Below are 57,671 nucleotides of genomic sequence, written 5' to 3'. Positions count from 1 at the left end.
CCTTGAGCTTCTTGTCGTAGGTCTCCCCGACCTCGATGCTCTCCACGGTCTGGCCACCGTCGTCGCTCTGCTCGTAGCTGGTACCGGCGCCGTTGTTGGCTCCTGGGGTCCAGGAGCACACGGCCCTCTTCTGCTTCTTGCCGCCGAGCTCGCAGCTGACCGAGGGCGCCGACGGCGGGCCGTAGGGCGCCACCGGGGAGGAGGCGACGACGTCGGAGTACTGTCCGCCGCCGTTGACCCGGGCGTAGACCGTGTAGGCCCGCCCGTCGGTCAGGCCCCGGATGGTCGAGGAGGTGGTCCAGTTGACCTGGTCGACGGAGTACTCCACCGTCAGGTCGCCCACGCTCCATCCGTTGCCGGCTCGGGGCGAGGCACTCACGGCCAGCTCGCCGCTGTTGCCGGTGGCCCTGACTGCGGGGGTCGAGGGGGTCAGCGGGGTCGGCTTGTAGGTGTAGCTGGCCTGGGCCGAGGCCTTGGACCCGTGACCGTTGTCGGCCTCGACCCAGAAGGTCCAGGTTCCGCGGGAGATCGAGACCGTGGTGGAGGTGGCGCCTCCGACGTTCTTGGAGTCGCTCGTGTTCCCGTTGGAGTAGTGCAGCGTGTAGCTCACGGGGCTGCCGTTGCCGTTGGCCGCCTGCCAGCTGACCGTGACGGTGTCCCCGCTGGGGGTGATGACGGGGGTGCCGGGGACGCCGGGCTCCCCGAAGGGTGTCACCGCGTTGGACGGGGAGGACCACTCCGAGACCGTCCCCTGGCTCGACCGGGCGCGCACCTGAGCGGTGTACGCCCGTCCCGGGGAGACGTCGAAGGACGCCGACGACCCGGACAGGCCCGTGAGCATCGTCCCGTCCGACAGGCGCACGTCATAGGTCGTCGTGCCCCCGAAGGGGTCGGCGACCTCGGTCCAGGCGGCGGTGACCCTCCCGGAGTCGGCCGTCAGCGTGGGCGCGGCCGGTGTCTTGGCCGTGGCGTTGTGCTGGTAGGGAACCGTCGCGGCCGCGGAGTCGCCGTACTTGTTGGTGGCCACCACCTGGATGCTGTAGGTCTGGCCGGGCGTCAGGTTGCTGATGAGACAGCTCGAGGTCGTGCAGGTCTGCTCGGCGCCGTTGACACTCACCTTGTAGCCGGTGATGGGGGAGCCGTTGGCGGAGCCGTCGGTCCAGGACACGCGTGCCGAGTCGGCGCCCACGGGTGCCACGTTCACCCCGGAGGGGGCGGCGGGAGCCACGCCGCCGACCTGCACGGTGATCGTGCCGGTGACGGCCCGCGACTCGGAGCCGGTGGAGTCCAGCACCTTGTACTGGGCCGTGATGGTGCCGTGGAAGCCGGCGTTCGGGGTGATGGTGACGGTGGTGCCGGAGACGCTCACCGTGCCCTCGCCGGAGGTGATCGTCGGAGTGCCGGACAGGGTGATCGGCTTGTCCGGGAAGGGGTTGCTCACCGCCGTGGACACGTCGGCGCTCACCGCCTCGCCGTTGCGGGACTCCAGGTTGATCGGAGCCGTCGTCATGAGCGGCTTGTTGGAGGCGCTCACCCGTACGGGCAGGGAGGCGCTGACCGGCGGGTTGACGCCGTCGGAGACCGTGATCGGGATGGAGCCGGTGGTGCCCTCGGAGGCCTTGTCGGCGGCCTTGACGGACAGCGTCGAGCCGCTCAGGGAGATGTCGAAGCCCGCGGGGGCGGGACCGGCCTGGAAGGAGATCTTGTCGCTCGGGTCGGGGTCGGTGGTCATGGCCGCCAGGTTGGCCGTGACGGCCCCCTCGCCGGGCGCCACCGTCACCTCGGTGGGGGTGAAGGTCGGCGGCTTGTTCGACGAGGAGTCCACGACGATGGGCAGCGTGAGCGTGGAGCTCAGGGCGTCCGATCCGGTGCCGTCGGCCACGGTGAAGGTCACCGAGGTCTGACCGGTGAAGCCCGACTCCGGCGTGAAGGATAGCGCCGACCCGTTCGATGCGGTCTTGGCGTCCTTGGTGCCCTTGGCCATGTGGATCGAGGAGGCGTCCGTGATGACGGGCTTGGTGCCCTCACGGGTGAGGATGTAGGAGGACAGGTTGATGTCCGTGGTCTTGTCCGCGGGCACGTGGGCGGGCACGGCCGAGGGGTTGATGCGCGGCCGCAGGGCGGATCGGGCCGGGACCACGACGACGGCGTGACCGGTCAGCCCGTCGGCGTCGGTGATCGTGTAGAGCACGAGCCGCTGGGTCTCGCCCACCGTGAGGCTCAGGGAGTCCTCGCCCACCTCGACGTCGGGGTCGGAGGAGGAGAGCTTGAGGTCCCACGGCGAGCCGTCGGTGTCCTTGTCGTTGTCCAGGACCGGGATGGTCACCCGGCCGTTGGCGTCGACCTGGTCGACGGTCACGTAGTCGTCCACACCCACCGGGTTGGCCAGGGGCGCGTTGCTGGAGACCTGAACGGTGACGGTGCCCGTGTCGGTGCCGCCGCGCCCGTCGGAGACGGTGTAGGTCACCGAGTGGTTGCCCTCCTTGTCCGGCAGGTTGAGCACCAGACGGCCGGCGCGGGTGGACACGCCCAGCGACGGGTCGCTGGAGACCGGGTCGCCCTCCAGGGACAGGGTGTCGCCGTCGGTGTCCAGGTCGTTGGACAGGACGTCCACGGCCACGGTGCGTCCGGGCTTGGCCACGACCAGGTCGTCGGTGGCCACCGGGGCCACGTTGACCGGGGAGGCCTGGGCGACGCCCACACGGACCGTGCCGGTGGACTGGGCGCCGAAGCGGTCCTCGACGACGTAGGTGAAGGTGTCGGTGCCGGTGGCGCCCTCGGAGGGCTTGTAGGTCAGCCACGAGGAGTTGACCTCCACCGAGCCCAGGGAGGGGGCCTGGTTGAGGCCCACCAGGCTCACCGAGTCGCCGTCGGGGTCGATGCCGTCCAGCGGCACGGTGATGTTCGTGGCCGAGCCGGCCAGGGTGCGGGCCTCCAGGTTGCGCGGAGAGGGCGCGGAGTTGTGCTCGGCGTCCTGCGCGCGCACCTCCACGGTGAGGACTCCCGAGGCCGTCTGCCCCTGATCGTCCTTGACCGTGTAGGCGTAGGAGGTGCGCCCGGGCTGGTTGCCGGCGCGGAAGCGGACGGTGTCCTCGCTGACCCAGGCGGTGCCCAGCTCGTCGCCGACGAGGCTGACCTGCGAGTCCACCGACAGGTTGAGGCCGGAGGGGGAGGAGTCGTTGTCCAGGACGGACGCGGTGACGACGTCGCCGGCTCGCACGACGGCGGTGTCATCGGTGACCACCGGCGGCTGGGGCTGGGACTGGGTCACCGGGACGATCGCGACCTTCCCGGTGGCGCTGGAGGTGCCGTTGGTGACGGTGTAGTCCACCGTCAGGTTGGCCGGGACGGTGCTGGCCGCGGTGATCTGCAGCAGGGAGTGGTCCACGACGGTCACGGTGACGCCGGAGTCCGGCGGGGCGCTCACCGACTGCAGGACCAGGATCCCTCCGGAGGGGTCGAAGTCGTTGTTGAGCGGGGCGATGGTCGTCGAGCCGCCGTTGCGCAGCAGGGCGGTGTCGTTCTCGACCTCGGGCGGCACCGTGGCATCGGCCTTGGGGGTGACGTCCACGCGCACGATCCCCTGGGCCGTGTTGGCCCCGTCCATGACGTCGTAGGTGAGGTAGTAGGTCTGGGCCTGGGCACTGGCGTCGGTGGAGAAGGTGAAGACACCGGCCTGCTGGTCGACGTCGATCGAGGTCCCGGCCGGGGCCTCCTGGACCGCGGCCAGGCGCAGGGTCCCGCCGGAGGGGGAGGTGTCGTTGTCCAGGGGCGAGACGACGGCCTTGGTACCGGCGACGACGCGCACGTGGTCGGCGTTGGCGATCGGCTTGGCCGACTGGGCCGGCTGCACGTCGACCTTGACCACGCCGGAGGTGGTCTCCCGGCCGTCGGAGACCGTGACGGTCAGGTCCCGCGTGCCGGTGCCGGCGCCGAGCTCACGCACCGTGACGGTGCCCTCGTTGGAGACCTTGGTATCCAGCCCCTCGCCCTGGGCGGAGACCAGGTAGAGGTCGTCCCCGTCCGGGTCCAGCCAGTGGCCCATGACGTCCAGGGACCCGGAGGCGCCCTCGGCGACGGTGAGGGTCGGGGTGGTGATCTGGTTCGGGGCGCCGTTGACGTCCCAGCCGTGGACATCCACGGTGGCGACGGCGGAGTCGCTCATGCCGCGGCCGTCGTCGGCCGTGTAGGGCACGGAGTAGCTGGTGGGGCCGTTCTCGGGTATGTCCATGCGCAGGGCCAGTCCGCCCTGGGCCTTGGTGGCCGCCAGCGACCCGCCGTCGTCCTGCGGAGTGGCGGTGAGGACGTCGCCGTCGGGGTCGGAGTCGTTGGCCAGGACGGGCAGGAGCGCGGATCGGCCCGGTCGCACGCCGAAGCTGTCGTCGACCGCCTTGGGGGCGTGGTTCTCCTCGGTGCGCTCCGGAGGCGTCTGGGACTCCGAGGTGTTGGCGGAGTCGTCCTTCTGGTCGGCACTGTCGTCGGTCTGGGCCGTCTTGTCCGTCCAGTCGTCGATGAGGACGAGGTCCTCGTTGGGCAGCCACACCGATCCCGTCTCCAGGTCGTTGAGCACGATGGCGTCGCGGTTGACTCGGAAGATGGGGGCGGAGGACGAGGCGAGCTTGTCGTCGTGGACGGTGTCGGTGTCGCCGCTGAACAGGCCGGAGCAGCTGCGCACGAACTGGCCCGATCCGGACCACGCCGCGTAGACGCACTTGCCCAGGCGCACCGGTTGGGCGGGCACGCCCTCGGGGGCCGGGTCCTCCTTGGACGACGGCGTTCTGGTGACCTTGCCCCCGTCCAGGGGGACGGAGATGAGCTCGGTGCGGGAGGCGACCAGGACCGAGTCGGCCTCGGGGCCGGGCTGCTGGAGCGCCAGGCCGGAGGCGTCCAGGTTGACGGTCTTGCCCTCGGGGAGGTGGAGGATGCCGGTGCTGCGCTCGAGGACCACGGGCTTGTCCCCGACGGCGGTGATGGCCAGGTCGGTGCCTGAGGTCAGCGTCAGGGAGGTGTTGGTGGCCTCCTCCCAGTCCTTGTCGTCCGCCTCCAGGGAGACCAGCGACTTGCTGGTGGCCGAGGCGGCGTGGATGTCGCCGTCCTTGCCGACGACGGCCACGACGTCGGGCATGCCGGTGACCACGGGGGCGGCGGCGGTCAGGGATCCGGCCGACTTGGTCTTGGCGGCGCGGATGGTGCCCTGGACCTTGTCGATGGCGATGACCCGGTCACCGCCCTGGGCGATCGTCACGCCCTTGGTGAGCTGGGTGCGTCCCGAGAAGGAGACCTGGGAGGGATCGACCGAGGAGACGGAGGCGTCACCGGAGTCGGGAACCAGGACGTCCTCGGCGTTCTGGGTGACGTCGAAGGAGGATGAGGAGGTGCGGATGGTGCCGTCGACCTCGCGGGAGGGGTAGTTGAGGCGGGCCACCAGGTGGTTGGAGGTGGAGGTGACCCACACGCCGCCGTCATTGAGGTGCAGGTCGGCCTGGGCCACGCCCTCGTGGAGCCAGGCGGCCGTTCCCAGTGCGGCGACGCACACGACCGCGGCCAGGGAGGACAGGCGCTTGCGCAGCCGCTGGCGCTGGGCCCGCGACTGGGGGATGCGGAAGGTGGCGGCCAGACGGGAGGTGGTGGTTCCGGAGGTGAGACCCGAGCCCATCTCCTGAGCGTCGTGGGACGCGGAGCCCGTGGAGGTCCTGGCCCGCTTTCGAGGGCGCAGCGCGCTCGCGGCACGGGCGAGGAGACCGGGACGGTCCGCCGCGGACTGATCGGTCTGAGCGGTGCTGGAGCTGGATCGGCTGCTTCCGCCGTCACCGGCACCGGAGGCGGTTGCGGCGGAATCGATGCCGCCCGACGGCTCGTCGGGCGCCTCGAAGTCGTTACGTGAAGTGGTCACTGGGCCCCTTGGGGACTGCGGGATGCGACCTCCTGGACGAGGGTGCGCCGCAGCATCGTCGAGGAGGTGGTGGGTGTGTAGGGCAGGTAGATCACCGAGGCGCCGACCTCGGCCATCTCGGCCTCGAGGCGGCGACCCTTGTCCGTGCCCTCCCAGTCAGTGCCCTTGAACAGCACGTCGAAGGGAGAGCGCTTCCAGGCCAGGCGCTTGTCCTGGTCGTAGTCGGGGATCACGGAGTCCACCATGCGCAGGGCGGCCACCATGGCCATGCGCTCGGCCAGGGGCACGATGGGGCCGCGCCCCTTCATCCGCTCCAGCGACTCGTCGGTGGCGACCCCCGCGATGAGGTGGTCGCAGCGCTTGGCCGCCTCGGTGAGGATGTTGAGGTGTCCCACATGCAGCATGTCGAAGCCGCCGGGGACGTAGCCGGTGATCATCAGTAGGCTCCCTTTCCGCCGATAACCGCGCGCAGCGTGCCGGCGAAGATCTTCGCGTCCAGGGCTCCGCCCCGGTTCTCCACGTAGTGACGGTCCAGGGCCACGGTGGAGGCCCAGGACAGGTCCGAGCGCCCGGAGATCTGCCACAGACCGGTCAGGCCGGGCTTGACCAGGAGACGACGCAGCGCCTCGGCGTCGTACTTGGCGACCTCGACGGGAAGTGCGGGGCGGGGCCCCACCAGGCTCATGTCCCCGCGCACGACGTTGATGAGCTGGGGCAGCTCGTCGATCGACAGACGACGGATCCAGCGGCCCACACGGGTGATGCGCGGGTCCTGACGGTCCTTGAACATGACCTCGTTGCCGGCGTCGCCGCCGGACTTGACCACCGACGCGCGACGGGCGTCGGAGTCGATGTACATGGAGCGGAACTTCCACATGGTGAAGGGCCTGCCGTTCTGACCCACGCGGGTCTGGGTGTAGAAGACCGGTCCGGGTGAGTCGATACGGATCGCGACCGCGGTGGCCGCCAGCAGCGGTGAGATGAGGGCCAGCCCGACGGCGCCGGCGAGGTGGTCGAACAGGACCTTGCCCAGGGCGCGGGTGCGGCGGGTCTTGACGGCGATGAGTCCGGTCCAGCCGTGGGTGACGGTCAGGGCCCGCAGGCGCCCGGGCACGACGTCCTGCAGTCCGGGGGCGACGACGAGGCGCACCTGGGTGTTCTCCAGGCCTCGCATGAGGGTGACCAGGTCCTCCGGCGTGACCGAGCCGACCGTCATGACGGCGTCGATGCGCTCGGCGTGCAGGGTCTGGGCGATGTGCTGGGGGCTGCGCACGGGCTCGGCCGAGTGGAAGGCGCGGTCCTGCCCCGAGGACAGGTACCCCACGATGAGGAAGCCGTCCATGGGGTGGCGGCGCAGCTGAGTGAGCATGGGCTGGGCGCCCGAGCCCATGACGATGAGCGTGCGGCGCAGCGCATGGCCCTCGAGGCGGCGACGGTGCAGCCAGCCGGACTCGATGGAGCGTCCGGTGATGGCCAGGAGGAGCTGGAGCGCCAGGGCGGCCAGGAGGGTGGTCCGGGCGACTCCGGACAGGTCGGCCAGCAGCAGGGCCACCGGGAGGCTCACAACGGCGGCGGCGACGAAACGACCCGTGCCGGGGCCGGCCTGCTCGACGGCGTCGATGCCGAGAGCTCCCAGGAACCAGGCGGTGAGCACCATCGTGGAACCCACGGTCGCGGCGGACCAGACCAGTGGCAGGTGGCCGGTCAGGAGGGCGACCCAGACGGGTGCGGTGATGGCGAAGAGGTCGGACAGGACGAGCCAGATGACGAGGTCGCGGCGCGTGCGCGCCCAAGGACTGCGCGGAGCGGTGGGGGAGGTGGCGTCGGCTGCTGCTGTCGAGGGACGCCGGTGCTGCTCGCGCTGAGGCAGTGTCAGGGTCGAACTAGACAAGGTGGACTCCGCAGGGATGATCGAGGGTGGGCAATAACTGTCGAGTAGTGCTGACGGGACGTCGTGAACAGCAGCAGTTTTAGAATGCTACTAACTCTGGCGGGCGTTATTTGTGGGAAGTGGCCAAGATCGCAGGGTTGGGGCGAGGAGTCGAGATGTGTTTGGGATGACTGTATGTTACAGGTGAGCAACGATATGGAGACATCAATACACTTATGAGGGACCTTTCAGGGTTCTCCCAGCAGGGGGCGTTCTGCCTGGTCAGCGCCGGTTTGCTGAGGTTATGCCAAGGGGGGTGGGTAGGGGTCGGTCAATGTCACAAGTCGATAAACAAAAGATAGCAGGTCGCTGATGTCGGTGGGTCTACTCTCGTGCCTGTCTTCAGGTGTCCCCCCGATGCCGGATTGTGACCTTCCTACAACATCAGGAGTGCGATGTGATCCAGTCGAGTTCCTCGACGCCCACGCCGGTCTCTTCGGCGAGCGACGATCCGGCGGGCTCCTCCGGCCGTCGGAGACCCGCTGATACGGCAGGTCTCGCAAGCCCTTCGGCGGTTGAGGCGACCGTTGGGCCGGGGTCGTCGTCGGCCCGACGGCGCTCGCCGCTGCGGCGGCTCGGGGGGACTCTGCGGCGGGGATCGTCCTCGGGCGCCAGCTGGTCATCTGTGGGAACCACAGCCGTGGCCAAGGTTGTGGTCATGGGTATCTCGGGCGTCTTCGGTCTGGTCAATACCAGTCTCATCATCAGGCACTTCGGTGCCGACGCCTTCGCCCAGTACGGCCTGCTGGCCACCTTCCCCACGCTCATGCCCTTCACCGACCTGGGGATCGGTGCGGTCATCCTCAACACGGTGGCGAGCTCGACCGACCCGGCCCATGACTCGACCGTGCGGCGCACGATCACCACCGCCGTCCGGGTCCTGCTCGGCTCGGCCCTGGTCATCAGCACCGTCGGCATCGTCATCATGCTGCTGGGGGCCTGGCCCGGGCTGCTGGGCGGCAAGCTCATGGAGGGCGGCGGGCTCACCGCCACCGTCTGCCTCATCATCTACGCGGCGGCCCTGCCGCTGTCGGTGGGGCAGCGCGTCATCATCGGTCTGGGGCGCTCGGCCACGCAGGTCATCAGCCAGGGGGTCGTCTCCCCGGCCATGTCCTGCTTCCTGCTGCTGGCCATCGTCACCGGCCTGGGGCGCGGCAACGCCGTGTCCGTCTACTCCTACATCGCCAACGCGCTGGTATCGGTCATCTGCATCGTCGTCGCCTGGCGGGCCACCCGGCCCCTGTTCGCAGGCGCCCTCAAGGACGTGCCCCGTCTGCGCAGCGTGCGGGGCGTGCGCATCGTCAACACCGCCGGCCCTCAGCTCCTCCAGTCCCTGGCCATCCCGATCGCCTTCCAGACCGACCGGCTCCTGCTGTCCCACCTGGGCCAGTCGCAGGCCCTGGCCGAGTACAACCTGGCCAACAACCTGTTCAACATGCTGACCCAGACCGTCATGGCGGCCGGCGTCGCCATGTGGCCGATGTTCGCCCGAGCCCGGGCCGACAAGCGCATCGAGAACCCCTTCAAGCCGGCCATGATCTTCAGCGGGGGCGGCTTCCTCCTGGCTCTCGCCCTCGTGGCCGTCACCCCCTGGGCCGCCCGGGTCATGTCCCACGGCAAGATCGTCCTGCCGGCCGCTCTCGTGTGGGCCTTCGCCGCCTACGTCGCCGTCGAGGCCGGCAAGCAGCCACTGGGCATGTACATGACCGACCCCCGCGGGCTGCAGTTCCAGGTGATCCCGGTCCTCATCCTGGTGCCGATGAATCTGGCCATCTCCTGGGTCCTCATTGGGCCCTTCGACGCGGCCGGCCCTATCCTGGGGTCGGTGATCTCGGTGATCCTGTGCCAGATCATCCCCTACGCCTGGTGGGTGCGTCGGGACGTGGCCCGACGCCGCCGCGAGCTGGCGCAGGCGCAGGAGGAGCGGTGAGCTCCTTCCCGTCCTTCTCATGGGCCGCAGGCTCTGGGGCTGTTCACGCCACCCGCATGCCGACGCCGCTTCCTCCGTGCCGCATCACTGCCTGACTCGCCTCCTCACTGTTCCTCATCGTCCGCCATCCCGGCCCGATTCCGCGGGCCTCGTCCAAGGAGATGCCTCATGAGCTCCCCTGCCGGTTCCCCCACCATCGCCGAGAACATCAGGGCGCTGTCCCGGGCCCAGAAGTCCAAGGCCGGCGCCCCCCTCTACTCCCGCATCATCAACCGTCCCGCGGGTCGGGTCCTGGCCGCCATCGCCCACCGGCTCGGCGCGACCCCGGATCAGGTGACGGTGCTCTCGGCGCTGTGCACCTACAGCGGCATCGCTCTCATCGCCCTGTGGCGTCCTACAGTCGTCTCCACCGTGTCCACTGCCCTGCTGCTCATGTTCGGTTATGCCCTTGACGCCGCGGACGGGCAGCTGGCGAGACTGCGAAACGGCGGGTCAAAAGCCGGTGAATGGCTCGACCATGTCGCCGACGTTATTAAGCTCTCCACAATTCATGGGGCCATTGCCGTCTCCCTGTTCCGGTTTACGGATCTGCCGCCTTCGGCTCTGCTTATTCCGCTCGCTTTCGGAGCGGTTCAGAATATCCACTTCTTCAGTTACATCCTGACCTATCAGCTGCGTTATCACGGTGGGACGCCCCTGGCCAAGGACGAGGAGCGTCCGGGCGTCATCAAGTCGGTCCTATCAGCCCCCACGGACTACGGGCTCATGTGCTTCGTGCTCATGACCCGCTTCGCCCCCACGGTCTTCCTGTGGATCTACGGCGTCATGCTGCTGGGCTACGCGGGCTACGTGGCCCTGGCCCTGCCCAAGTGGTACCGCGACCTGCGGCGCGACGCCCAGTAGTCCCCCGGCGAGGCCGCAGGACCCGCGTCGCCGTTCCTGCGCCGTTGGGCCGCCGATGTTTCAGTCAACCTAACCTCTTCCGCACACTTCTCTTAAGGAATCCCATGGCTCTGCTTACCGGTCGCAAGGCGCTACTGGTCCATACAGGACGCAAGGACGGACTGGGTAACCGCGTGCGTGCGCTGCTGTCCGCCCAGGAGCTCGCCCGGGTTGAGGATCGCGACCTCTACTACGTGTGGAGCACCGACGAGTACTTCGGCCCCCGGATGGATGAGCTCTGGCACTTCCGGGCAGGCACCTCGGTATCACGTCTGACCTCCCGAGCGCTCCTTCCCCTGGCCCGCTATCGCCGGCCCAAGGGGGTTCGGGTCACGCCCGAGCTGAGACGCACCCACCTGTGGCAGATCCACTCCCACGGTCTGCCCATCACCTGGGAGGACCCGGCCTGGGAGGAGGGGGCCGAGGAGGGGGCCGCGGGCACCGGCCCGCGCCCCTGGACCGAGCTGCTGCGCGAGCTCACCCCGGTCGACGAGATCGCCGATGAGGTCCGCTCCATCTACGACACCCACCTGCGCGGGCGCCCCTACGTCGGCATCCAGGTGCGCACCCACGCGGTCTCCCACGCCAAGACCATCGAGTCCTCCCCGGTGGAGTGGTTCGCGAACCGGATGCGCCAGATCCGCGCCGACCACCCCGACGTCCCCTTCTTCCTGTCCTGCGACACCCCCGAGGCTCAGGAGCGGCTGGCCGGTGAGTTCGACGGCTGCGTCTTCCTGACCGACAAGGGCGGCTACAACACCACCGCCGGCGTGCGCGCGGGACTGGTCGACCTCTACCTGCTGGCCAGCTCCCAGCACCTCATCGGGGCCTCCTACTCCAGCTTCGTGGAGATGGCCGTCTTCCTGTGCGACGGCGTCGTCCCCTTCGAGAGGCCCGACCAGCCCCTGGAGGGCGACGTCAGCCTCTCCCTGGGGCTGGCCGAGGATCCCCTGCGCCCCGCCCAGCGCTGATACCCCGCCGACCCGGGCATTTTTCGCGTAGTACTACCGAAAAACGGTAGGGCTAGGCGAAAAATGCCCGGCTCGATGGGGGCAGAGGCCTCAGCGCTCGAGGAGCTCGCCGACGATCCGGGCCATGGTGGCGCGGTATCCGGCCACGGAGAACCGCTCGGCCGCCTCGCGCTCGCCCTGCCCGGCCAGCCGGGCCGCCAGCTCCGGGTCCGCCTCCAGGGCGCCCAGCGCCTCGGCCAGGGCCGCGGCGTCGTCGGCGGGCACGAGCAGCCCGGTGACCGCGTCGGTGACGACCTCGGCCAGACCCTGGACCCGGGAGGCCACGAGCGGCCGGGCCGCGTGCATCGCCTCGACCGCAGTGTTGCCGAAGGGCTCGGCCCGCGAGGGCACGACGACGGCGTCAGCGGTCTCCAGCACCGGCCAGGTGGGGCGCACGTAGCCCAGCAGCTCGACGTGCCCGTCCAGGTCCGGCGCGGCGGCGCGCTCGCGCAGCTCCTCCTCGTACCACTCGTAGCCGGGGAAGACCGACCCGCACACGCTCAGGGAGGCGTCCACCCCCGAGCGGCGCAGAAGTCCGACGGCGTCCAGCGCCACGTCCACGCCCTTGCGCGGGGACAGTCGCCCCACCATCGCGATCCGGAACGAGTCACCCGGCCGACGCCGGCGCACAGGCTCCGGGGGCTGGTCTGGACCGGCGACCCCGTTGTGGACAACCTCCGTGCGCGAGGCCAGACGCGGCTGGACGTCCAGGAGCGCGTCCCGGGCGGCCCCGGAGTTCGCCACGATCCGGGAGGCCGCCAGCAGCGGGGCGTTGAGCCCGGCCCGGATGATCCGGCGCTGGGTGTCCTCGGCCTCATGGACGTGCGCCAGCACGGGGATGTCCGCCGCGCTCGCGGCCACCGGCCACCACGGGATCGTCACCGTGTTGGTGAGGACCGCCTCGGCCCGGCTGGCGCGGATGACCGCACGCAGGCGCGCGATCTCCGGAGCCGCCTGGGCGGACAGCCGGGCCAGGCCCCGGGGGCTCAGCAGCGCCTTGCGCAGAACCGTGAAGGGCATGACGGCCACGCGCGCGCCGGCGTCGCGAAGCACCTCCACCAGAGGACCGTCCAGGGGCAGGGCCACGAGGACCTCGTGGCCGGCCTCGATGAGTCCGTGGATGGTCTCGACCAGCTGCCAGTCCGAGCCGTAGAGGTCGGGGGAGGGATGGGCCACGAGGATGCGGGCGCCGCCCGCCTCGCCCCGGCTCACAGGCTCACCTTCCCCGTGCGGCGCCCGGAGGGGCGGTGAGGCGTGGGTCCCTCGAGCGCCAGGCGTCGGGCCAGGGCCTCGTAGCCGGAGGCCACCTCGTCCCAGTCGTAGAGGGCGGCCCGCCGGCGGGACTCCTCGCCGCGCGCGGCCTGGGCCTCGACGTCGGACTCGGCGGAGGTGACCAGGGCGGCCACGTCGTCGGACGAGGTCCAGTAGCGGCCGGCCTGGCCCAGGACCTCACGGTTGAAGGAGACGTCGAAGGCGTCCACCGCGGCCCCCGCGCCGATGGCACGCAGGAGGGAGGGATTGGTGCCGCCCACGGAGTGGCCGTGGTAGTAGACCAGGGCGCCGGCGTAGAGGGCGTCGAGCAGCTCCTGGTCCCACAGGCCGCCGAGCAGCCGGACCCGACCATCGGCCAGGGACTCGATGCGGGCGGTGTACTCGTCGGCGTAGGGGGCCGAGCCGACGACGACCAGCGGCAGCGCGGCACCGGAGCGCACGTAGCCCTCGACGATGACGTCGACGTGGTTCTCCACCTCGAAGCGGGCCACGACCAGGTGGAAGCCCTTGGGTGCCAGGCTCAGCTCGGACAGGCGCGAGGTGTCGGCCGTGATGCGGGGCGCCCCGTAGGCGATGAGGTCGGTGGGGGCATTGAACTCGTCCGTGTAGTAGTCGGCGATGCCCTGGGCGTCGGCGATGAGGGCGTCGGAGTAGCGCACGGCCAGGGCCTCGGCCGCGCGGTAGTAGCGCTTGCCGGTGGGGCCCCACTTGCCGCGGCGCCACTCCAGGCCGTCGACGTGGGTGGCCACCGGGACGCGGGCGGCGCGCAGCGCGGGCAGGAAGGGGGAGTTGGCGGCGTTGAAGACGAAGGCGGCATCCGGGTGGGTGCGGCGCAGGAGATGGACCACTGACAGGGCCGTGTGCGACAGGGTCTCCAGGCTCCGGTTCTTCACCGAGGGCAGCTCGACCAGCCGCATCCCCAGGTAGGTGCTGGGAAGCGGGGTGCTCGGATCGGGGTTGCGGCAGTAGACGAGGACCTGGTGACCGCGACCGGCCAGGCGCCGGCCCACCTCCTCGATGGCGGTCTCGAAACCTCCGTACCTGGCGGGGACGCCTCGCGTCCCGATCATGGCGATGCGGAGCCTGTCCGGGTTCACTGCAGTCAACGGAGTCCTTTCGAAGGGCGGCGGAGCCGATCAGGGATGGGAACCGGTGGTCCCGGCCGGACACGGCCGCCAAGGGCGGTGCTGGCCCGGTGGAGAGTCACCGAGGAGGGCAGCGGGCAGATGGCGCGAGGGATCGGGGCTCTCAGCCACGAGCTCGTGCCGGCACCCGGCGAGCGGGTCTCGCCGCCTGCGCCCGGTACCACCGGCACACCCGGTCAGGAGTCTAGAGGAGGGGGCGGACCGGCACGCGCGGAACGCCTGCGTCCCCTCGAATATCTCAGGCGCAGGAGCTCTGCGGGCCCGGGGCGGAGCTCAACTGAGGCCGTAGGGGGCGTGGCCGAATGGACTCCGGGGCGAGTGGTCCACTCCACCTGAGTGAGGGCTGGACATTCAACCCAAGAATCAGGTGTGGAAGACGGCGTTGGTTAATGAGAGTCTATCTGTGAGAAAAGTGGCCAGCGGGCGCATCCTTGTACGGTTAGTGATTGATTGCACAACGAGAGTCGGAACAATCTCTCCCAGAACCGTTATCAAAGCGTTACCTCTGTAATAGCCTCGTGGCTGGCGCCGGTCTCGCCGCCCGCCAGTCGGACCTGTGGCGAGGCTGCCCCGTCATAGCGCGCCACTTACCCAGGTTCCCTCACGTCTTAAGAACGGAGCACTCGTGCATCCTTTCCGTGCTGTCTCCAGCGTGGGGGCGGTTCTCACCGCCCTCCCCCTTGCTCTCGGTGCGCTCATCGCCCCCGCTGCCACGCCACCGGCCGCTGCTGCTCCGGGGCAGGTGAGTCTCGCCTCCCCGCAGGCCCTGCCCACCGCTCAGATCGACGGCGTCGTCTGGGATCAGGCGGTCGTGGGTAACACGGTCTACGTCGTCGGCGAGTTCAAGAACGCTCGCCCGGCCGGCTCCGCCGCCGGTGAGAATGAGTCCCCCCGGTACAACGCCATGGCCTTCGATATCACCACGGGTGCGCTCCTGGACTGGGCGCCGAAGGTCAACGGCAAGATCAGTGCGGTCGAGGCCTCGGCCGACGGCTCCACCATCTACCTCGGTGGAAACTTCACCTCCGTCAACGATGAGACGGTCTACCGGGTCGCCGCGGTGGACGCTGCCGGCCAGCGCAAGCCGCTGGCCGCCTCGGCCAACGGCACCGTGATGGACCTGGAGCTCTCGCCCGATGGCTCCACCCTCTACATGTCCGGCTCCTTCACTCAGATCAACTCCTCGTCGCGTCAGCGAGCAGGGGCAGTGGATCTCAAGGCTCAGACGGTGAACAGCTTCAACCCCTCGGTCGACGACTCCATGGTGCGCTCCATCACGGTGGCGGCTGACGGCTCGGCGGTGGCGATCGGTGGCTCCTTCACCTCGGTGGGGGGATCCTCCGACGGCTACGGCGTCGCCATCCTGGAGAAGGACGGGTCGCTGCGGCAAACCAATATCGCCAGCGTCATCCACAACGCGGGGAAGAACTCCGGGATCATGAGTCTGAAGTCGGACTCCAGAGGGCTTTACGGCACCGGCTACTCCCAGGAGGGAACCTTCGAGGGGATGTTCCGGGCTGACTGGTCCACCGGGAACATCAGCCTCATGGCGGACTGCCACGGCGACACCTATGACGTGCTGCCCACCAACGACGTCGTCTACATCGCCAGTCACACGCACGACTGCAGCAATATCGGAGGCTTCGCCGACCGATCGAACGAGGGCGTCTACCACCACGCCGTCGGCTTCTCCAGTACGGCCACCGGGACCGTGGGCTCCAACACGGCCTGGGGCTACAGCGACTACTCGGGCCAGCCCGCGCCCACCCAGTACAACGGCTTCCTGCCCGGTTTCGAGAACGGCAGCTACACCGGTCTGAGCCAGTCCGTGTGGACCGTTGAGGGCAACAGCCAGTACCTCGTCTACGGCGGCGAGTTCGTGGCCGTCAACGGCGCCTCCCAGCAGGGGCTCGTCCGCTTCTCCATGAGTGGGGGCAACCCCAATGCCCAGGGGGACAACAACAACGGCGACAACAACGGCGACGGCGACAAGAACGACAACAACGGCGACAAGAAGAAGGACAAGAAGAACAAGAAGAAGGACCGGAACGACTGGGATAACCGGAACGACTGGGACAACCAGGACGGCTGGGACGACCAGGACGGGAACAACAACCAGGGCGGCGGTTGGTGGTGGTGGTGACCATGAGGTCCGTCGGGTCCGCAGACCGTCGCGGATTACCCGCTGAGTCATCCGGTTCTATGGTCGGTGGCAGTGTGCTCCCGAACTCAGTGGCCGCCGGGGGCCCTGTTCGGTGCGGTGAAGGTCGTACGCTTCGGCACGTGTCTCGAACTCGAATGCTGATCCTGCCCGCCGTGCTGGTGCTGGGGCTGGGACTGGCCGCCTGCGGGGGCGGAAAGTCCAACAGTGCCGCCAGCTCCTCCGCCCCGTCCGTGTCTGCCAGCGGCTCGGCCTCCGCTCCTGCCGCGTCGTCGGCCGCCACCCCCACGGTCCAGACCGCGCAGCCCACGGAGGCTCCCCCTTCGCCGTCGGACGACGTCGCCACCCCGGACGCCTCCTCGATCGACCCCAATGCCGTCGAGAACGGTGACCTGTCGAAGGACGAGTACCCCGAGGTGCCTTTGGACAAGTCCGTCCGCATCGACGGAGACGTGGTCATCTCCCTGGGTCAGATGCAGGCTCAGGACTTCGCCAGCGGCCCCGGCGAGGTGGGAGGGGCCGGCGTCCTGGTGCCGGTGACGGTAACGAACAACTCCGGCCAGGACCTTGCACTGGCCAGCGTGCTGTCCACGACCGTCAACTACGGCGAGGGCGGCGGCACACCCGCCAGTGAGGTCATCTCGGCCTCGGATGCGGCGCCCGCCACACTCGCTGCCGGTCAGACGGTGACCATCAATCGCGCCTTCGTCATTCCGGCCGAGGGGCGCGGGAGCGTCAAGGTCGTCGTCGATCTGGGAGCGGGCCATGGTGCTGCCACCTTCCGAGGGGCGGCCGGCTGACCCGGGACCACCCGGGTCGCGTCACCCAGCAGTTCTCCATACCGAGGCGCCGTCCGTTGCTCGTTGAAGCGAGTGCGGGCGGCGCCTCGGTGTGTGTTGGCAGCGGGGCGGTTCGGGCCGGCCGACTGCGGCGGGAGGTCGTGTCCGTTGTCATACCGTGACGTCGTCTGCATCCCCTCTGTGGTCGACCTGAGTAACGTCTATATGGATGAGTGGTTCTGATCGTTGAGGCCTATGGAGGCGGTGAAAACACTGAAACACTGCGAAATCGTTGCTATCTGAACGAAAGGTCGGCATTGCGCAGGGGTAGTCCGGGCTGTGGTTTGCGCCAAGTGCTCGGCAAGGGAGTTGTCGTGGGTGTACGATAAGCCAGCCCGTCGACCCTGGACGGGCGCGGAATACCAGCCATCCGTAAGGTTGCGTGTCCGTGATCTGCGTATGTTCTGAATGGAATACCTGTGAATCTCCCCCGCCGACTCCTGAGCGGCCTCCTGGCTGCGGCTCTTGTTCCCCTCGGTGCCGTCACCCTCGCCCCGGCGGCCCCCGCCGCCGCGGACCCGGCCCCCGCCGGTGCCGCCGGCACTCCCAGTACCGTCTCCGCCGATGCTCTCCCCACCGCCCAGATCAATGGAATCGTCTGGGACCAGGTCGTCGTGGGAGACATCGTCTACGCCGTCGGCAGGTTCTCCTCGGTCAGGCCGGCGGGCTCGCCGGCCGGCCAGAACGAGTCGCCGCGCGGCAACGCGATGGCCTACAACATCAACACCGGTGAGATCCTCGACTGGGCGCCCACCACCAACGGCACCATCAACGCGATCGCCGCCTCCGCCGACGGCCAGACCCTCTACCTGGGCGGTGAGTTCACGACGCTGAACGACCAGACGGCGTGGCGCGTCGGCGCGGTCCGGGCAGCCGACGGTCAGCGGGCGCCTCTGGGCGCCGCCGCCAACGGCAGCGTCAAGGCCCTCAGCGTCTCCGCCGACGGCCAGACGCTCTACATCGGCGGTGCCTTCACCCAGATCAACTCCTCGGCCCGCCAGCGCGCCGCCGCGATCAACCTGAGCACCCAGCAGCTGACGGGCTTCGCGCCGAAGGTCGACAACTACTACGTGCGCAGCATCGTCGGGGCCTCCGACGGCTCGGCCGTCGCCATCGGCGGTGCCTTCGAGTCGGTCGAGGGCAGCGACAAGCCCGGCTACGGCCTCGCCATCCTCGAGAACGACGGCAGCCTGCGCCACAACAACGCCTCCAGCGTGGTGCGCGGGGCCGGTGCCTGGGCCTCGGTCATGAGCGTCAAGGCCGATGAGCAGGGCCTGTACACCGCGAGCTACTCCCAGACCGGCTCCTTCGAGGGCGTCATGCGTCTGAACTGGACCACCGGGGACATCGACTACATGGCCGACTGCCACGGCGACTCCTACGACGTGCTGCCCGCGGGCGACGTCGTCTACGCCGCCAGCCACTCCCACGACTGCGCCAACATCGGTGGCTTCCCCGACGTCACCAACCACTACCACAACGCGGTCGCCTACACGAACGCCCCCACCGGGACGGTTCAGCGCACTCACAACGAGAGCTACCGCAACTACGAGGGGCAGAACGCCCCCACCAACCTCAACTTCTACCCCGACTTCACGCCGGGCAAGATCTCCGGCGCCACCCAGGCCACCTGGACCGTTGAGGGCAATGACAAGTACGTCGTCTACGGCGGCGAGTTCCTGGCCGTCAACGGCACCGCCCAGCAGGGCCTGGTGCGCTTCGCCCGCCGCGACATCGCCCCCAACAAGCAGGGGCCCATGGATAAGGGCGGCGCCTTCAAGGTCTCCGGCTCCTCGCCGCGCGCCGGCGTCGTCTCCCTGTCCTTCAAGTCCAACTGGGACCGTGATGACAAGACCCTGACCTACAACGTCTACCGCGACTCCATGAACGGCCAGCCGGTCTCCAGCCAGTCGGTGACCGCCGGCTTCTGGGAGCGCTCCGACATCAGCGCCACCGACGTCGTCGACCCCGGAAGCACTCACCGCTACCGGGTCCAGGTGACTGACCAGTGGGGCGCCTCCACGGTCTCGGACTGGGTGACCGTCACGGCCGCTGAGGGCCAGGGGCTGAGCAAGTACGGAGCCCGGGTCCTGGCCGACAGCGCCGCCCACTACTGGTCCTTCGATGAGACCGACGGCGACAAGGCCGAGGACTTCGTGGCCCAGCGCAACATGACGATCCGCGGCGACGCCTACAAGCGCGGCGGCGAGTCCGTCCTGGGCTCCGGAGCCTCACTGGCCCTGACCTCGGACGGTACGAACAAGTCTCACGCCGCGACGCGAGTCGCCTCCCAGGCGCCGACCGCCTTCTCCATGGAGGCATGGGTTCGCACCACCTCGACCTCGGGCGGGGAGATCATGGGCTACGGCTCCTCCGCGGCCAGGCAGTCGGGGAGTCGGGATCGCTTGGTGTACATGCGTAATGACGGCACGCTCAGCTTCATGCTCTACCCGGGCAAGCTGACCACCATCACCACGCCCAAGAGCTACAACGACGGCCAGTGGCACCACATCGTGGCGTCCATGAGTCCGACCGCCGGCGCGATGCTCTACGTGGACGGCAACCTCGCCGCCTTCGACGGAACCATGACCGCGGGGCAGGACTACTCCGGGTACTGGCGCATCGGTGGAGACGCCCTCGGCGGTGTCAACGGTCAGCCCACCAACACCAACATCCAGGCCGACATCGACGAGGCCGCCGTCTACAGCACGCCGCTGTCCGCCCGCCAGATCGCCGAGCACTACACCGCCGCCACCGGCAAGGAGGTCCAGCCCGACGACAAGGGCGACAACAACGGTAAGGGTGATGCCGGCAAGGACAAGCCGGAGGAGGGCAAGGCCCTGCTGGACGACTCCTTCGAGCGCAGCGTGAACGGCGGCTGGGGCAAGGCCAACACCGGCGGTGCATGGAAGACCACCTGGAACGCCGCGGCCTTCTCCGTCGACGGCACCAGCGGCCGGATCGCCATGGCCGGTCCGCGCTCCTCGGCGTCGATCATCTCCGAGGAGATCAAGTCGACCTCCACCGACGCCGTCGTGGACTTCTCCCTGGACTCCGTGCCCTCGGGGAACGGCGCCTTCATCTCCTACGCCGCTCGTACGACCAAGGCCGGTCAGTACCAGGCCACGGTCCGCATCGGCAGTGCCGGTAACCCGGTCGTCACGGTCTCGCGGGTGGTCCAGGGCCGGGAGACCGCCCTGGGCACCTACGTGCTGCCGCAGGCCTACACGGCCGGCCAGCCGCTCCACCTGCGCATGGTGGTCGACGGTGCGGAGTCGACCAACATCCAGGCCAAGTTCTGGGCCGGTGACACCGAGCCCGCCGAGTGGGGCATCGAGGTCGTCGACAATGACAAGACCCTCAACGAGGCCGGCACCGTGGGCCTGACCACCTACATGTCCGGATCGGCCGGCCCCGAGACCGTCACCCTGTCGGTCGACAAGGTCACCATCAAGCAGCACTGACAGGTGCCAGCAACAGGCCGGGCCGAGAAGAACCTGCTTCTTCTCGGCCCGGCCCGTTGTGGTGCGGGCCGCGCCCGTCCCGTCCGCCAACGCCCGGAGCCGGCCGGGCACCTGCGTGTTGCCGCTCGGGACTCGGTCGCATCCCGCGACACCCCGCCACTCCTCGGTACGTCACACGGCGGCAACACGCCCCGTCCCTAGGATCGCCCTGTAGCAAGACCACAACCAGGAGGGACCATGATCAGAGTAGCGATCAACGGATACGGCAACCTCGGCCGCGGCGCCGAGCAGGCCATCACCAAGAACGAGGACATGGAGCTCGTCGTCGTCTTCACCCGGCGCGACCCGGCCTCGGTCACCACGCAGGGAGCCCCCGTCGCCCACGTGGACGACATGCCCGCCTGGGCCGACAAGGTCGACGTCTGCCTGAACTGCGGAGGCTCCGCCACCGACCTGGTCGAGCAGACCCCGGCCGTCGCGGCCCTGTTCAACACGGTCGACTCCTTCGACACCCACGCCCGGATCCCCGAGCACTTCGCCGCCGTCGACGCCGCCGCCAAGGCCTCGGGGCACATCGCCCTCATCTCCACCGGCTGGGACCCGGGCCTGTTCTCCATGCTGCGGGTCCTGGGTGAGACCGTTCTGCCCGACGGCGCCACCACCACGTTCTGGGGGCCCGGCGTCTCCCAGGGGCACTCCGACGCCCTGCGTCGCATCGACGGCGTCGTGGACGCCAAGCAGTACACCCGCCCGGTGGAGGCGACTGTTGCCGCGGTCAAGGCCGGCGACGACGTCGAGCTGACCACCCGCTCCATGCACACGCGCGACTGCTACGTGGTGGCCGAGGATGGCGCCGACCTGGCCCGCATCGAGCGGGAGATCAAGGAGATGCCCAACTACTTCGCCGACTACGACACGACCGTCACCTTCATCACCGCCGAGGAGCTGGCCGCCGAGCACGCCGGTATCCCGCACGGCGGCTCCGTCATCCGCCGCGGGCACACCTCCGACGGCGTGGCCGAGACCGTGAGCTTCGAGCTGCAGCTCGGCTCCAACCCGGAGTTCACCGGCTCGGTCGTGGCCGCCATGGGGCGCGCGGTGACGCGGCTGGCCGCTCGCGGTGAGTCCGGCGCGCGCACCGTCTTCGACGTGACGCTCGCCGACCTGTCCGCCAAGACCCCCGAGGACCTGCGCGCCCACTACCTGTGAGGCGCTGACGCTCAGGGCGTCCCGCCGCCGGCGCGCGGCGGGACGACAGGGCGCGCCGGCAGGATCAGCTGCGCAGGATGGGCTCGTCGACGTCGGGCAGCTCACCGCGACGGGCGGCCCGCAGGAGCCTCAGGCCGTCGCGGGTGGCCTGCGCGGCCGTGACGAGTGGGCGCCGGGTACGCAGGAACTGGCGCCTGCCGCCGCGCAGGACGATCTCGCGGGCCGCCCGGCCGGCCGTGGCCACCCACCGGCGCTGCACGGACCGGTCCAGGTGCAGGCCGGCGTACAGCAGCCGGTTACGCACGTTGTAGTAGTAGTAGACGTCCGACTTGGCGCGGTCCTCCTGCCCGGAGCCCGGAGCGCTGTCGGGTCCTTGCGACTCGGAGTGAGTACCGCCCTCATCGTGGACGGCGACGGCGCCGCGCGCCAGGTCCAGGCTGCCGCCGGCCGCCAGTACCCGGGCCGAGAAGTCCACATCCTCCCAGTACAGGAAGTAGCGGGCGTCGAAGCCGCCCGCGGCCTCGAAGAGATCCGTCGACAGGGCCAGGCAGGCCCCCGAGAGCCACGGCTGGGTGCCGCCCGGGGGGATCGGCCGTGGTGAGCGGCGCGAGCGCATCGAGCCGTCGGCCAGGCACACGACGACCCCGTCGGAGACGATGCGACCGCTGGAGTCCTTGAGCACCGGCGCCACCAGGGCGAGCCGGTCCGCGTGCGCCCGGGCCGCCAGGCGGATGAGGTCGGCGCGGGCGATGACGGCGTCGGGGTTGAGCAGGACGAGCAGCTCGGCGCCGAGCTCGCGGGCCCGGGCCGCTCCCAGGTTCATGCCGCCGCCGAAGCCCGTGTTCGTCTCCGGCAGCACCGCCTCCCAGCCGCGCGCGGAGGCCAGCTCCACCAGCTCGGCGCGGGCGGCGGGCGTGGAGTAGTTGTCGACGACGACGATGCGCGCCTCGGGGGAGTCCTCGGCCACGCGCGCCAGCGTGCGCTCCAGCAGCGCCGCCGAGTCGTAGCTGACGACCACCACCGCCGTGCGGGACAGCAGCGCGCGGCCGGACAGTCCGCCCGCGGTCTCGGACGCGGCCGCCTCTGCGGTTTCGGCGGCGTCGGCGCGCTGGGCGGGATCGGTGGTGGCGGTCATGGAGCAGGGGCCTTCCGGGTTCTGGGCGGGTCGAGAGCCGAAGCAACGACTCCCGAGGTCTTCAGTGCAGTGGTCGCAGGGTGGTCGCAGGGGGGCGCAGGGTGTCTGAGGGGTGTCGGTGAGCTGTTGGTGAGGTGTGTGCGGGTGCGTGCGGTGGGCGTGGAACCTCCGACGGGGCCGGCGAGGCGACGTCGTCGGGCGGGGGCCGGACCGCGGGGCGCGCCCGGTTCGTGATAGTACCGTTAGACCTTGATATCACGCCGAGAGCCGCCGGCAGGCGGGAGGAAGGACGGGGCTGGACGTGCACCTGACCATCGCGATGCTCACCTACCGGCGCAACGAGTACCTGGCGCAGGTCATCCCCGAGCTGCTGGCCCAGGCCGACGACGTCTCCAAGCCGGGGACGACGGTGGGCGTCCTCATCGTGGACAACGACCCGCGGGCCGGCGCACGAGCCGTCGTCGAGGCCGCCCGGGCGGGCCTGGAGAGCGAGGCACCGGAGCTCTCCGGCGAGCCGGGGGCGGCCGACCGGGCTGATTCGGCCGGCTCGGCCGGCTCAGCCGGCTCGGCTGCGACGTCGGGGCTGGTCTACGTCCACGAGCCGGAGCCGGGCATCGTGGCCGGACGCAACCGCGCCCTGAGCGAGGCCCACGGCTCCGACGCCCTCGTCTTCATCGACGACGACGAGATCCCCTCACCGGGCTGGCTCTCCGCCCTGGTGGGCACCTGGCGCGCCCAAGGATGCGCCGCAGTCACCGGCCCCACCCCACCGACCTTCGAGACGGACCCCTCCGCATGGGTGACGGCCTCGGGCGCCTTCGACTCCTGGGACGCCGCCGACGGCGCCCAGGTGCGCAGCGCCGACACCGGCAACCTGCTCCTGGACCTGGGCGTCGTCGAGCGCCTGGGGCTGCGCTTCGATCCGCGCTACGGACTCACCGGCGGGGAGGACTCCCTCTTCACCCGCCAGCTCACCCGGGCCGGCGGTGTCATCCGCTTCGCGGCCGGGGCTGTTGTCACCAAGCGCGTGCCCGCGGCCCGTGCCACCCGCGCCTGGGTGCTGGAGCGCTCGCTGCGCTCGGGCTCGTCCTGGGCCCGGGTGCGCATCGATACGGCCGGGCCCGCCGGAGGCGGCGTGTCCGGGACACCTGCGCGTCTGAGGCTGCGCCTGGGCTACGGCGCCAAGGGGCTGGCCAAGGCCGGCGTCGACGGGGTACGTGGCGGCGTGGCCCGCGCTCGCGGTGACGTGCCCGCCCAGGCCCGCTACGAGGTCTCCTCGCGCGGGGGCCTGGGCATGGTCGTAGGCGCGCTGGGCGGTCACGTGCGCGAGTACGGCCGCCCCCGCAGCCGGCGGGGCCGGGGACGCACTGGAAGGAAGAACGCATGAGCCGGCTGACGATCGCCATCCCCACCTTCCGGCGCCCCGAGGACCTCGCGCGGGCCGTCGGCGGGGTCCTGACGCAAGCCACTGAGCAGGCCACTGAGCAGGCCGGCCAGGAGAACGGAGGCGGGATCGTCTCCGACGTCGAGGTCCTCGTCATCGACAATGACGCGCAGGGATCCGGGCGCGAGGCGGCCCTCGCGGCGGCCGCCGATGCCGGGGTGCCGGTGCGCAGCTCGCCGGACGAGCCGGTGGAGCCCGGGGCGGTGAGCGTGCGCTACGTCGTCGAGGAGAGGCCCGGGGTGGCGGCCGTGCGCAACCGCGCGCTCGATGAGACCGCCGAGCGCGACCTGCTCGTCTTCATCGACGACGACGAGGACCCGGAGCCCGGCTGGCTCGCCGCCCTCGTGGGGCTGTGGGCCTCGACCGGCTGCCAGGCGGTGGCCGGCCCCGTCATCCCGGTCTACGAGGTCGAGCCGGATCAGTGGGTGCGACAGGGGGAGTTCTTCGTGCGCAGGACCTGGCCCACCGGGACGGTCCGCCCGGTGGCCGCGTCCAACTGCCTGCTGCTGGACCTGGGCTTCGTGCGAGAGGCGGGGCTGCGCTTCGACGAGGCCTTCGGCGCCACCGGGGGAGAGGACACGCTCTTCACCCGCCGGCTGACCGCGGCCGGGGGCGTCATTCGCTGGTGCGACGAGGCGCGCGTGCGCGACCACGTCCCGGCGTCGCGGCTCACCCACCCCTGGATCCTGCGCCGCCAGCGTTCCCATGCCGCCACCTCGGTGCGCGTCGAGCTGGCCCTGGCCGGCGGCGGCGCTCAGCCGGCCATTCGGGCCCGGGCCGCGGCGGGTGGTTTGGTGCGGATCGTCGTGGGCGGCCTGCGGACGGCCGGCGGCACGCTGATCGGCAGTCCGCGGCACGCCGCCAAGGGCGCACGGCTGCTGGCCCGTGGCCGCGGCATCCTGGCCGCCAGCACCGGCGGCGGCGTCCACCGCGAGTACGATCACTGAGGCCTACTCGCGGGCGGGTGCCATCGACGCCTACGGGGACAGAAATTCTGTCCCCGTACGCGCAGAATGTCCCCGGCCGAGTTCAGCCGGTTCGTCGTCGGCGCCCAGCTGGACGGCGTCGCGCAGGGCCGGTTGCAGCACGGCGGCTCCCAGCACGATCGGCAGGTAGGCGGGCAGCACCGTCCACGGCCCGACGAACACGTTCTGCACCACGGTCAGCGCCGCGAAGAACAGCCAGGGCGTGGCCCTGAGCCTGCCCAGGTCGCGCATCATCGCCGCCAGCGCCATCCCGGCGATGAGCAGCAGCAGGAGCGCCCCCGGGATCGACGCGGCCGCCCACATGTCCATGACCCCCGAGTGCAGCTCGATGCGGCCGCCGAACATGAAGTTCTCGACGTAGCCGTTCTCCGGGTCGTAGCCCAGGGCCGCCATGCCTCGCTTGGCCACCCACAGGTCCTCGAAGCGGGGCTTGACGCCGGCGCCGTACCCCCAGGGGCGGTTGCGGAACAGGGCCCAGGAGGCGCCCAGCTCGGGGCGGGCGGACAGCAGCAGGCCCGAGGAGCTCGACGACTGGGCGATGGTCCGGTTCTGGGCGTCCTCGCCCAGGGTCCCGGACTCCGAGGCCGCGACGACCCCGGCCATCGCCGTCACCCCCACGACCGCCAGCACGATGATCTGCGAGACGGCCAGACGCCTCGGGGTGGGCACGTGCCACCGCGCCCAGGACGCCAGGGCCTGCCAGATGACCGTGCCCAGGATGATGGCCAGGAAGGCCAGGGTGGAGCGGGAGTCGGAGACGAGGAAGGCGCCGCTGAGCCCCAGCAGGGCGATGATCTGCAGCAGTCGACGTCGGTTGGCCACGAGACTGAGGACCATGATCGACACCGCCGCACCGATCCCGAACTTCCACGGGTTGGGGTTGGTCTGAATCAGCGGCAGCGAGTCCAGGAACATGCCGAAGCCGACCGCCAGGGCCGCACGCCTCGTTCCCAGTCGGCGCGCCCCCCACACGAAGACGGCCACCGCGCACGGCACCGCCAGCAGGCTCAGAGTGGTGGCGCGGCGGGCCCAGGCCTCCACGACGAAGCTGCTCTCGGCCAGCAGGGACATGATGTAGGCCGTGCCCGCCGCCAGGATGGACAGCACGAGCAGCAGGGAGAACCGGCGCGCGTTGCGCACGGCCGTCCAGGTGATGGGGATCGAGACCAGGGCGACGCAGTCGCCGACGCTCAGTGCGGCGGCCAGCTCGCGGCGCACCCCCACGCAGACGAGGAGGACGACGGCGATCGCCGTCTCCAGCCGCCGTCGCCGGACACTGGGCTCGAGACCGGCCTCGGACGGCGTCTGCGAGCCGTCTGGAGATGCGGCCGGCGACCAGGACTGGGCCACGGCCGGTCAGGAGTCTTCCCGGGAACGACGGCGCCCGATGATGAGCAGCGGGTCCTCGACCTTGTCCTGGGGATTCTTCTGGCTCAGGAAGTACAGCAGGATGGCCATGACGGCGCCGGCGGCCAGGCCGATGGCGGCTCCGATGAGCGCGGTGGAGACGGCCGACAGGCTCGAGGGCGAGGTGGGAGTCGTGGGGGAGTCGACCGCCTTGAGAGTGGCGGTCGTGTTCCCCGGCTGCCCGGAGTTGGACAGGTCACGGGCCACTTTGTCCAGCGCGGTCAGCTCGGCCTCGGCGATCCTGTGAGCGCGCTCGGGGTCGGTGCTGGTGGCCCGGATCTCGACCAGCGTCGTGCCGGTCTTGCTCGTCACCGAAACGGACTTGCGCAGCTCCTGCTGACTGATCCCCGTGGTCCTGGAGACCTCCGCGAAGGTGCTCTCCGAGGTCCCGATCTCCACCAGCGTCGGCATGATGGAGGTCAGGTAGTTGAAGGTGTTGGTGGGGTTGGACTCACTGTTCTCCACCCCCAGGTTCGCGTTGGCAGTGGAGGTGTACTGCGCGGGCGTCAGCAGGCCGAAGACAAGGCCGATGATGGTGCCCAGCACAACGTGCATGACCACAAGGACTGCGTTCTTGCGCAGCGCGATGATGAGGGTTTCCGGGTCCATGGGTTCCGTTTCGGTGATTGCGGGAGCAACAGAATAGCGCGCCCACCAGGACGTGAACCGGGCGCGAGAAGTGAATCACCCCGTTCCCGGGCACTTCTCAGCACCCGCTAGGGCTCGATGCGAGCGGATTGCCCGCGCTTGCGGATCGGCCGACCGGCCGGGGAGTGATGAACCTGACGGCGGATCGTTCGGCTCGGATGCTCGGCGTGACGGCGGCGGCCGGCGGCGGTCAGTACCGAGAGGCCCTGAAAGCCTCTGGGAGGCTCTGGGCGCTTCTCGTCAGACCTGGTCGGACGCACTCGTGGAGCCGCCGGTGCCGTCGGTGCGGGCGCCGGCTCCCCGGGGCGAGACCACCGGGGTCGAGGCGGCCGAGGACCCTGAGGTGTCCGAGGCGTCCGCGGGGTCGGAGTGCAGCGTGGGCCTGGCCCTCATGCCGCGCAGACCGTTCCAGGCGAGGTTGACCATGTGGGCGGCCACCTCCTCCTTGCTCATCGCGCGGTTCTCCAGCCACCACTGGGCCGGCATGGCCACGATCCCCACGAGCATCTGGGCGTACAGCGGCGCCGTGCGCGGGTCGAGGTCGTGGGCCGCGAACTGCGAGGCGAGAATCCCGGAGACCTCGATGGCGACGTCGGCCAGCAGCGTGGAGTAGGTGCCGGCGGCGCGGTCCGAGCCCGACGAGAGGATGCGGAACCCATCAGGGGAGTCCTCGATGTAGGTCAACAGGGCCAGCGCCGCCCGCTCGGCGATCCGGGAGGCCGAGCCGGAGGCATCCGGTACGCCCGTACCGCCGGCGGCGTCCGGGCTCGCTGCGGGACCTGCGGCCGGGTCGGTGATCGCCGAGGAGATCGCGGCCGAGATCGTGGTGATCTCCCGGTCGACGACGACGGCGTACAGGCCCTCCTTGCCGCCGAAGTGCTCGTAGACCACCGGCTTGGAGACCTGGGCCCGGGCGGCCACCTCCTCAACACTGGTGGCGTCGAAGCCGCGCTCGGCGAACAGCCCGCGGGCCACCGCGATGAGCTGCTCGCGCCGCTCACTGGCGCTCATACGGGTGCGCTTGGGGGGCACGGCGTCACACCCCACCGGCTCGGCTGACCCGGCGGCCGGCCCGACGACGCTCGGACCACTGCGTGAAGCGCGCCGAGGCCAGGGCGCCGGTCCGACGCGCCAGCCGGTGGCTGGGAGCCTCGATGTAGCGCTGGAAGAGCCAGGTCAGTGGCGCCGAGACCAGCGGGGCCAGAATGAGCAGCCACCACGGTGAGATCGACTGCGTCAGCAGCCGCAGGGAGACCACGACCGGCTCGTGCACCAGGTAGAGGGAGAAGGACATGAGCCCCAGGTACTGCACCGTGCGCGAGCGCAGCAGGCCGCGCAGCGCCCCGGCGCGCACCACGAGGTGGACCAGGTAGGCGGCCGCCGCCAGGGTGACCGCGTTGGCGACGCGTTGGGCCGTGTGGCTCTCCATCCCCGGCCACCAGGCCAGGGTGATGAGCACCAGGCAGACCAGGGCCTGCGCCGTCGCCCAGGGGCGGGGGCGCTCCGGGACGGGGGCGGGGTCATGGCCCCAGGCCCAGCCCATGACCGCGCCGACGGTGAACACCGGCAGGTAGCTGCCCGAGCCGGGACTGGCGGTGATGACCGGGACGGCCAGGGCGGCCGCCACCGGCAGCCAGGAGATACGCCACCGGGCGCACAGGGCCACCCCGAGGATCATCAGGGGCAGCACGAAGGAGAAGATCGCCTCGGCGTGCAGCGACCACAGGACCGTGTTGCGGTAGGCGTGCTTGGGGATGAGCAGGTACTCCATGAGCATCTGCCGCGCGCCCAGTCCCGTGGGGTGGGTGACGGTCATCCAGTGCCCCAGCACCGGATTGGTCGAGCGCGGGATGAGCAGCATCGCGATGACCGCGAAGGTGGTGGAGGCCGCCGCCGGCAGCCACAGGCGCACGAAGCGCCGGGGGGCGTAGTCGACCCAGTCAAAGCGCCGTCCCTGGGCGTGGCGGCGGGCCACCGGGTAGGTCAGGGCCACGCCGGACAGGACGAAGAAGATGAGGACGGCCTCGTGACCGGCCCACAGCAGGTGGAGCGGGCTCTGGGTCAGGATCCGGTTGAAGGTCCCGGCGGGCACGACGCCGGGGCGGGCACCGACCTCCGCCAGGGCCGGCACGGTCTCCAGGACGTGGTGGATGAGCACGACGACGGCGGCCAGCCCGCGCAGCCCGTCGAGCTCGACGAGCCGCACCGCCGGCCTGCGAGAGGACGGTGAGGAGGGAGGGGGAGAGGCGGGGGAACTGGACATGGGCCCATCCTGCCCTGTCGGCCCGGCCGACCGCGAAGTCCTGCGAGTGTGGCATCGGTCCGCCCGCCCGCCGATGCGGGAGCCGGCTTGAACTGAGGCCGGCTGAGCCGGGCGGCGTCGAAGGTGCCGAGGGCCGCCAGGACGTGAGAGACTGTCCCGGCGTCACGCCCCTGGCCGCCCGGCCGGGGCCGGGATGCACCTTTCCGCCCTGGTGTAGCGGCAGCACGCAGGCCTTTGGAGCCTTGAGGCCCGGGTTCGAATCCTGGGGGCGGAGCGGCGTACTATTCCGTAGTATTTACGGCGTTGGGGTTCCCTCGCTCTCGCGCCCATCGGTGGCCCGCCGGCCGCCTGCGGGATGCGCGCCAGCCCGTCCGTCCATCCGTACCTGATCAGAAACCGTTGGAGTCCGTCCCCGTCTCCGTCCGGTCGCCGGCCGGATCCGTCGGGAGCCCGGGCACGAACCTGTGAGAAGAGGACACGTGACCCCCACCGCACCCGCCGCCGTCATCGTCATGGCCGCAGGCAAGGGAACCCGTATGCGATCGGTCACCCCCAAGGTCCTGCACCGGATCGGCGGTCGCAGCCTTGTGGACCACGCCGTCACCGCCGCCAGGGGGCTCGAGCCCCACCACCTCGTCGTCGTCGTGCGCCATGAGCGCGACGCCGTCGTCGCCCACCTCGCCGAGGTCGCCCCCGACGCCGTCCCGGCCGACCAGGACGAGGTCCCCGGCACCGGGCGGGCCGTGGCCTGCGGGCTGGCCTCCCTGCCCGAGGACCTGACCGGGCCCGTCGTCGTCACCAGCGGGGACGTCCCCCTCCTGGACACCGCCACCCTCCAGGCCCTCCTGGCCCAGCACACCGAACGCGGCGACGCCGTCACCCTGCTGACCACCGAGCTCGACGACCCCAGCGGCTACGGGCGCATCGTGCGCGAGGCCGACGGCACCGTCTCGGCCATCGTCGAGCAGCGCGACGCCACCGAGGCCCAGCGCGCCATCCGGGAGATCAACGCCGGCGTCTACGTCTTCGACGCCGCCCACCTGCGCACCGCCCTGGCGACCCTGGGCACGGACAACGACCAGGGCGAGGTCTACCTCACCGACGTCGTCGCCCACGCCCACCGCTCGGGCCTGTCCACCAGCGCCCTCGTGGTTACCGACCACTGGCTCGTCGAGGGCTGCAACGACCGCGCCCAGCTCGCCGAGCTCGGCGCCGAGCTCAACCGCCGCGTCCTGCGCGACTGGATGGCCCAGGGCGTCGGCGTCGTCGACCCGTCCTCCACCTGGGTGGACGTCACCGCCGAGCTCGCCCAGGACGTCACCCTTGAGCAGGGCGTCCTCGTGCGCGGAACCACGCGGATCGGTCAGGGGGCCCGCGTGGGCGCCTACGCCATCCTCACCGACGCCGTCATCCCGGCCGGCTGCGTCGTCGCCCCCTTCAGCCAGCTCGACGCCGACGGCGCCCAGGCCTGACGCATGAGCGCGCCTGACCGTCGGCCCCGGCTGAGCCGACTGGGGCGACCCGGCCGATCGGGTCGGCTGGGTCGACTGGGTCGGCTGGGTCAGCCACCTGCCTCCAACTCCTCCTCCATCAGTCACACCGAGGGCCGCACCGGCCGTGAGAAGGGAACCACGTTATGACGGGCATCATCACCAAGGGCGAGAAGCGGTTGGTCGTCGTCTCCGGGCGCGCTCACCCCGAGCTCGCCGAGGACGTGGCCAGCGAGCTCGGCACCGAGGTGCTGTCCTCCACGGCCTACGACTTCGCCAACGGGGAGACCTACGTCCGCTTCAACGAGTCGGTGCGCGGCTGCGACGTGTTCGTCGTCCAGTCCCACGGGGACCGTGTCAACGACTGGCTCATGGAGCAGCTCATCATGGTCGACGCCCTCAAGCGCGCCTCCGCCAAGCGCATCACCGTGGTGGCCCCCTTCTTCCCCTACGCCCGCCAGGACAAGAAGCACCTGGGGCGCGAGCCGATCAGCGCCCGCCTCGTGGCGGACCTCTACAAGACCGCCGGTGCGGACCGTCTCATGAGCGTGGACCTGCACACCTCCCAGGAGCAGGGCTTCTTCGACGGCCCCTGGGACCACCTGTGGGCCCAGCCGGTGCTCGTCGACTACGTGCGCACCCGCATCGACCCCGCCAACGCCGCGGTGGTCTCGCCCGACGCCGGCCGCATCCGCGTCGCCGAGCGCTGGGCCAACCAGCTCGGCGGCACGCCGCTGGCCTTCGTCCACAAGACCCGTGACGTCACCCGCCCCAACGAGTCCGTGGCCAACCGCGTCGTCGGCGACGTCGAGGGGCGCACCTGCGTCCTGGTCGACGACATGATCGACACCGGCGGCACGATCGCCAAGGCCGTCCAGGTGCTCCTGGACTCCGGCGCCAAGGACGTCATCGTCGCCGCCACCCACGGGGTGCTCTCCGGCCCGGCCGTGGACCGGCTGTCCACCTGCGGCGCGCGTGAGGTCATCGTCACCGACACCCTGCCGATCCCCGCAGGCAAGCGCTTCGAGCAGCTGACGGTCCTGCCGATCGCGCCGCTGCTGGCCCGGGCCATCAAGGCCGTCTTCGACGACGGCTCGGTCGCCTCGCTCTTCGACACCGTCGGCGTCTCCGGAGCCTGAGACCGGCGCGCCCTGCCGGCCTCAGGTCGGCGTCGGACCGGCACCGGACCGCCATCGGACCGGCACCTGTCCTGCGCTCGCCGGCGCTTGTCCCACTGCGCACTGCTGTGCCTCCGCCCTCGCCGGGCCCCGTCCTCGGGCCCGGCGAGGGCTTTTGCGCGGGCAGTCACGGCTAGGTCGTGTTGCGAAACTAGGCCCGTGGGGATCTCTCAGAGCCGCAGCAAAGCACGCGCCTCGTCGCGGTCGTAGGGTAGGTCGCGCGTTCGAGGGGTAAAGGGTACGACCGCGCGACCTACCCTACGAACGCGCGGATGCCTCGCCGTGGGCAGGGCTGCCCATGACGGCGGGCAGGTTCCCCGCGGTACAGTGATTTGACCAACTGGATAACGGTTTCATTGCAAATCGACCTCTCGGTTGCGTAGCGTGACACCGTCATCAATTCGTGTCCTGCCGGTGCGGGGCGTGTTCCCTGAGGTAACGCGCTCTACCGGTTAAATTAAATGTCGTCACAGGCATTCCAATGGCGGTGTGTTGCGTGCATCCCCGTTGAAGTCGCCGATACGTCATCGCCCCGCGTGCTCGTTCACAGCCATATCTCCCGGAGGTTCCCATGCGCCGCCGTTCCACCACCGCCCGTTCCCTCATCATTCTGTCCCTCCTCCCGCTCCTGCTCGCCTCCATGGTCGTTCTCACCCCCGCCGCCCCGGTGGCGTCGGCAACGGAGGAGGCGGAGGCCAACACAGAGGCCAACTCCGAGGCGGACGCCGACGGGAACGACAAGGCCGACGGCTCGGAGGACGCCGGGAACAACGGGGGCGCCGCCGGCGATCAGGCCTCCGACCCCACCGGCCAGTCGCCCCAGGAGCCCCCGTACACGGCCGCGCCCCTGCCCACGGCCCAGATCGACGGCGTCGCCTGGGGCCAGCTCGTCGTCGGTGACGTGGTCTACGTCGTCGGCAGCTTCCAGAACGCCCGGCCGGCCGGGGCGCCCAAGGGGCAGCAGGAGGTCCCGCGCTCCAACATCCTGGCCTACGACCTCAACACCGGAGAGCTCATCGAGGACTTCGCCCCCACCCTCAACGGTGCGGGACGAAGCCTGGCGGTGTCCCAGGACGGCAAGACCCTCTACGTCGCCGGAGAGTTCGACAAGGTCGACGACGAGTGGCACAGCCGCATGGCCGCCTTCGACATCTCCCAGGGCCACGGGACCCTCATCTCCTCCTTCAGCCCCGTGTTCAGCACAACCGTCAAGGACATCGCGGTGGCCGGAGACACCCTCTACGCCGGGGGCTACTTCACCACGGTGAACGGCCAGCAGCGGGGCCGAGTGGCCGCGCTCAAGGCATCCACCGGGGAGCTCACGGACTGGGCGCCCTCGGTGGAGGGCCCCAACGCCCAGGTCTACGCGATCGAGGTCTCCCCGGACCGCTCCAAGGTGGTCATCGGCGGGTCCTTCTCCTCGGTCAACGGCTCGAACCAGCCGGGTTACGGGATGGCTCTCCTGAGCGCCTCGGGCGGTGAGCTGCTTCCCATGCCCGTCAACGACACCGTGCGCACGGCCGGGGAGCACGCCGCCATCTTCGACATCGCGGTGGACGACGACGGCTTCTACGGCACCGCCTACTCCTCCGTCGGGCGTCTGGACGAGGCCAATCTCGAGGGGAGCTTCAAGGCCGACTGGAACGGCAACCTCGTCTGGCTCGAGCCCTGCCACGGCGACACCTACGGGATCGCTCCCACCAAGGAGATGGTCTACACGGTCGGTCACGCCCACTCCTGCGAGACCATCTACGGCTTCCCCAACATGCCCGAGGTGCGCAAGGATGGCTCCCACCCCCTGTACGTGCGGGCCATGGCCTTCACCAACAGCCCCGACATCACCATCCGCTCCCAGGGAGTGGTCGACGGCTACCAGGACTGGTCGACGTCGGGCTACAAGAGCCCCACGATCGTCGGCTGGTACCCGGACCTGGAGGCGGGCAAGGTCACCGGTATGTCCCAGGCCGCCTACAAGGTGGACGTCACTGACAAGTACGTCCTCATGGTCGGCGAGTTCATCGAGGCCGATGGCAAGGTCCAGCAGGGGATCGTGCGCTACCCGCGGCGGGAGAACCAGCGCACGCAGCCGCCCGAGGGCAACGCCGATACCCTGGCCGCCAAGGCCGAGGTGACGACGTCGGGCTCGGTCAAGGTCTCCTTCACCGCCACCTGGGACCGTGACGACCCCACCCTGACCTACAGCCTCTACCGGGACGATGAGACCACGCCGGTGGCCACGGAGAAGATCGGCGACACCCGCTGGGCGCTGGGGTCCCACAGCCTGGAGGACACCGGCTGCCCGGCCGGCGAGCACACCTACCGCCTCGTGGTCTCCGATCCCAGCGGCAACACGATCACCGCCCAGACCTCGAGCGTCAAGGTCTCCAAGGACGCGAAGAACGCACAGGCCGCCAAGGATGCGGACAAGCAGGCGGGCCAGGACGGCAACGACCAGGCCAACAACGCCGATCAGGCCGATGGCTCCGATAAGGACGGCGAGAACAACTGAGCCGGCGGGCTGAACCGGCACCGGCCGGGTCGGCCCGCCGGCCGAGAACCCGAAGGGCGGGCCCGATGCGTGAGGCATCGGGCCCGCCCTGAGACTGTCAGCGCTTGGCGGGGCCTACCAGGAGCGGCGCGGCGACTGGGTGCTGCGCCGGGCCGAGGCCGCGGAGGCCGCCGAGGCCATCTGCTGGGTGGGCTGGATCGACGGCGGTGGAGGCGGCGGTGGAGCGTCCGGCGGGTCGGGGCTGCGGTGACGGCCGCCGACCGAGGCCGTCACCGGCGTGAGGTGACGGGTCTGGTCGGTGGAGGTCTCCTCGGCCAGCGGTGCCACGAGGGTCAGGCGCGGCTTGGACATCCGCCGACGACGGGCGAGGGTCTGCCGGCGTGAGGGCGCCTGCTGACGCACCGACGTCGGGCGGGCGGCGGAGGACGAGGAGGACTCCGCCTCTGGAGCGGACTCCTGACCCCGGGTGGGGCGTGCGGCCCCTGCGGCGGATGTGGTCTCGGGAGCCGAGGTCGAGCTCTGGGCCCGGCGGCGGCTCGTCGTCGTCGGGAGGGAGGACGCGTCCTGCCAGCCGGTTGGCGATACCGGACGGTCCACTGACGGCGAGGTGATTCGACGCCGGGTGGGCACGCTCGGCGCGGAGGTCGACGCCGGAGTCGAGGCCCGCCGCCTGCCGGGTACCGGCGCAGAGGGGGACGAGGACGACAGGGGCGCGGAGGCCCCCGGAGCGGGCGGGTACTCGCGGGAGGTCCCGGCCGGCGGCGTGGAGGACGCCGGGGAGGCCGAGGATGCCGGGACCGTCTGGCCGGTGGGAAGAGCGGTGCTGCGCCGGGTGGGGGCATCCGGTGCTCCCGGGGAGCGGTGGCTCCCGGAGGCCGTCGCCGACGTGTACGGCTGCACCGCGATCGAGGGGGAGGCGGGCACCGTCAGATCCACGGGGGTGGGAGGCGGTGGCGGCAGGGGTGCGTGCGTGTAGGACGGCGCGCCCTCGGGCTCCGATCCCGATGAGACGATTCCTGCCGAGGCAGCCGACGCCTGCCCGCCGGCCTGCTGGCGGTGCACGGCCGAGGAGATGCCGGAGGTGAAGGAGCCGTGCGCGGGGGCCGAGGCCGCGGACGCCGACGACAGCGACGCGGCCGAGGGCATCGACATCGCCGAGCTCACGGAGGCCGTGGAGCCCGTTGACGATGTGGAGGACACCGAGGAGGTCGCGGTGGAGATCGAGGACGGCGTCGGCAGGGGGGCGTGGTACGGCCCCTGAGCGGATGAGGGCACCGGCGAGGGGGAGTACACGGGGGCGGAGACCGCGGGCATCGCGGTCGTCTGCTCCGGCGCCTGCTGCGCGGAGAAGGTCGGGGCCGCGGCGGACGACGCCGTCGGCTGGGACGTCGGAACCGGCGCCGAGCTCGACGACGACCCGGACACCATGGGAGCCGAGACGGGGGAGGGCATCGAGGCAGAAGCGGCCTGGGGCGCAATGGCCCCGGGCGCCTGAGCGTACTGGGAGGCCTGAGTGAAGGCCCCCTCCGCAGAGGCCGGAACCGGTGACTGGCTCTGAAGCTGCTGGTACTGATAGGGGTCCGGCGTCTGCATCTGAGCCTGGGCCGGGGCGGGGCTCGGCTGCAGAAGAGCGGCCGCCTTCTGCCTCAGAGCATGCAGGGCGGCCGCGGCCCGTCCGGCGCCGCCCTCACCGCTGCGCTCGGCGCCGTGACCGCTGTCGCGGCGGTGGCGGAACATGGCGTAGGAGACGGAGGCCAGTAGTCCCAGCAGCAGCCCGGAGACGGCCGAGGCGCGGGCGCCCGGGCGCTCCATCGTGGCATTGGACGTGGTGGCCGGCGAGGTGGTGCTCGTCGTCATCCCCAGGGCCTCCTTGCCGAGCAGGTCACCGGAGGAGAGCTCCTTGTTGAGGGAGGCCGCCGTCGCCTGTGCCATGTCAACGGCCTTCTGCTTGCTGTCGGCCTTGGCGGTGATGGACAGGACCAGGGTCTCGGGCGGGTTGGTGACCGTCAGGGCGTCCGACAGGTCGGTGGTCCTCATCTTCAGGGAGGTCGCCGCCGGATCCAGGACCTTCGGGCTCTTGGAGAGCTCCACCAGGGTGGGCATGAGGTCCTTGGCCTGGGTCGAGAAGGAGGGAGTCTCCTTGGACTTGGGCTGGATGCCCACAGTGGTGGTCGCCGCTGCCACCGGCTTCGTCGACAGGGCCACCCCGAGCCCGGCCAGGGTGCACACGAGCAGGATGACGAGGCAGGCTACGAGGTTCCTGCGGATGGCGTGAAGGATCTGCGAAGGCTGCACGCTGCTCCTCATCTGGTCTGGATCTGGTCGGTTTCTGGCGGCCGGTCGGATCCGAAGGACCCGACGCATGCTGAAAGGCTACGGCCCAACCCTAACTGTAAGATCACGCTCAGGTCTCGGTGACTGTAGTAGCCTTCGCTGCGCCCCCGGCCACGCCTGGATTCTTCCGTCGCGTGGCACCGGACGATGTGGTGAGTCTTTCACCGGAGCCGTGCGTCAGGCGAGGGTCCTGAGGACTCCCGCCAACGCGGCGAGGAGGACGCCGGAGCCGGCCGAGCGCGGCCGACGCCGTCGGACTTCTTCCGGTCTCGCCTGACCTTGGTCAGGACGGCGGAGGTGCTCTCAGCATCTTCCCGGGCAGTTCCCACAGCGGCACTGCGGCGGGGCTGCGGTCACGGACGCGTTGCCGATGCAGCGCTGACGAGCCGCCCGTTTCACCGATCAGATACCGTGACGGCCGCTGTGACGCTCACCGTGACAGTCACTGTGACAGCCATCATGACAAGGGGGAGAGATGTCCTTGGCCAGGACCCTGTTCATCGTCCTCCCCATGGTGGCCGCAGCCCTGGCGGTCCTCATCCTCGTGGCCGACCGCATCCACCGGCGCCCCATCGTCGGGGCGGGGCTGGTCATGTGCGCCATCGGGTTCGTGCCGGTGTGGGTCATGATCCCCTTCGAGCCCAACGTGCCCCCGGCCGCCCTGGCCTGCTTCCTGGTGATCCTCGCCCTGCTGCCCGGCTTCTCGTGGCGCCTGACCAGCGGGGACCTCATGGTCGCCACCGCCTGGGGGCTGGTGGGCCTGTCCGTCGCCATGGGATCGCCGCTCAACTACGTCCTGTCCGACGTCGTCTTCGGCGCCCTGCCCGCCTACCTCGCCGGGCGGCTGCTCGTGGAACGGCTCGGGCTGCGGCGCATGGCCGAGGTCCTGGCGATCGTGTGGATCATCGTGTCCGTGCTGGCGCTGTTCGAGGCCGTCACCACCATCAATCCCTTCAGCTACATCACCGTCCACAACAACCTCTACGAGGAGTGGGCCCCGCCTCTGGCCAGGGGGAGCCTCACCCGCGTCGAGGGGGCCTTCGGGCACCCCATCGCCCTGGGGGTGTGCCTGGCGGCGGGGATCCCGCTCATCCTGGCGACGCGGTGGAGGCCGGGCTACCGGATCGCGGCCGGCGCCCTCGTCCTGGGGGCGACCATCCCGACCTTCTCCCGCGCGGCCATCGCGTGCGCCGTCATCGCCGTCATCCTCAGCCTCATGCAGGTGCACACCAACATCCCCGCCCTGTGGCGGATGAGCTTCCTCATGGTGCTGGTCGGTGTGGGCAGCGTCCTGCTGCCCTACGTCCTGGGCGTCTTCGACTCGGCCGGCCGCGAGCAGGAGGACTCGGCCGGTTACCGCGGCGACATCCTCGTCCTCGTGCGCCAGCTCAAGCCGCTGGGGCTGTCCTCGGCCTACCAGAAGTCGGGGGACTCGGTCGCCTGGGGCGGTTACACCTCCATCGACAACCACCTGCTCCTGACCGCCCTGCGCTTCGGCTGGATCCCCGTGGTCCTCATCATGGTGGGACTAGTGGTCTACCTGGCGCGGGCCTTCGTCCAGCGCTCCAACCCCGCCCAGATCGCCCTGCTCAGCCTCATCCCGGCCTACGGGACGGTCGCCTTCATCACCCAGATCGGCACCGTCGTGTGGCTCATCGCCGGGATGGCGGCCTCGGCGCAGGTCTCGGTCCTGCTGGAGAGCCGCAACAACACCGCGGGAGGCGGGGTGGGCGTCGTCGCCGGACAGGACAACCCCTGGAACCGCATCCGGGGCAGGGACTGGTCCCGCAGCGCCTTCACCGGCCGACCGGTCCGTCCTGACAGTGGTGCCGGGGCCGGGAGTCACTAGACTCGCGGCCGTGCTTCTGACCGCGCTCCTGCCCCCGCTGCTCGCCGACGCCGACATCGCCCGCACCGTTCGCGCAGCCGCCTCGCGCTCGCGCTCCGACCGCGGCCTCGTCGTCGCGCCGGGCGCCCGGCCCGCCGTCCTGGCCGCCATGACCCTGGGGGAGGAGGGTGTCAAGCGGGTCGCCGGCGACGCCGCCGGAACGGCCGAGGCCGCCGTCGGACAGCGGGGAACGGGTGACGACGCAACCTCGGGCACGCCCCTGCTGGTCGTCACCGCCACCGGCCGCGAGGCCGAGGAGACCGCCCTGGCCCTGCGCAGCTACCTGCCGGCCGACGACGTCGCCGTCATGCCCGCCTGGGAGACCCTGCCCCACGAGCGACTCTCGCCGCGCGCCGACACCGTCGCCCAGCGCCTATCCGTCCTGCGGCGCCTGGCCCACCCCGAGGAGGGCGGCGCGATCCGCGTCCTCGTGGTCCCCGTGCGCGCCCTCCTGGCCCCCGTCATCGCGGGGCTGGGCGAGCTCGAGCCCGTTCACCTCGCCCCCGGCCTGGCCCTCGGCCTGGAGGAGACCGCCCGCCGCCTGGAGGCCGCCGCCTACACCCGCGTCGACATGGTCGAGTCCCGCGGCGAGTACGCCGTGCGCGGCGGCATCCTCGACGTCTTCCCGCCCTCCGAGCCGCGGCCGGTGCGCGTGGACTTCTTCGGCGACGAGATCGACGAGGTCTCCTCCTTCGCCGTCGCCGACCAGCGCACCATCGAGGCACTGCCCGCCGTCACCGCCACCGCCTGCCGCGAGCTGGTCCTGACCGACAAGGTGCGTGAGCGCGCCGCCGCCCTGACCGACGCCGTCCCCGGCGCCGCCGACATGCTGGAGAGGATCAGCCAGGGCATCGCCGTGGAGGGCATGGAGTCCCTGGCCCCGGTGCTGGTCGACGCGATGGTCCCGCTGCTCGACCTCGTCGGCGACCGGCTCACAGTGCTCCTGGAGCCCGAGCGGGTCCGCAAGCGCGCCGAGGACCTGACGGCCACCACCACCGAGTTCCTCGCCGCCGCCTGGACCTCGGCGGCCTCCGGCGGCACGGTCCCCGTCGACCTGTCCGCCGCCGCCTTCGCCCACCTGGCCGAGGCCCGGGCACTGGCGATGTCCACCAACCGCGGCTGGTGGTCCTTCACCGCCCTGGCCGCCGGCCCCGAGACCACCCGCCTGCCCCTGAGCGACCCGCGCACCTACCGCGGCGAGCTCGATCGGGCGGTGGCCGACCTGGGCCAGTGGGCCCGCCAGGGCTGGACCGTCGTCGTGGCCACCGACGGGCCCGGGCCCGGTCGGCGCATGGCCCAGCTCCTGGGCGACGGCGACGTGCCCGCCCGCATCGTCGACCAGCTCTCCGAGGTCGGCGAGCTCGGCCGCGACGGCGACTGGGCCCCCGATGAGGCCGCCCCCTCCGAGGTGACCGACGGCGTCGATAGTGTCGATAGTGCTGCCGATGGTCCCGGCGGCGGTGCGGTGCCCGGCCCGGGCGACGGCGTCGTGCGCGTCACCCAGGCCAGCGCCGGTCACGGCTTCCTGGCCGAGGGGCTGCGCCTGGCCCTCATCGCCGAGTCCGACCTCACCGGGCGGGCCTCGGCCGGCCCCCGTGAGCGCCGCAGCCTGCCGGCCCGCCGCACCCGCCGCTCCGTGGACCCCCTGTCCCTGCACGCCGGGGACCTCGTGGTGCACGCCCAGCACGGGGTGGGGCGCTTCATCGAGCTGAGCCGGCGCACCGTGGGCGGGGCCCGCTCATCGGCCACCCGCGAGTACCTCGTCATCGAGTACGCGCCCTCCAAGCGCGGCCAGCCCGGCGACCGCCTCCTGGTGCCCACCGACGCCCTGGACCAGGTCACCAAGTACGTCGGCGGCGACAGCCCCGCCCTGAGCAGGATGGGCGGCGCCGACTGGGCCAAGACCAAGTCCAGGGCCCGCAAGGCCGTGCGCGAGATCGCCGGGGAGCTCGTGCGCCTCTACGCCGCCCGCGCCGCCACCACCGGCCACGCCTTCGGCCCCGACACCCCCTGGCAGACAGAGCTGGAGGAGGCCTTCCCCTACACCGAGACCCCCGATCAGCTCTCCACCATCGACGAGGTCAAGGCCGACATGGAGAAGGCCCAGCCGATGGACCGGCTCGTGTGCGGCGACGTCGGCTACGGCAAGACCGAGATCGCCGTGCGCGCCGCCTTCAAGGCCGTCCAGGACGGCAAGCAGGTCGCGGTCCTGGTGCCCACGACGCTGCTGGTCAGCCAGCACGCCGAGACCTTCACCGAGCGCTACGCCGGCTTCCCGGTGACCGTGGGGGCCCTGTCCCGGTTCCAGGACGCCGCCGAGTCCGCCAAGGTGCTCCAGGGCCTGGAGAAGGGGAGCATCGACGTCGTCGTGGGAACCCACCGCCTCATCACCGGCCAGGTGAGGTTCAAGGACCTGGGACTGGTCATCATCGACGAGGAGCAGCGCTTCGGGGTGGAGCACAAGGAGACCCTCAAGGCGCTGCGCACCAACGTGGACGTCCTGTCGATGTCCGCCACCCCGATCCCGCGGACCCTGGAGATGGCGGTCACCGGACTGCGCGAGATGTCCACCCTGGCGACCCCGCCCGAGGACCGCCACCCGATCCTGACCTACGTGGGCGCCTACGAGACCAAGCAGGTCTCCGCCGCCATCCGCCGCGAGCTGCTGCGCGAGGGGCAGGTGTTCTTCGTCCACAACCGGGTCGAGGACATCGACGCCACCGCCGCGCGCCTGGCCGAGCTGGTCCCCGAGGCGCGCGTGGCCACCGCCCACGGTCAGATGAACGAGCACCAGCTGGAGGCGGTCATCGACTCCTTCTGGCGCAAGGAGACCGATGTGCTCGTGTGCACCACGATCGTGGAGACCGGCCTGGACGTCTCCAACGCCAACACCCTCATCGTCGACCGCGCCGACCGCATGGGCCTGTCCCAGCTCCACCAGCTGCGCGGGCGCGTGGGGCGCGGCCGCGAGCGCGCCTACGCCTACTTCCTCTACCCCTCGGACAGGCCGCTGACCGAGACGGCCCTGGAGCGCCTGCGCACCATCGCCACCAACACCGACCTGGGGGCCGGGATGCAGGTGGCCATGAAGGACCTGGAGATCCGCGGCTCGGGCAACCTGCTGGGCGGCGAGCAGTCCGGGCACATCGCCGGGGTCGGTTTCGACCTCTACGTGCGCATGGTCTCCGAGGCCGTCTCCGCCTACAAGAAGGCCCTGGCCCGCTCCGGGAGGGCCGGCGCCGACGCCGTCGGCTTCGAGGAGGGCGATGACGAGGACGTGGAGCTGCGCATCGAGCTGCCCGTGGACGCCACGGTCCCCGAGGACTACATCCCTCACGAGCGCCTGCGCCTGGAGGCGTACACGAAGTTCGCGGCGGCGCGCTCGGGCGAGCAGGTCGACGACGTCCTGGAGGAGCTGGCCGACCGCTACGGGCCGGTGCCCGAGGCGACCGCCCGCCTGGCGGCGCTGGCTCGGCTGCGGGCCCTGGCGGCCGAGCTGGGGGTGCGCGAGATCGTGGCCCAGGGCAAGTCGGTGCGCTTCGCCCCGGTGGACCTGCCGGAGTCGGCGCGCATGAAGGTGACCCGCCTCTACCCGGGTACGGTCCTCAAGCCGGCCACGCGTACCATCGTGGTGCCCGCGCCGGGCACCAACCGCATGGGCGGGGCGGCCCTGTCCGGCGAGGAGGTCGTGCGGTGGGCCGAGGTGCTGCTGCACGCCGTCGTCGAGGGCGATGCCGCCTACGAGACCGAGGCCACCACCTACCGCAAGCGCCGCTGAGGGCCGCTCCGGTACCGGCTCCGGCTCTGCGGCTCCTGATCCACGGGTACTCCACGAAGGTTGGGGGCCACTCCACGGGAGTTGACCGCACTGCACGAAGCCCGGGCTGTCGTGGAGTGTGGTCATGTGTCGGCCAGTAGCATCCAACCGTCGTGGAGTGGGGCCGGAGCCGCCGTGCGGGGGCCGTGGTCCTCGGAGAAGGCGGGAGGGCTGCGTGCGCCGTCGGGGGCGGGGCGGTAAGGTCTGGGACCAGCAACGTTGTGACACTCTGTCGCACCATCCCGTCGCCCTCCGGCGTCGTCCCCTCAGGAGCAGACCGTGACCCGAAGCCTCACCGCACGCACGCGCGTCCTCGCCGCCGGCGCTGCACTCCTCATCGCCGTCGGGGCGCTCACCGGCTGCAACGACCGCCCCGGCCAGGCCGCTGACATGCGGTACACCGGCATGGACGGGACCAGCCACTCCATCGTCGTGACCGAGAAGGACATCGACGTCGTGGCCAAGGACATGGAGCCCAAGCCCGGCCAGGCGAGTCAGGGAACGGATCAGCAGCGTCAGACCCCGACGCGGGTCGACATCGCCGGCGCCCTCATCGAGGCCCCCATCATCACGGAGGTCGGCCATGCCCACGGCATCACCATCACCGATGCGCAGATCGTGCAGCTGGCCAAGGAGCAGCTGGGCGTCGAGCCGCGCGAGGCCAGCACGCTCGCCTACCTGCGGGCGAACATCCTGTTCAACCAGTTCCGTCAGCAGCAGGACCAGGCTCAGGCCATCGCCGCCGACCTGAGCAGGCTCCGCGGCACGCTGACCGGCGACCGCTCACCGCGCTACCCCGACAGCGCCCCGGCCTGGTGGACCCAGGAGGACCCCCGTCTGAGCGCCACCAACAACCCCTCCGGCGGCAACCAGCAACAGCCTCAACAGCAGCAGGTGCCTCAGCAGGGCGGCCAGCAGCAGGTCCCGCAACAAGGCGGTCAGCAGCCCCAGCAGCAGGCTCCCCAACAGGGCGGGGGCGAGCAGCCCTCCGACTCCGGTCAGACGGACGGCCAGGCCGGAGGCGAGACGGAGTCGGGCACTGGCGAGGGCGCCGCTGACGGTGCTGCTGACGGCGCCGAGCAGCCCGGTCAGGCGAACGGCGGCCTAGACGAGGGCGGCACCGGCCAGTCCGAGGGCGACGCCCGGTAAGGGACCGGCGGAACCGGGGACGTAACGCCGTCCAGTGTTCTCGCCGGGCGTGAACACTGTGTATTCCCCAGGACCATTGCCCTCGTAGTGGGGTGGTTGGCCCGCTAGGCTGGCCCTGCATTCGGCAGTCGCGCGCGAGTGTGCCCGACGCCGACGACCGCATCACGATCCCCTCAGCAAGGAGCACCAAGTGGCCCTCATCGAGAACGTTCACGCCCGCGAGATCCTCGACTCCCGTGGCAACCCGACCCTCGAGGTCGAGATCCTCCTGGAGGACGGTGCCTCCGCTCGCGCCGCCGTCCCCTCGGGCGCCTCCACCGGTGCCTTCGAGGCCGTCGAGCTGCGCGACGGCGACAAGGACCGCTACGGCGCCAAGGGTGTCGAGAAGGCCGTCGCCAATGTCAACGACGTCATCGCCCCCGAGATCATCGGCTTCGACGCCGCCGACCAGCGCGGCCTCGACCAGCTCATGATCGAGCTCGACGGCACCCCCAACAAGGGCAAGCTGGGCGCCAACGCCATCCTCGGTGTCTCCCTGGCCGCCGCCCAGGCCTCTGCCGAGTCCGCCGGCCTGGACCTGTTCCAGTACGTCGGCGGCCCGGGCGCCCACGTCCTGCCCGTGCCCATGATGAACATCCTCAACGGCGGCTCCCACGCCGACTCCAACGTGGACATCCAGGAGTTCATGATCGCCCCCATCGGCGCCCCCACCTTCCGTGAGGCCCTGCGCATGGGCGCCGAGGTCTACCACGCCCTCAAGGCGGTCGTGAAGGAGCGCGGCCTGTCCACCGGCCTGGGTGACGAGGGTGGCTTCGCCCCCAACCTCGACTCCAACCGCGAGGCCCTCGAGCTCATCGTCGAGGCCATCGAGAAGGCCGGCTACAAGCCCGGCAAGGACGTGGCCCTGGCCATGGACGTCGCCTCCTCGGAGTTCTTCGACGAGAAGACCAAGACCTACCAGTTCGAGGGCGAGGCCCGCGACAACGACTTCATGGTCGACTACTACGAGAAGCTCGTGAAGGACTTCCCGATCGTCTCCATCGAGGACCCGCTCTCCGAGGACGAGTGGGACGACTGGAAGGCCCTGACCGACAAGATCGGCGACAAGGTCCAGCTCGTCGGTGACGACTTCTTCGTCACCAACCCCGAGCGCCTCGCCAAGGGCATCAAGCTCGGCGCCGCCAACGCCCTGCTGGTCAAGGTCAACCAGATCGGCTCTCTGACCGAGACCCTCGAGGCCGTCGAGATGGCCCACCGCGCCGGCTACAAGTCGATGACCTCCCACCGCTCCGGTGAGACCGAGGACGTCACCATCGCCGACCTGGCCGTGGCCACCAACTCCGGCCAGATCAAGACCGGCGCCCCGGCCCGCGGCGAGCGCGTCAACAAGTACAACCAGCTCCTGCGCATCGAGGAGGCCCTCGGCGACGCCGCGGTCTACGCCGGTGCCGGCGCCTTTCCCCGCTTCCAGGCCTGAGCCTGACGGCGGCCTGCCGACGTCGAGCAGCTGACTGACTCCTCCGCTCGACGGCGGCGCACGCTCCCGCTCCGGGGCAGACGGGTCCTCCCGCCTGCCCCGGAGCGTCGTCTGCGGCCGGGAGGGGCTGACGGGTGCGAGTGAGCAACGCGCCCGGTGGGGTGCGCTCTTGCGCGCCCGGAGGTGAGGCAGGATGCCGGTATGACTCCGCGCCGCCCCTCCTCCAGCCAGTCCGGGACGCGCCGCGTCGCCCGCGGCGCCCAGCCCCGTCAGGTCCCGGCCGAGCGAGCGGCCTCCTCCTCCACCGGACCGGGACCGGCCGACTCCGAGCCCCAGGGGCTGCCGACGACGGCGCCCGAGCGGGTCCTGCCGCCCCGGATCGTCACCCTGGCGGTCGTGTGTCTGCTGGCCTTCGTCGTCGTCTTCACCTCACTGCGCGCCTACCTGTCCCAGCAGGCCCAGTACGACGCCGTCGTCGCCAAGATCAAGGAGGCCTCCGACACCTCCACCAACCTGGAGAACGAGCTGGCCCAGTGGAAGGACGACACCTACGTGCGCGCCCAGGTCCGTGAGCGTCTCGGCTACGTCATGCCCGGCGACACCAGCTACGTCGTCGTCGGCGCCGACTCCGTCAAGCAGCCCGGCGCCGGCGGCGGGGCCACTCAGGGCTCCCAGAACGTCCCCTGGTACCAGGCGCTGCGCGAGTCCTCCCAGGCCGCCGGCCAGTCCGAGAGCAAGGACGAGGGCGCCGAGCAGGGCGGCTCTCAGAGCGACACGGGCGGTAAGACCCTCAACCCCACCGGCAACGGTCTGCCGACGGGCGCGCCCAGTCAGGCGCCGTCGGACCCGCCCAGTACCTCGCCGAGCCCGGCCGCCACCCCGCAGACGAAGGAGACCCCGTGACCTCGCACCCTCAGACCCCGACGAGCGAACCGGCTCCTGAGCAGTCCCCCGAACCGGTGACGCCGGCCGACCTCGAGGCCCTGGCCGCCCAGCTGGGTCGGGTGCCGCGCGGCGTCGTCGCCATCGCGGCCCGCTGCGTGTGCGGGCGCCCCACCGTGGTGCGCACCGCCCCGCGCCTCGACGACGGCACCCCCTTCCCGACCAGCTTCTACCTCACCCACCCGGCCGCCGTGAAGGGCTGCTCCACCCTTGAGGCCGAGCACCTCATGGAGACCTTCAACGCCGACCTGGCCGCCGACGAGGAGCTGGCCGCCGCCTACGCCGCCGCCCACGCCGACTACCTGTCCCGGCGGGCCGAGCTGGGGCGGGTCCCCGAGATCGAGGGCGTCTCCGCCGGCGGCATGCCCACCCGCGTCAAGTGCCTCCACGCCCTGCTCGGGCACGCCCTGGCCGCCGGGCCCGGCGTCAACCCGATCGGCGACTGCACGCTGGAGGTGCTGCGGGAGCGTGGACTGTGGGATCCTGAGCGCTGCTTCTGCTGACCGGCCGTCCGGCCCGTCGCGGTCCCGCCGGCCACTGCGGTCAGCCGTCTGCGTCCGCACTGCCCTACCGGCCCCTATCCGTCCCCGTCCTCTCCATCCCGACCCCGCCCAGGAGGCCGCCGCCATGACCCGCGTCGCCGCAATCGACTGCGGTACCAACACCATCCGCCTCCTCATCGCCGAGGCCGACCGCGACCGGTCGGGCCGCCCCCGCCTGGAGGTTCTGCGCCGCCGCAACGAGATCGTGCGCCTGGGCCAGGGCGTGGACCGCACCGGCATGCTCGACCCCGCCGCCCTTGAGCGCACGCTGAGGGTCGTGGAGGCCTACGCCGCCGACTGCGCCGAGCTGGGAGTGGCCCCCGGGGGAGCCGTGCGGCGCTTCGTGGCCACCTCCGCCACCCGAGACGCCGGCAACCGGGAGGACTTCGTGGCCGGTGTGCGCCGGCTGCTCGGCATCGAGCCCGAGGTCGTCAGCGGCCAGGAGGAGGCCCGCCTGTCCTTCAGCGGCTCCCTCCTGGGGGCCGGAGGGAGCGAGGACGCCGGCGGGGAGGCGCAGGGCGGATCGGGTCCCGCGCAGGCGCCGCGCCTCGTCGTCGACCTCGGGGGAGGCTCCACCGAGCTGGTCCTGGGCGTGAACGCCCCCAGCGCCGCCATCAGCCTGGACACCGGCAGCGTGCGCATCACCGAGCGCTTCCTGTCCGGCGGCGTCACCCCGGCCGCCGAGGCCGCCGCCCGCGCCGAGGTGCGCGGCCTGCTGGACGACGCCGAGCGGGTCGTCGACCTGTCCGCCCCCGGGCAGCTGGTCGGCCTGGCTGGCACCATCACCACTGTCACCGCCCACGCCCTGGGCCTTCAGGCCTTCGACCCCGAGGCCCTGAGCGGCGCCGAGCTGAGCCCGCAGACGGTCCTGGCCTCCTGCGAGGCGATCGTCCACTCCACCGCGGAGCAGCGCGCCTCCTGGGGCTACCTGGCTCCCGGGCGCCGCGACGTCATCGCCGCCGGGGCCCTCGTGTGGAGCGAGGTCGTCACCCGCGTGGTGGAGCGGACCACCGCCGCCGAGCGCCCGCTGGAGCGGGTCACCACCAGCCTCTACGACATCCTCGACGGCATCGCCCTGTCGCTCGTGCCCGCGCAGAGTCCCACGGAAGGCGCCGGGGCATGAGCCGGGAGTCCTCGCTGACCTGGGGTGGGCGGACCGTCACCAGCGGTCCCGGGGAGCTGCCCGCGGTGGCCGTCTCTCTGACCGGGCCGACCGCCGCCCGCGCCCGGGTCCAGGCCCGTCACGCCATCGACGCCGGCGCCGACGTCCTCGAACTGCGTGTCGACCTGCTCGAGGAGGCCGACGCCCTGGTGGGGTTCGCCGAGGCCTCGGCCGCTGCGGCCTCGGTGAGCGCCTCGATCCTGTCCCCGAGGCCGGCGCCCGCGGGGTGGCGCGGGACCGTCGGTGGGGGAACCGAGCCCGACGACGAGAGCGTCACCGAGGCCTCCGGTGAGCAGGCGCCGGCCCCCGACCCGATGGTCGTGGCCACGGCGGCCGCCCAGGTCCTGGAGTGCCTGCGCCGCATGGCCGACGTCGTCGACGGCGCTCCCCTCCTGCTCACCTGCCGCACCGCAGCCGAGGGCGGCCGGGCCCACCTGGATGACGCCGGCTACAGCGCCCTCCTGCGCGCCGTGCTCGACGAGCTGGCCGGCTGGGCGCCCGAGCGCCGCCCGAGAGCCATCGACGTCGAGGTCCAGCGCGGCTGCCTGCCGCAGGTCGCCGAGCAGGCCCACGCCCTGGGCGTCGACGTCGTCGCCTCCTTCCACGACTTCGAGGCCACCCCCGCCGACGCCGTCCTGGAGGAGGTCCTGGACCGGATGGTCTCCGAGGGGGCGGACCTGGCCAAGATCGCCGTGTGGCCCACCAGCGCCGACGACGTCGCTCGCCTCCTGGGCGTGTGCGCCAGGGCCACCGCGGGCCCGGGGGAGGGGACGGGCTTGGGCGTGCCCGTGGCCGCCATGTCCATGGGGGCGCTCGGCGCGGTCAGCCGCGTGTCCCCGGTCTTCGGGACGGCGCTCACCTTCGCCGTCGTCCCCGACGAGCTGGGGGAGTCTCAGGCCTCCGCCCCCGGTCAGCTGCCGATCCAGGACGTGCGCCGCTGCCTGGAGCTTCTGCGGGCCTGATCCGGCCTCACTGCGAGCATCTCGCCGGGGCTCGCCGCGCCGGTCAGCCGCGCGAGTTCGTAGGTTAGGCCGCGAGATCGGAGGGGTAGAGGGTACGACCTCGCGCCCTAAGGCTCGTGGGCTCCTCGGTGGCTCGCGCCCTACAGCCCCTCCTCCCAGGCCAGGATCGTGCGGGCCATGAGACCGGTGTTGCCGGTCTGGCAGTGGCTGGCGGCGCTCTCGGCCCGCGTGAAGGTGCGGGTGGTCACCGAGCGGGCGGCGGTGAGGCGCTCGGCCTGACGGATCATCTGATGCGCTGGCACGAACTCGTCCTCGGCGCCTCGCAGCAGCAGGACGTCCCCGGTGATTCTCGGGGAGACGCCGGCCGTGGAGAAGGCGGCCGCGGCGCGCAGGAACTCGGCGGGCGAGCGCTTTCCCGTCACGTGCATGCCCTGCCACATGCCCCACCAGGCCATCGGGCTGTGGCGGGCCCTCTCGGTCAGCACCCGGTTGAGAGCGCCTGCGGGAGCGTGGGTGATGAGCGGCTCGATGCGCGAGAGAGCCCGACCGACGCCGCGCGCCAGAGACGGCGGAAGCGACTGGGACACCAGGACCTCCAGGAAGTCATCGAGTACGTCGAAGGCGACGACGCGCCTGGCCCTCGGCTCGCCGGCGGCGGCGTGCATGACGAGCCCACCGCCCAGGGACATGCCGACGACCGTGGCCTCATCGACGTCGAAGTGGTCCAGGATCGCTGAGAGGGGCGCCGTCCAGTCGGCACGCATGGCAAGACGCCTGCCTCCGGTGGGCCCGGGCGCCGTGTCGGCCTCCAGGGCGCCGCCCTGCCCGGGCCCCTCGAAGGCGATGACCCTCTGGCCGCGCTGCGCCACCGCGGCCAGGACGGGGAAGGTCTCCTCGATGTAGGAGTCGAAGCCGCCGAAGACGACCCAGGTGCTCGCCGGGGGCTCCGCGGCGCCGGGGGCCACCAGCTCGTAGGCGGGCAGAAACCCGCCCTCGAAGGGGACCGCCTCGGGCTCCAGCGCGAAGCAGCGCCGCAGCGAGGAGACGAACCTCCGGCGGGTCGGGGCCTTGAGCGGGTTGCCGGGCTGCATGAAGAACTCCGCCCCGCGGGCGAAGAAGGCGGCTTCCAGGTGATGGCCCAGCTCCTGGGAGCGATCGGCCAGGTCCAGGTAGGTCCGCACCCACTCGGCGATCCGGGTCGTGCGCGGGACGGCCGGGAGGAAGTCGGCGACCGCGCGTTCGCTGACGAGCCATCGGTTGGCCTGCAGGTTGAGGAAGCTGTCGCTGCTCAGACGGCGGAAGCCGGCGGCGGGTGCGTCCAGGTCGAGAGCGTGCGTGACGTCCATGAGGTCCCCTTGATCTCTAAAAGCAATTTTCTTGCATTAGACTGTAGTGTGCGCTCCGGCGTCGACGCAAGCGGCTGTCCTAGGCTGGCGGCATGAGTGTGAGCAGCAGAGGGAAGGCGGGGGAGGGCGGCGCCGGAGGTGCTGTGCGCCCACGCCCAGGGGGGCGCTCCGCGCGTGTGCGCCGGACGGTGCTGGACGCCGTCGTCGGGCTGCTCTCGGAGGGCGGGGCCAGGGCGGTTACCATCACCGAGGTGGCCAGGCGCTCCGGGGTCAACGCCTCCTCGATCTACCGCCGGTGGCGGAGCGTCGACGCCCTCATCCTCGACGCCGCCCAGGACCTGAGCCTGGATGCCATCGAGGTCGCCGACACCGGCTGCCTCGAGGGGGACCTGTGTGCGACGGTGACGTCGGTGGCCGCCTTCCTGCGTACGGATCTTGGCGTCGCCATGGCGCGTGCCCTCATCGACGCTCCCACGGAGGTCCTTGAGCGCCTCGCCGACTGGCCGCAGTTCTGGGCCGCCCGCCTGCTGCGCTTCGAGCCGGTCTTCGCCCGTGCCGTTGCGCGAGGGGAGCTGGGCGACGACGTCGACCGTTCCGCCATCGCCTCCATCGGCGAGGTGATCGCCGCGCAGATCTACTTCCGTGCCCTGTTCCGGCGCGAGGAGATTGACGACGACGCCGCCCGGCTCATCGTGCGGCGCGCACTCGCCGCCGCGGAGCTGTCGTAGCCCCGCGCGTTCGTAGGTTACGCCTCGCGTTCGAGGGGTAGAGGGTACGACCGCACGACATAAGGCACGACCGCGAGGGGCTTGATCTCGTCGAGGCGCTGCTCCTGCGCACCGCGCGGCGGACGCCAGGTGGGGCGGCTCACCGGGGACGCGGCTGTTCGCGGGACGAGCCCATGTCGTAGTCTTGCCCACGTTGCCCCGGCGAGGGACGCGCCCCACAGGCGCGCATCCGTGATCGACGTGGTGGTACCTGGCGGTACTGCGCGTCGTCGCGCCCAGCCGGACCACCATCAGCCGCGGGGCACCGGGCCCCGCCTCATCCGCAAGGAGAGCCTCATGGCCAACAACGCCATCACCCTCAAGGCCCAGGACCGCACCGAGTTCGGCAAGGGCTCGGCCCGCCAGGCCCGCCGCGCCGGCCTGGTCCCCGTCGTCGTCTACGGCCACGGCACCGAGCCCCGCCACCTCCTGCTCGAGGAGCACGCCACCCGCCTGGCCCTGCGCAGCAACGACAACGCCCTGGTCGAGCTGGCCATCGACGGTGGCGAGACCCTCCTGGCCCTGGGCAAGGACGTGCAGCGCCACCCCATCCGCCCCGGCGTGCAGCACGTCGACTTCCTCCTGGTGAACCGCAACGAGCGCGTCGACGTCGAGGTCCCGGTCACCGTCATCGGCACCGCCGCCCCCGGCACCATGCACATGATCGAGGCCGCCACCATCGTGGTCTCCGCCCCGGCCGTCTCCGTGCCCGAGGCCATCGAGGTCGACATCACCGGTGTCGCCGCCGGCACCGTCCTGACCATCGCCGACATCGCCCTGCCCGAGGGCCTGGAGGCCGTCTCCGACGCCGAGACCGCCGTGGTCAACGTGGCCAATGAGCACGCGGTCGCCTCCGAGGTCCCCGAGGTCGTCCCCGCTGAGGGCGACGCCGAGGCCGCCGCCGAGTGAACCGCGCGTGACCCGCATGGACAGTCGTGACGACACGCCGGCCGGCGCTCTCGGCGCCTGTCGCCGCGCCTGCACCCGACCCATCCCGGGGCGGGCCGCATGAGTGAGGCCTGGCTCGTCGTCGGGCTGGGGAACCCCGGGACCCGGTACGCCCGCAACCGCCACAACGTCGGCTACATGGTGCTCGACGTCCTGGCCGAGCGCACCGGGTCCCGGTTCTCCAACCACAAGAAGGCCCGCGCCCGTGTGGCCGAGGGGCGACTGGGCATGATGCCGGGCGGAGCGCCGGGCCCCCGCGTCATCCTGGCCGAGCCCTCGGTGCTCATGAACCTCTCCGGCGGCCCCGTGGCCGGGCTCGTCTCCTACTACGGCATCGACCCCGCCACCCGCCTGCTCGTCATCCACGACGAGCTCGACCTGCCCGCCCACGAGCTGCGCCTCAAGCGCGGCGGCGGAGAGGGTGGCCACAACGGCCTGCGCTCCATCAGCAAGTCCGTCTCCACCAAGGACTACGCGCGCCTGCGCGTGGGCATCGGCCGCCCGCCGGGCCGCCAGGACCCCTCCGACTTCGTCCTGTCCGACTTCCCTGGGCGCGAGCGCGCCGACCTCGGCGTCACCCTGGAGCAGGCCGCCGACGCCGTCGAGCAGGTCGTCACCCTCGGTTTCGACGACGCCCAGCAGCGCCTCCACGCCCCCCGCTGACGGGGGCCGCCCACCGTCAGCAACGGTCGTCAGGTCAGTTATCAGGACATGAGGCCGGTCTCGTAGGCGACGACGACGGCCTGGACGCGGTCGCGCACGTCGAGCTTGGCGAGCACGTTGCCCACGTGGGTCTTGACGGTGGTGGCCGACACGACGAGGTGCTCGGCGATCTCCGCGTTCGACATGCCCTGGCTCATGAGCACCAGGATCTCCTTCTCGCGCGGGGTCAGCGAGTCGATCCGTGGGTCCGCGGCCTGAGCCGGCGCCCCCGAGTTCGGTAGCGAGGAGGCGAACATCTCCAGCATCCGCTGGGTGATGCGCGGTGAGACGACCGCCTCCCCGGAGGCCACGGTGCGGATCGCCTCGGCCAGCTCGGTCGGCCGGGTGTCCTTGAGCAGGAACCCGGAGGCCCCCGCTCGCAGCCCGGCGAAGGCGTACTCGTCCAGGTCGAAGGTGGTCAGGATGAGCACGCGCGTGCCCGGGCACTCCCGGGCGATGAGCTCGGTGGCCTCGATGCCGTTCATGCCCGGCATGCGCACGTCCATGAGGATGACGTCGGGGTGCAGGGCCTTGGCCTGGGCCAGGGCGGACGTTCCGTCGGAGGCCTCGCCGACGACGTTGACGTCGTCCTCGGCCTCCAGCACCATGCGGAAGCCCATGCGCATGAGCGCCTGGTCGTCGGCGAGTACGACGCTGATCGGGCCGCTGACCTCGCCGGGCCGTTGGGCCCCGCCGTTACTCACAGGGGCGTCTGCCATGAGGAAGTCCCTTCGTCATGCTCGTCCCAGCGCAGGACCGCGCGGACTCGCCAGCCCGTGGGGGTCGGACCGGCCTGTACGGTCCCACCATAGACCGATGCGCGCTCGCGCATGCCGATAAGCCCCTTGCCGGATCCGTGCATCGGGCGCGTACCGGGGGCGGTCTCGTTGTCCACGGTGAGGACCACGGTGCCGATGTGCCGTTCGACGTCGACGCTGACGGCCGGCGTCGTCGGCGCGTAGCGCAGCACGTTGGTCAGGGCCTCCTGGGCGATGCGGAACACCGTGAGCTGGAGCGCCTTGTCCGCGGGCAGGGCGGCGCCGACCCACCGGTAGCTGACGGGCACGCCCGCCGCCTCGAAGCGCTTGACCAGCTCGGTGATGTCGGCCTGCTCGGGGGCCGGCGCCAGGGGCAGGTCGCCCCGGGACCGGTCGCCTCCGCTGTCGGTGGCCTGCCGACGCAGGCTGGCGATGGGGGCGCTGGGCTCGACCGGTGCCACGGTCCCCAGGGGGGCGAACTCGGGTACTGGCACGTCGCGGACCTCGTGACTCCGGGCCGACGGCGCCGCGGCCGTCGAGGATGCCGACAGCTCTGGTGATGCTGTCTTTCTCCCCAGGTTCCAGCGGGAGCGGTGTGCAGCAGCGGGCCGGCCAGAGGGCGTGGGCTCCTCCGAGGCGGTGCCAGTGGTAGGAGTCGTTGGCGGTGCCGGTGGGACCCGGTCAGGGGAGGCTGCGGCGCGCCCCGAGCCGGAGGAGGACGCCGAGCTCGTCGAGCCGCCCGCGACCGAGGGGTCCTCCCGCAGGACCCCTACCAGGCGGCGGGTGTCGGCCAGGGCACTGCGCCCGGCCTCGGCCAGGGTCTCCATGGCCTGCTTGGCGGTGGCCGGATTGCGCTCCACGGTGGCGGCGGCGCCGTCGGCCATGGTGATCATGACGGCCAGGGAGTGGGCGACGACGTCGTGCATCTCCCGGGCGATGCGACTGCGCTCCTCGGCGGCGGCCAGCAGCGCGGCCTGCTCACCGGCCAGGGCCATCCGGGCCGAGCGGGTCTCCAGGGCCTTGAGCCGCAGGCGGGCGGAGCGGGTATTGAGGCCCATCAGGGTGCCGATTGCCGTGACGAGACTCGTGATGAACACGCTTCGTCCGAACTGCGCCATGGAGTAGGACGAGTTCAGGAGGAAGCTGTCGCAGGTGCTGATGATGAGGTTGACGGCCCATGCCGTCCAGGCGACAGATGCCTTGCGGTGTGAGGCGATGGTGCCCAGGCAGATCGGCATCGCCAGTGCGGGAATCAAGGCAATACCAAATGCCATGTCCGCACGCTGTTGCTCATCGAGGTGGAAGATGTAGATCTGGGCAACGAGATAGACCTCAGGAAGGACCAGTAGAAGCGCCCATACCCATACAGGATGACGACGTCGCAGTGTGAGAGCGGCTCCAGCTATCCCCAGTACGGACAGCGTCATCGGCAGATGCAAGGTGGTGTTGGGAGTGGCGTCCGGCCCCGTGACGTTCAGGAACATCATGAGCAGACTCAACAGAATGATCCCGAGGGCGATGAATGTGTCCGCGATGATCGGGTGACCGTGGTACCACTGTCCGATCGCGCGCAGCAGTCCTGGGCGGGCCGGCTCCGGCTGGAGCTCCGGATCGTCGTCCGCGGGCACGTCAGTGGCTGTACGGCCGGGCTGAGGGGTGGGCAGCTGGCTGGACATAGGACTCAGTGTGTCATTCCACGGGGGTGTCATCGACGGCGACTTGAGCGGCTGAGAGGGCCGGGCCCGGTGGAATCGGGGGGCAGGCGTCTGCTCGTCGTCGGCGGTGGAGGGCGAGTGACTGGATGAGCCCGTTGTCGGCAGGGAGCGGACCATGGCCCGCAGGAGGGCCGGGTTGGCCAGGGCCGAGCGGACCGACCTCTCCTCGGGAGAACCGGGATTCTCCCGAGAAGAGGCGGGGGAGGGGGATGAGGCAGGAGGCGTGGGGACTGACACGGGTCGTGACCTCCTGCTGGTCTCGGCGGGCGCCGGCTCAGGCGTCGCGCCGGGAGAAGACGAGCCAGGCGGCGATGAGGGGGACGATCGCCCAGGCGACGAAGACCGCGATGGCCTGGCCCTGGGTGAGGAACTGGGCCCCCTCCCCGCCCCACTTGGTGGCGAGCTGGAAGGGGTCGGAGGCGGCCGAGGAGACGGTGCTGGGCAGGCAGCCGATGATCTTGTTGATCCAGTCCCACTTGCCGGCCGCGAGCTGGAGGGGGACGGTGATGACGAACAGCAGGGAGACGACCACGGTGATGGCGCCGGCGGTCGAGCGCAGCAGGAAGCCGATGCCCAGGGTCATCAGGGCGATGCCGGCGAAGGCCAGGCCCGAGCCCCAGATGTAGCCGGCGTAGTGGGAGTCGGTGAGGGAACCGGCGTGCTCGCCGAGGAAGGGCTTGGAGATCGCCCAGGACAGGAAGACGGACACCGATCCCAGGATGAAGGAGATGACGGCGAGGACCACGGCCTTGGACAGCAGGAGCCGTCCGCGGTGGGGCACGGCGGCCAGGGACGAGCGGATCTGCCCGGAGGAGTACTCGCCGGTGATGATGAGGGCTCCCAGGACCGCGACGACGATCTGCCCGAAGCTCAGGCCTGCGGTGATGGTGTCCTTGGCCATGTCCTGGTACTGCTCCGACTGTCCGAAAGCGGCGGACATGCCGGCGCCGAACAGGACAGTCAGCGCGATGGCGATGAAGGAGGTGACCCAGGTCGAGCGCAGGGTCCAGATCTTGATCCACTCCGCGCGTATGGAGCGCAGGACGGTCTGGCGGCCCTGGATGCGCAGGCTCGTGGGTCGGGGGACGACGTTTCCGGCGGTGCGTGCCGCGGTGCTGACGGGTGTCTGGAACGTGGGGCTGGTGGGGGCGTTGGCAGTCATGACAGAACTTTCTGGTGCGAGACGAGTGGAGAGGACGGGTGCGCTGTGGGCCGGCGGCTCGATGGGAGTGTGGACCTCAGTGCTGGGGAAGGCTCTGCCGGCTCTGCCGGGGCGCCTGACCCACCGGCTGGCGCGTCTGGGTCTGGTGGGCGGGGTCGGTGCGGTACTCCACGGAGTCACTGGTCAGGGTCAGGTAGGCCTCCTCGAGGCTGGCGTGGATGGTGGTGAGCTCGTGCAGGACGATGCCGCCCTGCGCGGCGAGCTCGCCGATGACGGCGGCGGTGGCGGCGGTGGTCTCCAGGACGCTGGGGGCCACGGGGCGGGCGGCCAGGTTGCGGGCGGCCATGAGCTCGGCGAGCCGGCTGGCCTGGGGGGAGGCCACGCGCACGCGGTCGGTGGTGGCCGAGGCGATGACGTCGTCGACCGGGCCGGCCGACAGGATGCGGCCGCGGCCGATGACCAGGAGCTGGTCGGCGGTCTGGGCCATCTCGCTCATGAGGTGCGAGGAGATGAAGACGGTGCGGCCCTCGCCGGCCAGACGGCGGCAGGTCTCACGCACCCACTTGACGCCCTCGGGGTCCAGGCCGTTGACGGGCTCGTCGAACAGGAGCACGCCGGGATCGCCCAGGAGGGCGGCGGCGATGCCCAGGCGCTGGCCCATGCCCAGGGAGAAGCCCTTGACGCGCTTCTTGGCCACCGAGGTCAGGCCGGTGATCTCCAGGACCTCGTCGACCCGCTTGGATGGGATGCCGTTGGAGGCGGCCAGCTGGCGCAGGTGGTTGCGGGCGCTGCGCGACCCGTGCAGGCCCTTGGCGTCCAGCAGGGCACCGACCTCGCACAGGGGGGCGGACAGGTCGCGGTAGGGGCGTCCGTTGACGGTGACCGTGCCTCCGGTGGGCTTGTCCAGGCCCATGATCATGCGCATCGTGGTGGACTTGCCGGCCCCGTTGGGGCCCAGGAACCCGGTGACGGTGCCGGGCTGCACGGTGAAGGAGATGTTGTCCACCGCGGTCTTGTGGCCGTAGCGCTTGGTGAGATTGACTGCCTCGATCATGATGCTTCCTCTTCGGACGTAGGCCTCTGGTGAGGTGGGTGGAGCGGGTTCGGGATGTGGACGCCGGGCCGGGTGCTCGGAGTGCTCGGAC

The 57,671-nt window shown here is 71.0% G+C and carries 39 protein-coding genes and 1 tRNA gene (1 of these 40 running past the window's edge); 24 read left to right on the top strand and 16 right to left on the bottom strand.

Annotation, left to right across the window (positions count from 1 at the left end):
- The 3 genes in view from HCR68_RS05520 to HCR68_RS05510 are tightly spaced (each overlapping or abutting the next) and all read right to left on the bottom strand, a layout consistent with a single transcriptional unit that may run on beyond the window.
- Positions 1-5,893, bottom strand: partial view of an Ig-like domain-containing protein gene (locus tag HCR68_RS05520; RefSeq protein WP_167147277.1) — the 5' portion only. The gene continues 404 nt to the left of window position 1, outside the view; 5,893 of the gene's 6,297 nt are visible here — the first part of the coding sequence; the start codon lies at positions 5,891-5,893; the stop codon falls past the left edge of the window.
- Complete coding sequence (locus HCR68_RS05515; RefSeq protein ID WP_167147274.1) at positions 5,890-6,330, bottom strand: adenylyltransferase/cytidyltransferase family protein; 441 nt, start codon at positions 6,328-6,330, stop codon at positions 5,890-5,892. The genes HCR68_RS05520 and HCR68_RS05515 overlap by 4 nt, the downstream gene beginning before the upstream one ends.
- Complete coding sequence (locus tag HCR68_RS05510; protein ID WP_167147272.1) at positions 6,330-7,784, bottom strand: sugar transferase; 1,455 nt, start codon at positions 7,782-7,784, stop codon at positions 6,330-6,332. The genes HCR68_RS05515 and HCR68_RS05510 overlap by 1 nt, the downstream gene beginning before the upstream one ends.
- A 697-nt stretch (positions 7,785-8,481) precedes the next feature.
- On the opposite strand from HCR68_RS05510, the gene HCR68_RS05505 reads away from it, so the two are divergent.
- The 3 genes from HCR68_RS05505 (at position 8,482) to HCR68_RS05495 (ending at position 11,666) form a co-directional block, all read left to right on the top strand.
- The gene (locus HCR68_RS05505; RefSeq protein WP_167147269.1) at positions 8,482-9,753 is read left to right on the top strand and encodes an oligosaccharide flippase family protein; all 1,272 of its coding nucleotides are present in this window, start codon (positions 8,482-8,484) and stop codon (positions 9,751-9,753) included.
- Positions 9,754-9,921: 168 nt separating this feature from the next.
- The gene (locus tag HCR68_RS05500; RefSeq protein ID WP_167147266.1) at positions 9,922-10,656 is read left to right on the top strand and encodes a CDP-alcohol phosphatidyltransferase family protein; all 735 of its coding nucleotides are present in this window, start codon (positions 9,922-9,924) and stop codon (positions 10,654-10,656) included.
- A 104-nt stretch (positions 10,657-10,760) separates the two neighbouring features.
- Positions 10,761-11,666 (top strand): hypothetical protein, encoded by a 906-nt coding sequence (locus tag HCR68_RS05495; protein WP_167147264.1) that lies wholly within the window; start codon positions 10,761-10,763, stop codon positions 11,664-11,666.
- Positions 11,667-11,756: 90 nt separating this feature from the next.
- Here the strand turns inward: HCR68_RS05495 and HCR68_RS05490 are convergent, their stop codons facing one another.
- Entirely contained in the window at positions 11,757-12,917 is a 1,161-nt protein-coding gene (locus HCR68_RS05490) for a glycosyltransferase family 4 protein (protein ID WP_167147261.1), read from the bottom strand.
- Positions 12,914-14,047, bottom strand: coding sequence for a DUF1972 domain-containing protein (locus tag HCR68_RS05485; protein ID WP_167147347.1), 1,134 nt, complete (start codon positions 14,045-14,047; stop codon positions 12,914-12,916). The genes HCR68_RS05490 and HCR68_RS05485 overlap by 4 nt, the downstream gene beginning before the upstream one ends.
- Before the next feature lie 700 nt (positions 14,048-14,747).
- On the opposite strand from HCR68_RS05485, the gene HCR68_RS05480 reads away from it, so the two are divergent.
- From HCR68_RS05480 to HCR68_RS05465, 4 genes are all read left to right on the top strand, one after another.
- The gene (locus HCR68_RS05480) at positions 14,748-16,265 is read left to right on the top strand and encodes a hypothetical protein (protein WP_167147258.1); all 1,518 of its coding nucleotides are present in this window, start codon (positions 14,748-14,750) and stop codon (positions 16,263-16,265) included.
- Between the two features lie 140 nt (positions 16,266-16,405).
- Positions 16,406-17,083, top strand: a complete 678-nt coding sequence (locus HCR68_RS05475; RefSeq protein ID WP_243858951.1) for a hypothetical protein — start codon at positions 16,406-16,408, stop codon at positions 17,081-17,083.
- A 458-nt stretch (positions 17,084-17,541) separates the two neighbouring features.
- Entirely contained in the window at positions 17,542-20,586 is a 3,045-nt protein-coding gene (locus HCR68_RS05470) for a LamG domain-containing protein (protein ID WP_167147255.1), read from the top strand.
- A gap of 237 nt (positions 20,587-20,823) precedes the next feature.
- The gene (locus tag HCR68_RS05465; protein ID WP_167147252.1) at positions 20,824-21,795 is read left to right on the top strand and encodes a diaminopimelate dehydrogenase; all 972 of its coding nucleotides are present in this window, start codon (positions 20,824-20,826) and stop codon (positions 21,793-21,795) included.
- A 64-nt stretch (positions 21,796-21,859) separates the two neighbouring features.
- On the opposite strand, the gene HCR68_RS05460 is transcribed toward HCR68_RS05465, so the two are convergent.
- Positions 21,860-22,930 carry a glycosyltransferase family 2 protein gene (locus tag HCR68_RS05460; RefSeq protein ID WP_167147249.1) on the bottom strand — a complete coding sequence of 357 codons (1,071 nt, stop codon included), beginning with the start codon at positions 22,928-22,930 and terminating at the stop codon, positions 21,860-21,862.
- A gap of 301 nt (positions 22,931-23,231) precedes the next feature.
- On the opposite strand from HCR68_RS05460, the gene HCR68_RS05455 reads away from it, so the two are divergent.
- Together HCR68_RS05455 and HCR68_RS05450 are read left to right on the top strand one after the other, a co-directional pair.
- Positions 23,232-24,317: a glycosyltransferase gene (locus tag HCR68_RS05455; RefSeq protein ID WP_243858950.1), complete on the top strand. Its 1,086-nt coding sequence runs from the start codon at positions 23,232-23,234 to the stop codon at positions 24,315-24,317.
- A complete protein-coding gene (locus tag HCR68_RS05450) occupies positions 24,314-25,321 on the top strand; it encodes a glycosyltransferase (RefSeq protein WP_167147246.1) in 1,008 nt (335 codons plus the stop codon). Before HCR68_RS05455 ends, HCR68_RS05450 begins: the two co-directional genes overlap by 4 nt.
- Before the next feature lie 30 nt (positions 25,322-25,351).
- On the opposite strand, the gene HCR68_RS05445 is transcribed toward HCR68_RS05450, so the two are convergent.
- The 4 genes from HCR68_RS05445 to HCR68_RS05430 form a co-directional block, all read right to left on the bottom strand.
- Positions 25,352-26,710 (bottom strand): hypothetical protein, encoded by a 1,359-nt coding sequence (locus HCR68_RS05445; RefSeq protein ID WP_167147243.1) that lies wholly within the window; start codon positions 26,708-26,710, stop codon positions 25,352-25,354.
- Between the two features lie 6 nt (positions 26,711-26,716).
- Positions 26,717-27,376: a chain-length determining protein gene (locus tag HCR68_RS05440; protein ID WP_167147240.1), complete on the bottom strand. Its 660-nt coding sequence runs from the start codon at positions 27,374-27,376 to the stop codon at positions 26,717-26,719.
- A 279-nt stretch (positions 27,377-27,655) separates the two neighbouring features.
- Complete coding sequence (locus HCR68_RS05435) at positions 27,656-28,447, bottom strand: TetR/AcrR family transcriptional regulator (RefSeq protein ID WP_167147237.1); 792 nt, start codon at positions 28,445-28,447, stop codon at positions 27,656-27,658.
- Between the two features lie 4 nt (positions 28,448-28,451).
- Positions 28,452-29,678, bottom strand: a complete 1,227-nt coding sequence (locus tag HCR68_RS05430) for an acyltransferase (RefSeq protein ID WP_167147234.1) — start codon at positions 29,676-29,678, stop codon at positions 28,452-28,454.
- A gap of 202 nt (positions 29,679-29,880) precedes the next feature.
- Between HCR68_RS05430 and HCR68_RS05425 the strand changes: the two genes are divergently transcribed.
- The 4 genes from HCR68_RS05425 to HCR68_RS05410 all read left to right on the top strand — a co-directional run bounded on the left by HCR68_RS05425 (position 29,881) and on the right by HCR68_RS05410 (position 34,855).
- A tRNA-Gln gene (locus HCR68_RS05425) sits at positions 29,881-29,952 on the top strand.
- A 205-nt stretch (positions 29,953-30,157) separates the two neighbouring features.
- Complete coding sequence (locus HCR68_RS05420) at positions 30,158-31,150, top strand: NTP transferase domain-containing protein (protein ID WP_167147231.1); 993 nt, start codon at positions 30,158-30,160, stop codon at positions 31,148-31,150.
- A 164-nt stretch (positions 31,151-31,314) separates the two neighbouring features.
- On the top strand, positions 31,315-32,307 hold the full coding sequence (locus tag HCR68_RS05415) for a ribose-phosphate diphosphokinase (RefSeq protein WP_126414999.1): 993 nt from the start codon (positions 31,315-31,317) through the stop codon (positions 32,305-32,307).
- 610 nt (positions 32,308-32,917) lie between these two features.
- Positions 32,918-34,855, top strand: coding sequence for a hypothetical protein (locus HCR68_RS05410; protein WP_167147228.1), 1,938 nt, complete (start codon positions 32,918-32,920; stop codon positions 34,853-34,855).
- 114 nt (positions 34,856-34,969) lie between these two features.
- Here HCR68_RS05410 and HCR68_RS05405 read toward each other — a convergent pair whose 3' ends face one another.
- Entirely contained in the window at positions 34,970-37,150 is a 2,181-nt protein-coding gene (locus HCR68_RS05405; protein WP_243858949.1) for a chain-length determining protein, read from the bottom strand.
- 514 nt (positions 37,151-37,664) lie between these two features.
- Between HCR68_RS05405 and HCR68_RS05400 the strand changes: the two genes are divergently transcribed.
- From HCR68_RS05400 to HCR68_RS05365, 8 genes are all read left to right on the top strand, one after another.
- Positions 37,665-39,038, top strand: coding sequence for a hypothetical protein (locus HCR68_RS05400; protein WP_167147221.1), 1,374 nt, complete (start codon positions 37,665-37,667; stop codon positions 39,036-39,038).
- A gap of 10 nt (positions 39,039-39,048) precedes the next feature.
- A complete protein-coding gene (gene mfd / locus HCR68_RS05395; protein WP_167147218.1) occupies positions 39,049-42,855 on the top strand; it encodes a transcription-repair coupling factor in 3,807 nt (1,268 codons plus the stop codon).
- A 318-nt stretch (positions 42,856-43,173) separates the two neighbouring features.
- Positions 43,174-44,043 carry a hypothetical protein gene (locus HCR68_RS05390; RefSeq protein WP_167147215.1) on the top strand — a complete coding sequence of 290 codons (870 nt, stop codon included), beginning with the start codon at positions 43,174-43,176 and terminating at the stop codon, positions 44,041-44,043.
- A 190-nt stretch (positions 44,044-44,233) separates the two neighbouring features.
- Positions 44,234-45,520 (top strand): phosphopyruvate hydratase, encoded by a 1,287-nt coding sequence (eno, locus tag HCR68_RS05385; RefSeq protein WP_167147212.1) that lies wholly within the window; start codon positions 44,234-44,236, stop codon positions 45,518-45,520.
- Between the two features lie 201 nt (positions 45,521-45,721).
- Positions 45,722-46,423 (top strand): septum formation initiator family protein, encoded by a 702-nt coding sequence (locus HCR68_RS05380; protein WP_167147209.1) that lies wholly within the window; start codon positions 45,722-45,724, stop codon positions 46,421-46,423.
- Positions 46,420-46,965, top strand: a complete 546-nt coding sequence (locus tag HCR68_RS05375; RefSeq protein ID WP_167147207.1) for a DUF501 domain-containing protein — start codon at positions 46,420-46,422, stop codon at positions 46,963-46,965. Before HCR68_RS05380 ends, HCR68_RS05375 begins: the two co-directional genes overlap by 4 nt.
- 124 nt (positions 46,966-47,089) lie before the next feature.
- Positions 47,090-48,127 (top strand): exopolyphosphatase, encoded by a 1,038-nt coding sequence (locus tag HCR68_RS05370; protein WP_167147203.1) that lies wholly within the window; start codon positions 47,090-47,092, stop codon positions 48,125-48,127.
- Positions 48,124-49,128, top strand: coding sequence for a type I 3-dehydroquinate dehydratase (locus HCR68_RS05365; RefSeq protein WP_167147200.1), 1,005 nt, complete (start codon positions 48,124-48,126; stop codon positions 49,126-49,128). Before HCR68_RS05370 ends, HCR68_RS05365 begins: the two co-directional genes overlap by 4 nt.
- 140 nt (positions 49,129-49,268) lie before the next feature.
- On the opposite strand, the gene HCR68_RS05360 is transcribed toward HCR68_RS05365, so the two are convergent.
- On the bottom strand, positions 49,269-50,474 hold the full coding sequence (locus tag HCR68_RS05360) for an alpha/beta hydrolase (protein ID WP_167147197.1): 1,206 nt from the start codon (positions 50,472-50,474) through the stop codon (positions 49,269-49,271).
- 92 nt (positions 50,475-50,566) lie between these two features.
- Here HCR68_RS05360 and HCR68_RS05355 point away from each other — a divergent pair, with 92 nt between their 5' ends.
- From HCR68_RS05355 to pth, 3 genes are all read left to right on the top strand, one after another.
- Positions 50,567-51,202, top strand: coding sequence for a TetR/AcrR family transcriptional regulator (locus HCR68_RS05355; RefSeq protein ID WP_167147194.1), 636 nt, complete (start codon positions 50,567-50,569; stop codon positions 51,200-51,202).
- A gap of 336 nt (positions 51,203-51,538) precedes the next feature.
- Positions 51,539-52,150: a 50S ribosomal protein L25/general stress protein Ctc gene (locus HCR68_RS05350; protein ID WP_167147339.1), complete on the top strand. Its 612-nt coding sequence runs from the start codon at positions 51,539-51,541 to the stop codon at positions 52,148-52,150.
- Positions 52,151-52,249: 99 nt separating this feature from the next.
- Complete coding sequence (gene pth / locus HCR68_RS05345) at positions 52,250-52,852, top strand: aminoacyl-tRNA hydrolase (RefSeq protein ID WP_167147191.1); 603 nt, start codon at positions 52,250-52,252, stop codon at positions 52,850-52,852.
- Positions 52,853-52,893: 41 nt separating this feature from the next.
- On the opposite strand, the gene HCR68_RS05340 is transcribed toward pth, so the two are convergent.
- The 4 genes from HCR68_RS05340 to HCR68_RS05325 form a co-directional block, all read right to left on the bottom strand.
- A complete protein-coding gene (locus tag HCR68_RS05340; protein WP_167147188.1) occupies positions 52,894-53,610 on the bottom strand; it encodes a response regulator transcription factor in 717 nt (238 codons plus the stop codon).
- On the bottom strand, positions 53,592-55,325 hold the full coding sequence (locus HCR68_RS05335; RefSeq protein ID WP_167147185.1) for a histidine kinase: 1,734 nt from the start codon (positions 55,323-55,325) through the stop codon (positions 53,592-53,594). Before HCR68_RS05335 ends, HCR68_RS05340 begins: the two co-directional genes overlap by 19 nt.
- Before the next feature lie 313 nt (positions 55,326-55,638).
- Positions 55,639-56,526 carry an ABC transporter permease subunit gene (locus HCR68_RS05330; protein ID WP_167147183.1) on the bottom strand — a complete coding sequence of 296 codons (888 nt, stop codon included), beginning with the start codon at positions 56,524-56,526 and terminating at the stop codon, positions 55,639-55,641.
- Positions 56,527-56,602: 76 nt separating this feature from the next.
- Positions 56,603-57,580 (bottom strand): ABC transporter ATP-binding protein, encoded by a 978-nt coding sequence (locus tag HCR68_RS05325; RefSeq protein WP_167147180.1) that lies wholly within the window; start codon positions 57,578-57,580, stop codon positions 56,603-56,605.
- Positions 57,581-57,671: the final 91 nt, after the last annotated feature.

The sequence above is a fragment of the Actinomyces sp. ZJ308 genome (assembly GCF_011752065.1).
GTDB lineage: Bacteria > Actinomycetota > Actinomycetes > Actinomycetales > Actinomycetaceae > Actinomyces.
The sequence above is the reverse complement of the archived record's forward strand: the minus strand, read 5'-3'. Positions and strand labels throughout refer to the sequence as shown.

Bases quoted from the DNA above. Each gene is read 5' to 3' on its own strand.
- HCR68_RS05515 (WP_167147274.1), bottom strand. From the start codon at position 6,330: ATGATCACCGGCTACGTCCCCGGCGGCTTCGACATGCTGCATGTGGGA.
- HCR68_RS05505 (WP_167147269.1), top strand. From the start codon at position 8,482: ATGGGTATCTCGGGCGTCTTCGGTCTGGTCAATACCAGTCTCATCATC.
- HCR68_RS05500 (WP_167147266.1), top strand. From the start codon at position 9,922: ATGAGCTCCCCTGCCGGTTCCCCCACCATCGCCGAGAACATCAGGGCG.
- HCR68_RS05495 (WP_167147264.1), top strand. From the start codon at position 10,761: ATGGCTCTGCTTACCGGTCGCAAGGCGCTACTGGTCCATACAGGACGC.
- HCR68_RS05485 (WP_167147347.1), bottom strand. From the start codon at position 14,047: ATGATCGGGACGCGAGGCGTCCCCGCCAGGTACGGAGGTTTCGAGACC.
- HCR68_RS05465 (WP_167147252.1), top strand. From the start codon at position 20,824: ATGATCAGAGTAGCGATCAACGGATACGGCAACCTCGGCCGCGGCGCC.
- HCR68_RS05460 (WP_167147249.1), bottom strand. From the start codon at position 22,930: ATGACCGCCACCACCGATCCCGCCCAGCGCGCCGACGCCGCCGAAACC.
- HCR68_RS05450 (WP_167147246.1), top strand. From the start codon at position 24,314: ATGAGCCGGCTGACGATCGCCATCCCCACCTTCCGGCGCCCCGAGGAC.
- HCR68_RS05440 (WP_167147240.1), bottom strand. From the start codon at position 27,376: ATGGACCCGGAAACCCTCATCATCGCGCTGCGCAAGAACGCAGTCCTT.
- HCR68_RS05430 (WP_167147234.1), bottom strand. From the start codon at position 29,678: ATGTCCAGTTCCCCCGCCTCTCCCCCTCCCTCCTCACCGTCCTCTCGC.
- HCR68_RS05415 (WP_126414999.1), top strand. From the start codon at position 31,315: ATGACGGGCATCATCACCAAGGGCGAGAAGCGGTTGGTCGTCGTCTCC.
- HCR68_RS05410 (WP_167147228.1), top strand. From the start codon at position 32,918: ATGCGCCGCCGTTCCACCACCGCCCGTTCCCTCATCATTCTGTCCCTC.
- HCR68_RS05400 (WP_167147221.1), top strand. From the start codon at position 37,665: ATGTCCTTGGCCAGGACCCTGTTCATCGTCCTCCCCATGGTGGCCGCA.
- HCR68_RS05380 (WP_167147209.1), top strand. From the start codon at position 45,722: ATGACTCCGCGCCGCCCCTCCTCCAGCCAGTCCGGGACGCGCCGCGTC.
- HCR68_RS05370 (WP_167147203.1), top strand. From the start codon at position 47,090: ATGACCCGCGTCGCCGCAATCGACTGCGGTACCAACACCATCCGCCTC.
- HCR68_RS05365 (WP_167147200.1), top strand. From the start codon at position 48,124: ATGAGCCGGGAGTCCTCGCTGACCTGGGGTGGGCGGACCGTCACCAGC.
- HCR68_RS05360 (WP_167147197.1), bottom strand. From the start codon at position 50,474: ATGGACGTCACGCACGCTCTCGACCTGGACGCACCCGCCGCCGGCTTC.
- HCR68_RS05355 (WP_167147194.1), top strand. From the start codon at position 50,567: ATGAGTGTGAGCAGCAGAGGGAAGGCGGGGGAGGGCGGCGCCGGAGGT.
- HCR68_RS05350 (WP_167147339.1), top strand. From the start codon at position 51,539: ATGGCCAACAACGCCATCACCCTCAAGGCCCAGGACCGCACCGAGTTC.
- pth (WP_167147191.1), top strand. From the start codon at position 52,250: ATGAGTGAGGCCTGGCTCGTCGTCGGGCTGGGGAACCCCGGGACCCGG.
- HCR68_RS05340 (WP_167147188.1), bottom strand. From the start codon at position 53,610: ATGGCAGACGCCCCTGTGAGTAACGGCGGGGCCCAACGGCCCGGCGAG.
- HCR68_RS05335 (WP_167147185.1), bottom strand. From the start codon at position 55,325: ATGTCCAGCCAGCTGCCCACCCCTCAGCCCGGCCGTACAGCCACTGAC.
- HCR68_RS05330 (WP_167147183.1), bottom strand. From the start codon at position 56,526: ATGACTGCCAACGCCCCCACCAGCCCCACGTTCCAGACACCCGTCAGC.
- HCR68_RS05325 (WP_167147180.1), bottom strand. From the start codon at position 57,580: ATGATCGAGGCAGTCAATCTCACCAAGCGCTACGGCCACAAGACCGCG.